This is a genomic window from Paenibacillus sp. OAS669, assembly GCF_014873645.1.
GTDB classification, from domain to species: domain Bacteria; phylum Bacillota; class Bacilli; order Paenibacillales; family NBRC-103111; genus Paenibacillus_S; species Paenibacillus_S vulneris.
On sequence record NZ_JADBDR010000010.1, the window covers coordinates 115,343 to 172,576 of the forward strand.

A 57,234-nucleotide genomic window follows, 5' to 3' on the forward strand; every position below is an offset into this window, starting at 1 on the left:
CCAAGAGCAAAGGGGTCAAGCTGCAATTTGTCCCTACCAATGCTCCTTGCTATGCCGAAATCGACCGCGATAAAATGATACAGGTCATTTCGAATATTGTATCCAATGCGATTAAGTATACGGATGAAGGTGGAAAGGTCACGCTTGGGGTCGATTGGACGATCGATTCTACTATTATCTATTGTGAGGATACGGGCATTGGAATCAGCGAGGCGGATTTGCCTTATGTATTTAACCGGCTGTACAGGGTCGATAAGTCCAGATCCCGCTTTAGCGGAGGGGTCGGTCTTGGCTTAAGTATCGTTAAAGCGTTAGTAGAGGCTCACGAGGGCAAGATTGAGGTGACAAGCACCTTGGGACAAGGCTCCAAATTTATGGTTACCATCCCGAATGTGTACAAGTCGCTGGAGCAGCAATTATCATAACAGCCTATGCTGGAAGGAGGCAGACGGATTGAGCTTTTACGGTCAAAATGTACTTCCCGCCGTTCGGAAAATGCGGGATCTTGAGCTGCTGTTGAAGAGCCGGTTCCAATACCTGGTTCTGCTCGACATTCATATTTCCCAGCTGTCCAGTATTGTGCAGCTTGCAAGATCGCATCAAAAGAAGATGCTGATCCATGCCGATTTGATTCAGGGGTTGAAGAATGATGAGTACGCGGTGGAATTTTTATGCCAGTCGGTCAAGCCGGCCGGCATAATATCCACAAAAAGTGCTGCCATAGCGACAGCCAAAAAAAATAAAGTGCTGGCGATTCAGCGGCATTTTTTGCTGGATACGACGGCACTGGAGATGACCTATAAAATAACGGAGAAGGTTCAGCCGGATTACATTGAAGTGCTTCCGGGCATTATGCCTCATATTATTTCGGAGATGAAGGAGCAGCTGGGGATTCCGATCCTGGCAGGCGGACTGATCCGCACGGTGGAGGATGTGGAGATGGCCTTGAAGGCGGGGGCGGTCGCCGTGACGACCTCCCGCAAGGAAATATGGAAACAATATGAAGCCCAGGGATAATTACTTGGGGTCTGCGGTAATAGGATTGACAGCATCTTCCCGTCGCTTCTCGAGGACTTGGCTGTGCTGCTCGATCTCTGCCTCGCTCCAGCCGAACAAGTCGGCCATATATGCGATAACCGGCTGCTTCCATTGATGAACGGAGGCAATGTCGAAGTACATGGCGCCGGTCCGGCGGATGAAGAAATCGGATGGGGTAGACACCATCTCCGCTTCAATTCCATAGATCAGCATGGCCAGCCACAGAGCAGGCATACCGTACTTGTCAGCTTCCTCCTGATGCTCCCGGTACAGCTCGAACAGGCGGTCTGCATTGGAACCGTAGCGTGTAACCAGAAGGGTCGCTTCACGTTCATTCAGCCCGAATTTCACAGCCTGCTGTACTTTGGTTTTGATAAAGGAGGCATAGCCTTGGGATCCGCCTACATCCCCTCCCGATAGCTTGACCTTGTCTGTGGTGCAGCCGGGGAAAGGGGAATGTCCTTGCTGCTCCAGCTGGTTGGCAACCAGATTGACGATCCGCTCGGCCATTTTGCGGTAACCGGTCAGCTTGCCGCCTGCGATAGTGATCAGCCCTGACGGAGCGATGAAGATCTCGTCCTTGCGCGAAAGCTCGGACGGTGATTTGCCGTCCTCATGTATCAGCGGACGCAAGCCTGACCAGCTGGATTCTACATCCTTGGGCTCCAGCTTGAGGGTAGGGAACATGAAGTTGGCGGCCTTCAAGATGTAATCTCTGTCCTCAACAGTCATGCGCGGACGGGCAATGTCGCCGGTATAGTTCGTATCGGTAGTCCCTATATAGGTTTTGCCGTCGCGCGGAATGGCGAACACCATACGTCCGTCCGGCGTATCGAAATAGATCGCTTGCTTCAGAGGGAACCTTTTGCCGTCAACAACGAGATGGACGCCTTTGGTTAGATGCAGCCGTTTGCCTTGCTTCGAGCCGTCGATTTCTCTGATCGTGTCTACCCACGGACCGGCTGCATTGACAATCTTTTTCGCTCGGATGTCGAAGGCTTGACCGGTCAATTGATCGACGACGCGGACTCCGACTATTTGACCCTGATCGTAGATCAAATCCTCCGCTTTTGCGTAATTCAGCGCGTGAACCCCGCGGCGAACCGCTTCCTTCATCGTCTCGATGGTCAATCTGGCATCATCGGTCCGGTATTCTACGTAATAGCCCCCGCCTTTTAATTTATCCTTTCGCAGCAGCGGCTCCATATTCAAGGTTTTGTCCTTATTCAGCATGATACGGCGCTCCTGCTTGCGTACGCCCGCCAAATAATCGTATACAAGCAAACCGACAGAGGTTGCCAGCTTCCCATAGGTGCCGCCTTCAATAATCGGCAGCAGCATCCATTCCGGTGTCGTCACATGCGGCGCATTCTCGTATACAATCGCGCGTTCTTTTCCTACCTCGGCCACCAGCTTGAATTCGAGCTGCTTCAAGTAACGAAGCCCGCCGTGGATCAGCTTCGTGGAGCGGCTTGAGGTCCCGGCACCGAAATCCTGCATTTCGATAAGACCTGTCGACATGCCTCTGGTTTGGGCGTCCAGCGCGATTCCCGCCCCCGTAATGCCTCCGCCAATAACTAGCAAATCCAATGTCTGATTAGAGAGCCGTTCTATATGATCAGCACGGTGCGCTCCGGAAAAATTCGTCGTCATCTGTATCATCCTTTTCGTCATGTTGGGTTGTGTAAACAACAAAAAAGACCGCTAACACGTCCCTGCAGAAGCCCAATTAGCTTCGGCAAGGTATGTTGCGGTCTACTCTTATTCTCTGACCAAATGTATTAACTTGTTCAATTGCTGCTTAATTAACCGTATCATAACATGAGAATGACGATGAAGCAATAGTTATTGACAGAGAAAATGGGTTTGTGTTAGATTTCAACATGAAAACGGTTTACATGTTTGTTCATGTACGACAAGGAGGAAGGCCGATGAAGAAGTCCCGTTATGTCGTTGCTATAGATCAAGGAACTACGAGCTGCAGAGCCATCGTTTTTGACCGTCAAGGGACGATTGTGCATACGGCGCAAAAGGAATTCACGCAATATTTTCCCCAATCCGGATGGGTTGAGCATGATGCGAACGAAATTTGGAATACCCAGCTGGAGGTGCTGCGCCAGGCAGTGCAATCGATTGCCGTTGATCAAATCGCTGCCATAGGGATTACGAATCAAAGGGAAACTACCGTGGTATGGGATAAATTAACGGGAGAACCGCTCCACCGGGCCATTGTTTGGCAGTGCCGCCGCACCAGCGGCTTGTGCGATGAGCTGAAGCAGCAGGGCTGGGAGGACAAGATCAGGCAGAAGACGGGCCTTGTGCTGGATGCCTATTTCTCGGGCACGAAGCTGAAATGGGTTCTTGATAACCATCCGCATATTAGAGAGAAAGCTGAACGGGGAGAAGCCTTGTTCGGCACTATCGACTCCTGGCTCATCTGGAAGCTGACGGAGGGAGCCGTGCATGTGACCGATGTCTCGAATGCATCGAGAACGATGCTGCTGAATATTCATACCGTGCAATGGGATGAGGAAATTTTAAAGGAATTCAACATTCCGGCTGCGATGCTTCCGGAGGTTCGGGCATCGAGCGAAGTGTACGGGTACACGACGCTGCTTGCCGAGGACATCCGCGTTCCTATCGCAGGGGCAGCCGGGGACCAGCAGGCCGCTTTATTCGGGCAGGGCTGCTTTAAAGAGGGAATGGCCAAAAATACTTATGGCACAGGGTGCTTTGTTCTGAAGCAGACAGGGGCCAGACCGGTTATGTCCCGAAAGGGACTCATCACGACAATTGCCTGGAAGATGAATGGCGAGGTCTGCTACGCTCTGGAAGGCAGCGTATTTAATGCGGGAACGGTCATTCAATGGCTGCGCGACGGCTTGGGACTCATTCAGGATGCCGCGGAAACCGAAGCGTTGGCCTTGTCCGTCGAAAATACGGAGGGAGTCTACTTCGTGCCTGCTTTCACAGGGCTCGGGACACCGTATTGGGAGCCGGATGCCCGGGGGATGATCACTGGCTTGACCCGTGGTGCCGGCAAAGCCCATCTGGTAAGAGCGGCCCTCGAATCCATAGCCTATCAGAGCGCAGAGGTGCTGCAGGTCATGGAGGAGGAGTCGGGCATTCATTTGACCGAGCTGCGCGTTGACGGCGGCGCAGTCAAAAACAACTTCCTGATGCAGTTTCAGGCCGATATGCTGGGCGTTCCCGTCGCCCGCCCCAAGGTGATCGAAACGACGGCCCTGGGAGCAGCATGTCTGGCCGGGTTAGCCGTCGGCTTCTGGCAGGATACGGCGGAGCTCGTGCAGATGAACGGCTTTGATCGTACGTTTACCCCGCAACCTGCGGGTGAGGCACTACGAGAGAACAGGCTGGAAGGCTGGAAGCAGGCGGTTTCGTATCAAATCAAGGCAAACTAGCATTTGGGTTACAGGTCTAATTGATACTTTATCCATCTAAATCGAATTCAAAGGAAACCGATTGAAGGTCCGATTCATCGAGGTTGATCACTTTAGTAATCCGGTAATGGCCTTTCTTCAGTTGATTTAGCGGAACATCTTGATCATGGACCCCGCCGGGCTCCATCATGATTCCAAGATCTACGAAGGCAGTAGTCATAGGATAGGGTGTCCATTCGCCATGCTTATGGATGTCTATTTTATAACCGACACCAAAAGAAATGCGGGAGGAGCTTTCATTTTTTAAGTGAAGGCTCATCGTCTCGCTGCTTCGAAATTGCGTCTTATCCGCGTACAGCTTGGCAGCAGGCGGACCGCTGGGAGTTGTCATTTTCGCAGTATTCGCAATATCCGGAAGTTCATAATGGTTCTTGCTTGCATTGGAGCTCATGCCATTTTGAACGGTATGGACTATGCCCCAAAGGATTACGCATTCAGCTATGACGAACAGTGCAGCCATAGGGATAGCAACGGATTTTTTCATAAGGACCCTCCTTTTTCCTTATATGACGATAAATGGATTACAATTGTTTCAGCGATTTGCTTAAGCGGCACAAAAAAGCCCGTTCTCCGACGAAGGAGACGGGTCTTTTGCTTAGGAGGGCCAATATGTACTTCAAATTTATAGAGGGACGATCTGGCGCTCTTTTTGCTTGTAGTATACCCATTCGGTAAAGCCGATTTCTTTGAGCCGCTTGCTCACCAATTCCCAATCGTCGCCGACACGTTCCGGCTTGTGTGCGTCGGAACCGAAGGTAACTCTTACGCCATAATGGCAGGCGCGCTCAAGAACAGCATCGATAGGGTACCAGCCGCCGCAGTCCTTCGTTTTGCCGGAGGTGTTGATTTCGATAGCAATGTCCTGTTCTGCGATAATTTGCAATGTTTTATCCACGGCATCCGTAGGAATATCGGAGAAGGCAGGGTAGAAGCCGCGCATGGCATCGATATGGCCGAGAATCTGGAACATGCCGCTGCGCGCGGATTGCTGAATCAGGTCATAATAAAGCTCTTTTTGCTCGACTTTTTGACGGTCGGTCAAACCGTTCCAACGCTTTTTATTGAAGATGCTGACGCCGCCCGACAGATGGACGGAACCGATAATATAGTCGAAAGGATATTGCTCATACACTTTGCGGTACACGTCCGCATGCTCAGGGAAAAAGTCGGATTCGACGCCCAGCAGAACGTCGATTTTTCCGGCGTACTCCTGCTTCAGCTTCAGCACCTCGTCTACATAACGGCTGAACTCGCTTTTTGCCATCGCAATGCCGGGCTGCTCCTGCTCCACGTCGCTTGCAAAGTAGGGTGAATGGTCCGATATGCCGATAACGGACAGTCCGTGCCGTATGCCCGCCTCGATATAGTCGCGGATTGTGCCGAGGGCATGGCCGCATCGTTCATGATGCGTATGCAAATCAAATTTCATATCAAGTCACTCCGATCCTATAAATTGAATTTCCTGCATGCCTTTCAAATCCTCTAAAAATTGATGGAGCGCCGAGCTTAAGTAACGTCCGGATTTATAGACGACCCCGACGGGGTGGCTGCTTTCAAGCTCATTGACCTTTATCATCTTCAGCGTGCCGAGACGCAGCTCGGTGGCAATGGACAGCTTGGAAATAATCGCGGCGCCCAGATTCAGCTCCACCATTCGCTTGACTTCCTCACTGCTGGACAGTTCCATCACGATTTGAGGGGTAATGTTCAGATGCTTGAAAATTTGATCGACGAATCGCCGCCCGGCCGTTTCCGGAGACAGCATTATGAGTGGAATATCCCTCAGCTTTTCCATCGGAATATGCTGGAAGCGGCTTAACGGATGCGCCGGTGAAACCACCAGCTCGAACGTATCGTAATACAGCACGGAGCTTTCCAACGCCGGATGCTTCTCGAACAAATAGGTGATACCGATATCGATGGATCCATTTTCTACGCTGTGCATAATTTGCGAGGAGGTCATCGAGTGAATCGTCGTTTTGATCAGCGGAAACTGATTCTGAAAGTAAGACAGCACCCGCGGCAATATTTGTATCGCTATTGAGGTTGTCGTTCCCAAGTGAATATGACCTTGAGGCGTTGAATTCAGATCAGCTAAACGCTGCTTCAAATCTTCGACGGTCTGCAGAATGATTTCCGCATGCTCCAAAAATACCCGTCCGCTATCGGTGAGCGTCACGGGCTGATTACGGTCGATCAGTACGGTCTTAAATTCGTCTTCCAGACTTTTGATCTGTGCGGAGACAGCCGGCTGCGTCAAGTTCAATACTTCTCCTGCTTTGCGAAAGCTCATCGTTTTGGAAATGGTAAGCAGTGTTTCTAGTTGGTTTAAGTTCAAATGCCGGAACCTCCTCTCCAAAAGGGGCTTATTGCTTCCCAGTTAGCTTCGTCAAAATAGATAAATTTTATCATCTTTACAAAAAATATAAAATCCGTTTCTTGAGAGCTATTTTCATTATATGACACTTGCTCCGGCTGAGCAAACAAAAAGTACTTCGAATCTCGAATGTTTTACCACATAAACGATAAAGAATACTAGGGACGGCGGCTTGGGAAAAGCGATTGTTTCCGGACTAAAAAAAGAGCTGAGGCTGTGACCCGCACCCAAAGTTAGACTTACCTAACCAATGGAGGTGACGTTCACTGCTAAGCTCTTTTTCTATGGCTTCCGCTAGGCTTGGCCTAATCTATCCATCAAATCTGTCAAGGTATCGCATACCCAATCCGGTTGAACTCCTGTTTTCGCCAGCTGCTCTTCCAGCGTATTCCGGTTAATAAGGCCGGTAAGCACCAGCGCCGTTCTGCATTGAGCCGCGATGCCTCCTTGAATGTCGGTCAACAGATTATCCCCGACAACCCAAATCTGCTCCGGCGGCAAATTCAGCTTGCGTATGGCATAGTTCATAATGATAGGGGAAGGCTTGCCGATGACGACAGGCTTCGTCTGGCTGGCTCTTTCGATAGAGGCGCCGATGGAGCCTGCGCCGGGGCGGAGCTCATTGTTCCAGGGAAGCAGATGGTCCGGGTTGGTCATAATGAAGCCTGCGCCCGACCGTATCAGGCTGACGGCTCTCGCCATCTTCTCGTAATTGAAGCTGCGGTCGATGCCCTGAACCACATAGTCCGCAGGACCATCAGTTACCGGCTCGAAGCCGGCGTCCTGCATCGCTTGCTCCAATCCCGTTTCACCGATCAGATACACGCGGCTGCCTTGGTTTTGCTCCTGCATGTACATCGCGGCAGCCTGGGAGGAAGTAAGCACCTCCTCGAGTTTCGCGTCTATGCCGACTCGTCCTAGATGGGCAGCGACCTGCTCGGGGGGTCTTGAGGAATTATTCGTCACGTATACATAGGGATGTCCCTCTTGCTTCAGCCATCGGATGAAATCGGCAGCCTCAGGGATCGGTGTATCTCCGTGGTACAGTGTACCATCCAAATCCAATAAAAATCCGGGCACTTGCTGGTCCTCCTCTTCCGTATCACAGTTGTCAGATGATCGAGTTCATTGTAGCAAAAGCGGTCCTATCCCGCCACTTTTTCCGTTCGGATGGATGCCATTGCTTGTGATATACTGTGATTAATGATTGGCAAGCTGATTGCCTTAGTTATTCTTAAGCCCTTCCGGAGGTCCAGATGAATTCTTATGTGAAATCGTGGATTGAATTAGTAAGCAGCTGCCGTAATGAAGCGGAAGCGGCGCCCATGAAGCAGTATATGCGCAATCAGTTCGATTTTTTGGGTATACGGGGCCCGAAGCGGGTAGAGCTGTTTAAGGAATGGGTACATCGTAACAGGCTCCCCCCGTTAAAGGAGCTCCCGGAAGTCGTTACAACATTGTGGAACATGCCGGAACGGGAGTACCAGTATACGGCGATCGATCTTTTGGCCAAAATGCAGAGGAAGCTGGAGAAAGAGCATATCGACTTATTGGAATGGCTGATCGTCCACAAATCATGGTGGGATACGGTAGATGGGATCGCTCCTAATGGAGCAGGATATTTATTTCAAAAGCATCCGGAGCTGATCACGAGCTATGCTGACCGCTGGATTGAATCCGATCCTATTTGGCTGCAAAGATCGGCCATTCTTTTTCAATTAAAATATAAGAGCCGAACGCAGGAGTCCTTACTGTTCCGGTACATAAGGCTCCGGTCCGATTCGGATGAATTTTTCATTCAGAAGGCTATCGGCTGGGCATTACGCGAATATTCCAAGACGAATCCCGAAGCGGTCAGAGATTTTATCCAAAGCCATGAGTTGAAGCCGCTCATTCGGCGTGAAGGGATGAAGCATCTGGACAAGCTGGGAAATATACAATCTTAAAGAAAGGGAGGAGTTAAGCATGCTGGCCGAGCTGCGTAAGGCGGATCACGGATTTATCGCTCAATTCGAACGGCATTACAAGCATTCGATTGAGGAGGTATGGGCTTATTTGACGGAGAATGAAAAGCTGAACCAATGGTTCCCTGAGCTTGAGGTGGAAGAACTGCGTCAGGGCGGGCTTATCAAGTTCAACATGTCGGATGGGACCCAGCTGGATATGACGATCCTCGATATGAAGTTTTTGTCCGTGCTGGAATACACGTGGGGAGAGGACCGTGTGCGCTTTGAGCTGGCTGCCGAGCCGGGAGGCTGTCTTCTTTACCTGAAGGAGACGATTCAGGCTGTCACCCCGCATACGCCTAAGGATCTGGCAGGATGGCATGTCTGCCTCGACGTTATCGCAGCGTTATTGAACGGTACGGTCATGGATCGCAAGCGCGAGTGGGAACGAATGTATGAACAATACATACAGGCCGTGGAGAAGACGGCAGGCAGCTTATAGAATCAATCGCGGGCTATCGAACCTTCCTGGAGCGGTAGCTCCTTTTTTTGCAGGTATGCAAATATTTACTGCAGCAATCTACCGAAGTCTTTAATTTTCACATGTGCGTGTACGGTAATTTCTGCATTAGAGATGATCTCTCGACGAGGAAGTTTCAACCATTCGGTAAAAGAAATTAAGTTTCTCGCATACTGTCCGATACCTATGGAGTCAACCCGGTTCTTTTGCATGATGCTTAGTAGTTCCAAGCTCTTTTTTTCCACCAAACGAACCATCAAAGCTTCCAGCTTTTTCTGATCCTCCTCCTTTTTCATGTTTAATTCACCTGAATATTCTAACAAGGACCCTATAATGTTGAGGTCTATGGCAACCTTCAGCTTGTTGCTGTTCAATAATGTGTCCGGGGAGGATAAGATTCGTATTTTTCTATCGCTGGACACGTATAGTAATGCAGCATCTTCATGTTTATTGGGTTCAATCTCACTTAGATTCATATAAATATTTCCTGCACCAATATCCTCATGAAGCAAAGCGAAATACATTTTATCTTCCGGCTGTACTTTGGCTACATATTGATCGTCCCGGAACAGCGCGACCCCATTAATGATGATGCTTGTTTTGTTTTCTTTGATTAGGGAAGCTACGGGATCAGTGCCGTCATCTTGAATATCCCTAACAAAAGAATACAGGTTGGTGTAAGGAATGTCGTTAACCTTCGCTTCCGTTCGGATAAGATCATCAATATATTCCCCGACCGTCTGGCCTTGGGGGTATTTTTTCGTTAACAATTTATTAGCCTCTCCTTCTACTACGACGACATGAACGCGATTGCCGAAGGAAGGGTCTCGGACGAGTGCGTCAATATGCTTCCAAATGCCTTTCTTTGCGAACTTATCGCCAAATAATACCTGCCGCACTTGTCCGTTCACAATCTTTCGATTGTTTTGCCTATCAAAAATCATTCTTGCTTCCCTGCTGCTTCTTGCTTCCGTTGAGTAGATGAGGGTTTCTTTTTCATTTGCTCTCGGGAGGCTAATCGTCAATCTTATGGAATTGCCATTTTTGTTGTCGTTCGCGGCATCATAGGCAATAGACCGTACAAAGCCCGTCTTCTCGAGAATTTTTTCGTCTGAGCACCCAACCAGGATCAAGAAAACGATGACGATTCCCCATTTACACTTCATGATTGGCCTTCCGTTCCTTCCATTTATTGAATTGGAGTACAAGGATTAACAGAAGAGGCATCGAGAACGCAATGCACATTTCAATATAAAAAGCGGTATTGAGCAGCTCTTGAGACTTTCTAAGAATCTGTGGTACCCATCCTACGGCAAATAGAATCGCAGTAATCCCTATTTCGATCCATTTGGGTCGAGCGTGGGGGAATACTTGCTTCAAGGTCATATGTGCTGCAAAACAAAACATAACCGTTGAGATCAAGTTCACATAGAGAAAGAAAGGAAACACCAAACTTTCTATTCGATTCATAAAAGGCAGTTCAATGTAGCTAAGTAAATTCATTAGCGGATAAAGAAGGGTTTGTAATTGTTGAAAGCTATAGAAGCCTAGTGAAATCCAAATGACGAATAATTGAACACAGGTAGTAAGCAAATGTCCGGCCATGACACCTTTAAACAGCTTGCTTTCTTTATTCGTGAAAGGAATGAAGAACAAGCAAAGTTCGTAACCGACAAAAGCCTTGTAAATTTCAGCCCAACTCGCCAGAGAAGGCGGATGGGATGCTCCTTGAAAGAATGAGGTGGTGAATCGAACGAGCTGCCAATCCTTAATAAAGAAGAGACACAATCCAACTATCCAAATGGTTAAAAAGAATAGGATCGTATTGGCTTTGCAAATATTGTAAAGAGTTTTGCTAATCAAGCAATAAACCATCGCACAATACAAGAAAAAAATAAGCATAGGGTGCATGGATTGAAAAAAAAGCAGTTGAAATACAAAAATAAAGTTCTTGCCGATTAAGGAAGCGAGCCCGATCCAGATCAAAGCAATGACAACATAGAATGGGTACAGCAGCACCTTAGGAAGTGATGTTTCTAGGATTTGAAAAGCAGACCTGCCATTTCCCCACTTATAAACAACCCAGTAAAGGAAAATGTTGAATGATGCAACGCAGGATAAAATAATATATCCTACCCAACCATTGGTACCCAGGTTTTCGACAACAGTACGAGGAAGGTCAAATAAGCTGATATCCATTTCGATCATATAGATGAGCAAAGCAATATGAAAAGCATTTAGTTTTTCCTTCATCCATTCACCGTCATTTACGCATTTTATTTCGGATCTTATTTTTAGTTTTCACAATACTGGGACGTTTACGCAATAACCAGAACGGTCCTCGAACGAATGTATCCAAGGAATCGTTCACATTCATCGGTGCAACAGGCGTTAAATAAGAAGTACCCAAATTGGTGATTCCAGCAAGGTGGATAACCATAAACCCGATGCCGATGACAAGCCCCAGATTGCCCAGCATCCCTGCTAAAATGATGAAGCCGAAACGGATGAGCCGGATGGATGCACTCATAATATAGCTTGGAACCACGAATGACGAGATGGCGGATGTAGCAACGGTGATGATAAGGATATTACTCGTAAAACCGGCTTGAACAGCAGCCTGTCCGATAACGATACCGCCAACGATTCCAATGGTTTGACCAATTTTGGACGGGAGTCTTGCTCCGGCCTCTCTGAGCAATTCAATGGTCGTTTCCATAATCAAGGCTTCTAATAATGGGGGAAAGGGAACTTTACTCCTAGATTCGACTAAATTATAGAGCATGGTATGCGGAATCATTTCGTAATGAAACGTAGTCGCCGAAACGTAAAAGGATGTTAGACCGAGCGTGAGAATAAATCCGATTAAACGGAGCAATCTGATCGCAGTACCTGTGAGCCATCTGCTATAGTAATCATCGGGTGAAGAAAAGAAATCAAAAAAAGAGGTTGGACAGCAAAATGCGGAAGGGCTTCCGTCAATAAGTCCTACAATTCGGCCTCCGACAATTTTAGATACGATAGCGTCAGGGCGTTCCGTGGTCATGAATTGCGGAAAAACAGAGTTCGGATTTTCTTCGATGAGCTGAACCAGCATATTCCCTTCAGTAACCATGTCAATTTCAATGTTTTGAATTCGCTTGATGAGCGTTTGTACAAGCTCCTGATCGGCAATGCCCTCAAGATACATCAAGACGACATCCGATTTGGCCACTTCACCTACTTGGAGCTTGACTGTTTTTAACTTGGAGCTTTTGATCCTATTGCGAAGCAAACCAATATTTAGCGAAATATTTTCCACAAATCCATCATGCGGTCCGGTAATAACAGTTTCTGTTTCCGATTGCTCAATGGTTCGGCCAATAGCCTCGGAAACATCGACCAAATATGCAGTTTGCCTGAAAAAGACGGACGCTTTGCCGTCCAAAATGCCCTTGATACATGCCTTGCTATCCTGAACGGGCTGGTAAGTACCCCGAGCCAATATGCCTGCAACATCGTTCTCTCCCGCGTGAGTAAAAGGATGGATCACATCGCGAAAAAGTTCCGTATTGCCGACCAATGTAGGCAGATAGACCACATCAACTTGACATTGCTTGAAGGCATGATGGTTAAAATCCATACAATCCTTAAATGCTGTGATGGTTTGCTCAAGCGAAGGCGGGGTTACGCTGTCTGTCTCGGCTTGTGTCTCATTTATTATTGGTTGATTCGAGAAAAGATTGAGAAGCTTTTGAAGGAATGTCATATTTCCCCACCTCGAGAGGTATTTTCCCCAAAAGGCTGTTCAATAATTCAATTATTTGTGCTGCTGCCAATTGGGAAAAGCACGAACCGGGCAGAAGCGGAATACAAGTATAAAATCGGCACACATTATAAGATTTACTTATACAATATTAAAGAAAAGTTGATTAATGGAGGGTAACAGCATGAAACTACTTGAATCCATCGAGCAAGTGTTTCGGCATTTGACGGCTCCGTCCGGCCACGATTTGAGAAGAGCCGTCGAGCGATTGAATTTGAATCCGGAGGAGGCAGCAATGTATGTGACGGAGCCGTCGCATTTGCCCTATGGCCGGAGGGTCTTGTTCCAATCCGAGCATGTGGAGGTCATCCTGATTCATTTGCCTGCAGGGCATGAAACCTATATCCACGACCATGGAGAATCCATAGGATGTGCCTATGTGCTCGAAGGGGAGCTGACCAACAAGCAGTTTTGGCTGGATAAAGAGGGCTACGCCCATGAATGCGGCGAGTCCGTGCTTCGACCTAACCAATTTATGTTTGCCCCGAAGGGCCAAATTCATCAAATGTGCAATTACGGCAAGCAAAGAGTTGTTACTCTCCATGCTTATACTCCTGCGATGAAAAATACAAAGGTATATTACCAATACGAGCAGGTTCTTGATTATGTTATTTAAGAACGAAAAGTAAACACGGTCGAACGTCTTTGATAGGGCTCGATAGGGTTTTTCATACTATACAATTTTTCCGGCCCCGCTCTTTGCGGGGTCATTTTCATTAGTAGGATTGTCTTCCTGGACCGAAAGGGTTTCCCTCTCGCGAATAGAATTATGAATGTAACGATCGGGTTAGGAATAGAGGTTCCACGAAAGGGGGAGGGGCTTTTTGGATGACGCAAAGAAGCAGTTGCTGAATCACCAGCTGTCGCAATTGCGGGTTCAGCTGCTTTTTGCGAAGCTTTCCGTGTGCTCTCCGGATTGGATCAGGCATCGCTTCACTCCTTCTTATAACAAAGTTTACCTGATTAAGGGCGGAGAAGGATGGCTTCAGATCGGCAAGGAGCAGCTCTGTCCGGAGCCGGGGGATCTGGTGTTTATACCAGGTGGAGTAGAGCAATCTTATTCTGTCACGGGCGGAACACCCTATACCATGCATTGGTGTCATTTCAAAACGAATTTGAATTTCAACCGGCTCTTTCAGTTGTTCGGTTTGACCAACGTGGTGAAAGCGGATGAAAGCCGTGAGCTTCAGCACTGGTTTCGGGAGCTGGAGGAACATCGCAGAGATGAAGGCCCGGCTACCTCACTGAAAATCCAGTCTGCCCTTTTTGCGATAATTTCCTATTTTATCGATCATGCGGTTACGGATCATGGGCGGGAGGCCGTCAATGATTCCCTGCGAAAACTGACGGATACGATCCATTATATCGACGATCATTTATCCAGGGAGCTGACGATCGAGGAGCTCGCACAGAATGCCCATTTTCATCCGAATTACTTTATCCGTGTATTCAAAAGGCATCTCGGGATGCCGCCTATGCGGTACATTCATGAAAGGAGAATGGAGAAGGCGAAGCAGCTGCTCAGCTCTACGGATCTTACGGTTGGGGAAGTCGCTCGCCGAACCGGGTTCAAGGATGTGTCCTATTTTTCTGCGGCATTCAGGAAAGGGGCGGGCGCCTCTCCCTCGGAATATCGCAATTTGTTCCCTGGCCGCTAGCAGGGTTCATTAGGATGAACCGCGCTTGTCCACAAAAAGTTAATTTTACAACAAAACAGGTTAGGCTGATCGCTTACGGCAGATCTTGAAAGCGCTGTATTATGAGAATGTGAGCCTAATACAGGCACATACATTCTACAGCGAGGTGGGAGATAATGAGGATGAAGACCGGGTTCAGGACACTGATAGCTTTATGCGTTGCTTTGGGCAGCGGCATGCCTGTAGTGGAGAACGGGCAGATGGTGCACGCTCAGGATCAAGCGCCGACGCAGCTCTACGTTGCCAAAAACGGCAGCGACACCTTCGAGGGCACGATGAGCCGCCCTTTCGCTACGCTGGAAAAAGCCCGCGACATAATTCGCGAGATGAAAAGTGCCGGGGCCCTTCCTCCAGGAGGAGTCAAAGTGACCATCCGTGGCGGGGAGTATCGGTTCACCGATACGTTTCAATTGGATGAGAGGGACTCCGGAACGCTGGATTCCCCTATTACCTACGAAGCGTATCAGGGGGAGAAGGTCACCATTTCCGGCGGGGATACGATCGGTGCGTCCATGTTCCGCCCCGTCTCTGACCCGTCTATTCTGGGGAGGCTTCCCAAGGAAGCCGGCAGCAAAGTCATGCAGCTGGACCTTAAGGCGCTGGGCATTACCGACTACGGCGTGCTTGGCAGCACGAGCAACGTTCCGCCGGAGCTGTTTATCAATGGAAACGTGATGACGCTTGCACGATGGCCGAACAGCGGCTTTACGACGTTGGATCAGGTAGTGAAGACTCCCGACACCGCGGCAGGGACCGGATATACCTTTACCTACAAGGACAGCGGGCTGCATAAATGGCAGAGCATCGACTACACATGGATGCTGGGCTACTGGGGGAACGATTGGGCAACCAACGATCTTCAGATCAAGTCCATTGACCCGGAGCGTACAACTATCGAAACCTACAAGGGCACCAGCTATGCGATGAAAGCCGGGCAGCGCTTTTATTTCTACAATATTCTGGAGGAGCTGGACGCCCCGGGCGAATGGTATGTGGACCGTAATACAGGCATGCTGTATCTCTATCCGCCGGCTCCGCTTCAGGAAAGTAAAATTCAATTGTCTTTATTCAATAAAAATTTGATTACGATGAACAATACATCTAATGTCATATTCAGCCATCTCGCGATGGAGGTTCATAGGGGCAACGCCATCGATATTACGGGCGGAGAAAATAACCGGATCCAATATTGCGAAATCAGCAAGATGGGCGGCTATGCGGTCAAAATCAACGGGGGACGGAACAACGGAGTCTACGGCTCAAGCATTTACAGCATGGGAAACGGGGGCGTTCTGTTGAACGGCGGCGATTTTACGACGCTGACTCCTGCGGGGAACTACGCGGATAATAACGATATTTACAACTATGCCAGAATCAAACTGACTTACACCTCCGCCGTTGAGCTGAATGGAGTCGGTAACCGCGCCACGCATAACAAGATGCATAATGCGCCGCATCTAGCCATCCAGTTCAGAGGAAACGACCATGTGATGGAGTACAACGAAATCTACGATGTGGTCAAGGAAACGGCGGATGCTTCGGCGATTTATTCGGGCAGAAGCTTCGTATGGCGCGGCAATGTCATTAATAACAACTATTTTCACGACATTATTGCCAGCGATTTGCGTGTATCGACGGCGGCTATTTATTTGGACGATTACATGAGCGGCGTGGAAATGAGGGGCAACGTGTTCTACAAGATCGGCAAGCAGGCGTTCAAGCTGGCCAACGGCAGAGAAAATGTCGTTGAGAACAATTTGGTCATCGATACTGGCTCTTCGATCGCCTTCATGACCCGCGGCTATAAGCCCGGTGAAAAAAATTATGAATCGTTGATGAGCAAATTCGATCAGGTTCCTTATCAGAGCGATATTTGGGCACAGCGCTATCCGACGCTTCCCGATATTTTGAACGACGAACCCCTGCTGCCAAAACGGAATGTTGTCCGCAACAATGCATTTGTCAACAGCGGACCTATTACCGGGGACAGCCAGAATATGAAGCTGGGCACTTTCGAGAACAATCTGTCCTTTGCCAACAAGGATGATATAGGCTTTGAAGATGCGGCAAATGGAAACTTCCAGTTAAGGAATGATTCCGTGATCTTCTCCAGCATCCCGGAATTCAAATCCATTCCGTTCCATGAGATGGGGGTTAAGGCAGCAGGACTTCCGCCGTCCCAGTCGGGCTTATCCGTAAAATCGGTGGATTACCCGCAGAATGGAGACGATGTTAAGGTTCAGATGAGCTTGAACGGTAATTCGCTTGCAGCCGTAAAAGATGAATCCGGCCTCCGTCTAAGGGAAGGAACGGATTATGTGACGGAAGGGTCGTCCGTTCGGTTGAACAAGTCGTATCTGGCTTCGCTGGCGCAAGGCTATCATGCTCTGACCTTCTCCTTCAGTGCCGGAAACGATGCCTTCCTGAACGTCAATGTACTGCCTCCTGCAAGCGCGCAGCTTAGCTCATCCTCCTTAAAATATGCGCAAAATTCAGGCGACAGCACCATCGGAATGAGTCTGAACGGCAATACGCTTCTTTCCATTAACGATGGTAGCCAGGTGCTGAAGGAAGGAACGGATTACATTAATAACGGTACCTCTGTGACCTTCAAGAGCTCGTACCTCATGAAGCTGGCTCTGGGCCAATACAGCCTTCGGTTTACTTTTAGCTCGGGCACTGAGGCGGTTCTGGCATTAAACGTCGTTCAAGAGAGCTATACACTGAACAAAACGTATTCGGCTTCATCGCAGTGGAGCAATGATTACAGCGCGGCCAAAGCATTTGACGGCAATCCTACGTCCCGTTGGTCTGCGGAGAAAGGAAAAACCGCGAATCAGCACCTGACGGTTGATTTTGGTGACAGCATTACGTTCAATCAGGTGATTGTACGGGAGAGTTCTTACCAGAGGGTGAACCATTATGTCCTGCAATATTCGGAGGACGGCGAAAACTACATCGACATTCCAGGAACGGAAGGAAGCTCCATTGGAACCAGCAAGACGATCGATTTCGATCCGGTCACAGCGCAATATTTGCGGCTTCTGATGTACTCGACCAAGCTGGAATCCGGCGCCAGCAAGGAACCGACGATCAACGAGTTGGAAGTCTATTATGTGCCGCCGGTCAACCCAATTGAGCTTACCGTACCCAGTGATCTGACTGTGGAGGCCGTGGGAGAACGGACTAAGGTAGACATCGGCACAGCGACATCGACGGAAGGAGTCGTTGTCACCAATGATGCTCCGAGTGATTTTCCGCTCGGAACGACAGTGGTTACCTGGACCGCCAAGGATGCCGAGGGACGTACCTGGACTGCAACTCAAAAGGTGACGGTAGTAGATACGGTGCCCCCAGTGATTACCGGTGAAGCTGCGCCGCAGCCTAATCTTAACGGCTGGTACCGTACGCCGGTAACGGTGCATTTTAACGCTGTCGATAGCGGTTCAGGCGTTGCCAGCGTAACTCCAGATATCTTGCTTTCCAACGATGGGAGAGACCAGACGGCAACCGGGACAGCGGTGGATAAAGCGGGAAATACGGCGACGGCGGCCGTCTACGGCATCCATATCGATACGGTGAAGCCGATGATCGATATTAAGGCAGCTCCGTCCTACACGACGTCCCAGACGATGACGGTAGCTTATTCCGTCTATGACGATTTATCGGGCGTAGACAGCGTAAACGCTCTATTGAACGGCAGGCCGGTGGTGAACGGTCAAGCCGTGAGGCTGGCTGATTTAGCGGGAGCCAACACGCTAACCGTCACCGCATCCGACAAAGCAGGCAACATAACGGAACAGACGGTTAGCCTCCGGGTAGTTATTGATGCAGCCGTGACTATGACCCCGAAGACACTGAACCTCAAAAGCCAGGGCGGGGCGAACTCCATGACGGCCAGTATCGCTCTGCCCCAGGGATACGCAGCTTCCCAGCTGGATACAGGCTCGATCCGATTGACGGTGAACGGCAAGGTCATTCCCGCACAGGCCATGCCGCAGGGGGCAGGAGGAACGGGCTCAAGCCTGACAGTCAAGTTTGACAGGCAGCAGGTCATCGCGGCTTTGGGAACAGCCGAAGGGAATGCAACCCTAACGGTCAGTGGAAGCCTGCTCGACGGGAAAAGCTTTGCAGGGAGCGACACGATTCGGGTGATTCATTAGTGGGGACGCCTTAAGGCAACCGAGTCGGTTGAAAAACCTGAAGAGCTTGAACTACTGCCAGTATACTCCGGTGGGGTATGCCCCTCCAGCCACTGTTGAAACCCGTGAAAGGTAAATCTATTTAGCGGTATTTTCACGGGTTTCAAAGGTGGACGTAAACTCCTCCGAGGCATACCCCACCTCTATTTGTAGCATAGTTCCCGCAAAACAGGTTTTTCAACAACTTAGGGACGCCACGAGGCGTCCTTTTTCTTTACTATTAGGGTAATTATGGATAATATGGTAGTTAATTTATCATTATATTATTGCAAAGGAGGTACCCTATGACAACGCAGCTGAGAGTAGCCTTGCCCAAAGATAACCTGGAGACCGTCGTTCCACTGTTAGAAAAAGCAGGGATTCCGGTCCCACCTCATATTTTGAACACAAGAGCCTATTTGCTTTCTTCTCAAGCGATGGAATGGATTATTGTGAAGCAGATCGATATTCCTATGCTCGTTGAACGTGGAGCGGCCGATTTGGGGATCACCGGCAAGCATATTTTATGGGAGCAGCCCAAAGATCTCGTCGAATTGCTGGACCTTGGTACGGACCGTGTGGATTTGTTTCTGTTCGGCGAATCCGGGATGCTGAGCCGCCCGGATTTGACGATTGCAACGAAATACCCGAGGATCACTTTGAGGTATTTTCAGGACAAAGGAAAGCACGTCAGAACGATACCCGCTATCCTGGATTCGTTGGCTGCGTCTGATGCCGTAGTCGCGGAGGAGCAGGATTACGCCTCTTCCTCAGGAAGGACGATAGTCGATACAATAGCGGCTTCGACAGACCGTCTTATTGCCAACCGGGGGAGCTATTGTCTCAAGCAGCGTGCTATCGATGATTTTTGTTCCTGCTTACTGCGCGCCATTTAACTATACAATACAAAAAGGCGGCTGCGATAGCCGCCTTTTTGCATTCGTTTGTTGAGAAACTTATCACGCAGAAAAATGCGAAAGGTGAAAGGTGGGGTATCCCCTGGAGGAGCGATAGCGTCCGCCTTTGTTCGCGGGAAATATCCGCTAAAACGATATTATCAAGATTTCCCGAGAACAACAGAGGCCGGAAGGGGATACCCCACCGGGGCACCAAAGCCGATTTTTCTAACTCCCGAGTTCTCAACAAACGAAAAGGCAGCCTCATCGGCCGCCTTTTTGTTCTACGCCTCCAGAGGCTTTTTTCTCATCCTCGCCACATAAGCGACGTAAATGATCAAATATAGCACGAACATGAAACTGGACACGCGGTACATCATGGCATAATTCGTTGCCGCAGCGATAGGTCCCAGAAGGAGAGCGCCAAGACCGATGCCGAGGTCAAAGGCAGAGAAGAAGGTCGCGTTGGCTGCGCCGCGCCGTTCCGGAGCAGCACGCTGGACGATCCAGGCCTGAAGCGAAGGCTGGATAGCGCCGAAGCCGGTGCCGTAGAAGGCAGCTGCCGCTATCAGACTGCCGGTTCCTGTTGTAAAGGACAGCAGAATCAAGCCGATCAGGCTGAACAGCGCTCCAGGGAGCAGAACCCAGACATGCCCGCGGGTGTCGAAGATTTTGCCGGAAATAGGCCGCACGACAAACAGCATAATGGCATTGACCGAGAAGAACCATCCGACATTGGCGATACCTTGCTCTTTCCCGAACAAGGTGATGAAGCTGACGATCCCCCCGTACGTTAAGGCAAGGAGCAAAACAAGCAGGGAAGGGAACAAGGCTTGCTTATCGACAAGCCGGGACCATAATCTTCCTTGGGAAGCCTGGTTTCCTTTCTTAACGGGAGGTTCCGTGCCGGCTGCCGCGGAGTAAGATTTCCCGCCTACCAGCATGGAGACCAGAATGGATAGCAGGGTGAGGCCGAACGAAACGGTGAATAATACGCCAAAGCTGAAAGTATTGATGATGGCGATACCGCTCATGGGTCCCAGTGCCATCGCCAATGTAGAGGCCAAACCGAAATAGCCCATACCTTCGCCCCTGCGGGACGCCGGAATAATGTTCGAAGCCATCGTTCCATAGGTGGTAGTCGAGATGCCCCAACCGATCCCGTGCACGACCCTCAGCAAATAGATCACACCTACGCTGGCGGCGGCTATGTAGCTTCCAATGGCAATCAAAATGATGACAGAACCTATCACGAGAATGGATCTGCCCGAAAACATATCGAGGGCCGCTCCAGAGAAGGGCCTAATGATTAAGGCGGATACGGTTAGTATAAAAATAACCATCCCGACGGCCGAATTGTCTCCTCCAAGCTGGGTTACGTAAGCCGGAATGGTAGGCAGCAGCATTTGGAACCCGAAAAAAAGCAGCAGGTTGGCCAGGGCTAGTAAAATAAAGGTCCGGGTCCACAAAGGCTCTTTACCTTGCTTTTGCTGATCGAACGGCTGCTCTGCAGTCTCGACCCGATCCGCCACGGTCTGACTCATAAACCATTCCTCCTTTACAAAAAAATTATACATTTTAAATAAAAATGTTTACTAAATAAATTATACACGTCTCCGGACAAAAGTAAATACATCTTTTTCCCCGGATGCAAAGGACTGGGGCTTCTGCACTTGATCCCAATTTCACTCCTGTCTTTAACAAGAGCAGTACTACTATCCAGACAAAAGATCGGCTCCGATACTTACAATGCTTTACTATTTTCGCTATAATAAATAAGAAAGCAATTGCTTTGCTTAAAATAAAAGGATACACATTTCATAGGATGGTGGAAGCCATGCATTTCGTAAATCCGCAAATTACCGTGACGATAGGTGCAGCTATGGCAGCCTGTATGGCCATGCTGTTCAGGATGCGCGCATCCAATAAAGCAGTCAATCCTAAGAAACTGCTCATCCCGCCGCTCGCTATGAGTACGGGGTTTCTTATGTTTGCAGCGCCAATGACCCGAATTCCGTTGTCCTGGGCTATGGGTGCTTTCTTGGTCGGAGCTCTTATATTCTCTTATCCGCTGATCCGGTCCTCCCAAATGGAGGTGCGAGACGGTGAGGTTTATTTGAAACGCTCCAAGGTATTTATTTTTATTCTCGCAGGGCTGCTCGTTATTCGTATTATGCTGCGGCAGATTATTGAGCAGTATGTGACGCTGCCCCAAACGGGAGCCATTTTCTTTTTGCTGGCTTTTGGTATGCTGCTGCCTTGGAGATTGGCAATGTACTTCCAATTCCGCAAGCTTCAGCTTGCCAAGCAGCAATGGGATGGCTAAAAATGCAAACCAAAGCTTCTTATGCCCGATCGCGGCAGGGAAGCTTTTGTTATTATTAGCCAATTTTGCGCCTCCCGGCAAAGTACCCGATTCAGCTTTGAAGTTTAGCCCCACGTTACGGGGTTATTTTGCATTTTGCGGAAACAAGGAATGAGGACGTCAGCACCCTTCATACTTATAAGTAACAAGTATGTGACCGAGGAGGCTTGTCCGATGTCTTTTTTTGATAAGATGAAGCAGGGAGCATCCGATGCCGCTAAAAAAGCTCAGCAAACTATGGAAACGACACGGCTTAAGACACAAATGGCATCCAAGGAGAGGGAAATTGAAAAAGCGTATCTTTTGATCGGGGAATGCGTATATCAGGCGCATGCGTCCGGCAATTGGAAAGCATCCGAGCGGGACGTTCTGGCCTACTGCGATCATATCGGCCTGCTTCGCCAAGGGATTCAGGCATTAGAGCAGAGGATTAAGGCGGCCAAAAATGAGAAAGAATGCCGATGCGGCAAAATCGTCGCCATGGACGTCAGATTTTGTCCGGTCTGCGGCTTTCAGTTCGAGGACTTTCCAAGAGCGGAGGAAACGGATGAGGCTATTCAAGTGATGTGCCGCTCCTGCCGCAACTACAATGAAGTCGGTGCTAAATTCTGCGCTCACTGCGGAATCGTCCTGTGAACAGAAAAAGAAGAGAAGACGGCGCTTCTCTTCTTTTTGTGTTCTTATTTTTTGGCAGCAAGCCAGTCGGCAAGCCCTTGAATCTCTTCGTTTTTCAGTTGGGTTTTGAAAGCAGGCATTCCGCCGCCGCCGGCACCGATCTTGGCCGCAATTTGATCCTTGGACAGCTTGCCGCCCACTTTGGTCAGGTTAGGTCCGGTTTTACCTTCCAGATTGCCTCCATGGCAGGCTACGCAGCTTTGCTTGTAGATCGCTTCGGCATTCACCTGTGTCGTAGCGCCGGTTCCGCCTGTAGTCCCGCCAGTGGGAGCTCCGCCGGTGGTACCGCCTGTTGTACCTCCCGTAGTCCCTCCGGTCGTACCGCCTGTTGTTCCACCTGTGGCAGGAGAAGGAGCAGGGGAAGGACTTGCCTGGTTCTTGGTTCCGCAAGCGGACAAGCTTAAGGTAAGAGCGGCCGCCAGCACGATAATGGTCCATTTGTTTTTCATCTTAGTTCCTCCATGATTTGCTTGGTGTCGTCTTTTTTTTCGACGGTCACGTCTTCAACCATCCCTCTGGTGGAATTACGGAATTCCCTCAAGGTATCGCCGAACGCTCTCCCCAATTGGGGGAGCTTGGCGGGACCGAATACGATCAGGGCGATGATCAATATGATGATCAACCCTGAGACCCCGATGTTGTTGAACATTTGGTTCCCTCCTTAGAGTTTTGCCGAAGGCAAAACTGACTTCGAAAGCGTTACTGAGTTTTGCCGAAGGCAAAACTGACTTCGAAAGCGTTACTGAGTTTTGCCGAAGGCAAAACTAACTTCGAAAGCGTTGCTGAGTTTTGCCGAAGGCAAAACTGACTTCGAAAGCGTTACTGAGTTTTACCGAAGGCAAAACTGACTTCGAAAGATGCTGCTCATTCCGCTTCGCCTCAACTGTTGCTCGGCATCGTCGAAATTTTGCGGTAGTAGGTTCCGGATAAGATTACGCTCAGCTCAAACAGTAGAAGAAGCGGAATCGTAACGGACAAATGGGAGACGAAATCCGGCGGAGATATGCAGGATCCGGTAATGGCAAGACCGAGATACGCGTATTTCCGCGTTTTTTTGAGCCTGTCCGGCGTCAGAACTCCGATGCGGGTCAGGAACAGCACGATGACAGGCATTTCGAACGCGATCGAGAGCGGGAAGATCACATTGAACATAAAGGAGAAATACCGGTCTATCCCGTATGTTTCCACCGCTCCGATGCTTTGATTCATGCTTTTCATAAAACGCACCATCATCGGAAAAACAACGGAATAGCTGAATGCGACTCCGCACATGAACAGGAAGAACGCGGCAGGGATGTAAGCAAACGTCTCCTTGGCCTCCCTATCGGTCAAACCAGGTCTCACAAACGCCCATATGTGGTAAAGCAGAACCGGCAGAGTCAGAAATATCGCAAAGACAAACGCGCATTTCATATAAATGAACAGCCCGTCCGTAAAGGAGAAGACGTTCCATTCAATATGAGCTGCTGCCGGCTGGGACCGGATATATTGCAATATGCCCGGTGACAAATAGAATCCTCCGCCTAGAGCAAGCACGAACCATGCTATGACGATAATCAACCGTTTTCGGATTTCGGCCAGGTGCGCGATAAGCTCTTCATTGGCTTCCAAATGCTTCACCCCGCTATGCTAAAGGGCCAGGTGTCTTCAAGTATTTCAGAATTCCCTCAGAAGCCCGGTATGCAAGGGCTCCAACAACGGCAGTCGGATTATAGCCGCTGTTATGCGGGAACGCAGAGGCACCGACGACGAACAGGTTCTGTACATCCCACATTTGCAGATAGTTGTTCACGGCCGAGGTTGTAGGATCAGCTCCCATGATGACACCGCCGGTGTTATGGGTCGATTGGTAAGGAACGATATTGTAGTTTTTTAGCTCTGAATTGGTTTGGACCGTAGTCGCCTTCATTTCCTTCATAATCGCGTCCGTCTTGCTGGCAATGAACTTGACCATCTCGCGGTCCTGATCCTCAAAATCGTATGTAACCCGGATTAACGGCTGCCCGTACACATCCTTGTAAGTTGGATCCAGATCCAGATAATGATGTCTCCATGGCATATTGGAGCCCTGGCCAGCCACGGTGAGGACCCGGTTCGCATATTTGATGGAGGCTTGTTTGAACTCCTTGCCCCATGCAGGGGTTCCCTTCGGCGTTGAGTTATTGGCGATCGGACGAAGACCCGCTTGCGCTATCCGGATCCCTGCTCCATGGATGAAATTCAAGTTGGAGTGGTCGAAGTTATCTCCGTTGAAATCGTCTACCTCTGAACCCAAGGCTCCTGCTCCTGCATAAAGATTAAACTCCTGGTCATCATAAAAGCCGACCGAGTTGGCGCCGTTAACCTGATACGCATAGTTTTTGCCGATAACGCCTGTGCCGGTTTTTGGATCGTATGGCTTGCCCAGCTTGGAATTAAGCAGCAAACGAACGTTGTTGAAAACAAAGCTGGTCAAAATAACAACATCGGCCGGCTGTTCAAATTCTTCACCGGTTATCGTATTCACGTAGACGACACCGGTCGCTCTCTTCCCGTCATTCAGGATCCGAGTAACATTAGACTCGGTTCTTAGCTCGAAGTTCCCCGTCTTTTGCGCTACAGGGATCACTGTGACGACTGGATCCGCTTTGGCCCCGTATTCGCAGCCAAACCGTTCGCAGAAACCGCAATATTGGCAAGCGGCGCGCGCAATTCCGTCGGGATTGGTGTATTGGGTGGACAGGTTGCCGGAAGGGTAGATGTAAGGATGCATACCCAGCTTTTTGGAGGCATCCTCGAACATTTGCATAATCGCAGTCTTCTTCATCGGAGGGGTAGGAAACGGATTCGAGCGTTTGCCGACCATCGGGTTTTGCTCGGCCTCTCCGGAGATGCCTGCCATTTTTTCAAATTTGTCGAAATAGGGCTCCAGCTCATCGTAGGTGATACCCCAGTCCTGAATCGTCATTCCGTCGGGGATTTTTTTGGCCCCATAGCGTTCAATCGTTTTGGACTTAATCTCGAAATCATAGGGCAGGAAGCGAAAATATTGGCCGTTCCAGTGTACACCGGCTCCGCCGAGCCCTTCACCAAGAATGAAGGAACCATAGGAGCGCATCGGAAGCGCAGTTCCTTTCTCCGTGTTGCGGAAGGTGACGGTTTCTCTGGACAGGTCCTGAGCCAAGCCATACTGCTGGGCATAACGAAGCTCGTCATGAACCATGTAGTAGTCCTCGGTCTTTCTTGCTCTGCCGCGCTCGAGCCCGACCACCTTCACTCCCGCTTTTGCCAGTTCACAGGAAATCACGCCGCCCGTCCAACCCATACCAACGACAACAGCCGATACCTTGGGTAATGTTGTAGCCATGCAGTTCTAACTCCCTTCTAGTGGCTCAAATGGTCACGCAAGCTTTGCGGGTCCATTTTGACAAATTCTTTTTTATCGACAACATCCACATAGCTCATTTGGTTGCCGGGGAAATTTTTCATCTTCCAGCCCAGCATATTTTTGTTGCCTCCGTACAGCGGATCGGAATAAACGCCTTCCATAGTGAAATTGACCAGCAGCTTGAAGAAGACAGGGCCTGTCGAGCCGTAGAGCTTGATATCATTGCCGGCCTCCAGAGCCTTCAGCACCTCGTCCTGCTCTGCTTCTCCCAAGTCCAAAAACGACTTCTGGTATTTGGTTTGACTCAAATTCTGGATAGCCTGCAGCCCCATCGTGAACAACTCGTGCCGCCTTACGTTCGGGAAGTTGCCTTGGGTCGCTTCTCCTGCCAGAAAGGGTCCCATCATATATTCTCTGGCGTTAATCCCCCATTGTCCGGCTAATTGATGGTCGATAAAATAGGCGACACCCAATTCCTTTGCTCCCGGACCAAGCTCGTCCTTCGGATAAATCCGCTCCGTTGCCGCTTCCGTCAGACGAAACTGCTCCTGATTGAAAAACATCAGCGCTTGATTGTAATCTGCGGCTGCTCCTGTACCGGGTTGAGCTGTATCGGGCTGCTTGCCCGGCTCTGTTGCTTTCGGAGCAAGATTCCGGCCAATGACTCCCCCAACGACGCCGCCTACGACAACCCCGCCGATGGCAGCACCCGAATATTTCAGAAACTTACGCCTTGAGTCACTTTGCGGTTGATTCGGTCTTTGATCCGGCAAAGTAAGCCCTCCTTCAGTCAGAAATGTTTGGATATGGGTAAATTACCTGTAATGCCGTTAGTTTTCCTGTAATTTTCCTTTTTATGCGAAGGGGAAAAAGTTTTTTATGCATCGATAGAAAAGGATTGTCAGCCTGCAAAAGCATATGGTAATATATAACGATTAAGTGGAAGGGCTTCTAGGGATCCGACGGCTATCGGCCGGTTCGAACCAAGCGAAGCCGAGTGCAGCTGCTGCACTACACCGTAGGGATAAAAGACCTCGAGCAAGTTCCGCCTGTCAAGGCAGAACGGCACGGGGTCTTTTCTGCTTTAGCGGAGGAAAGGAGATGGAAGCATGAAAGTCATTCAAGCGGACGGATTATCGAAGGCATTCGCCATCAAGCAAAAGGAAGCGGGGGTTGCCGGCAGCCTGCGCTCGCTGTTCAAGCCCAGGTATACGGAGAAAGCCGCCGTGCTTGGCATCGATTTGACAGTGGAAGCGGGGGAGACGCTCGCGTTCCTTGGACCGAACGGGGCAGGCAAATCGACCACGATCAAGATGCTGACCGGCATCCTGCATCCATCGGGAGGGTCGGCCAAGGTGCTTGGTATGTGCCCATGGAAGGAAAGAAGCCGGCTGGCCTACCATATCGGCTCCGTCTTTGGGCAAAAATCACAGCTGTGGTACCATCTGCCGCCTATCGATACCTTCGAGCTGATGAGCCGGATCTATGAACTGAAGCGTGATGATTATAGGCGCCGCAGGGATGATCTGGTACGCCGGTTCGAGCTTGAGCCGTATTTGCATACACCGGTTCGAAAGCTGTCGCTCGGTGAACGCATGCGCTGTGAAATCGCGGCGGCGCTGCTGCATCGGCCGGGAATTGTCTTCCTGGATGAGCCGACGATCGGGCTGGACGTTATCGTAAAGCAAAAAATCAGAGAGCTTATAGTGGAGCTGAACCGTGAGGAAGGCACGACGATTTTTCTGACCTCCCATGATGCAGGAGATATCGAGCAGCTGTGCAAAAGAGCCATCGTGATTAATCACGGCCAGGTCATTCTCGATGATCATGTGGAGCGTATGAAGAAAGAGCTGTTAACGGAGAAGACGATCCAGCTGAAGCTTCAGGAGCCCGGTGAGCCTTTTCAATTTCCCGGCGTCAAGCTGATAAGTCAGGGCGCATCGGAAATGAGGCTCTCTGTAGACACGACGACAGCGAATTTGGAGAAGGTGCTTTCCCATATCGTCACCCACTACCGTGTAGTCGATGTAACGATTGAGGATCCGCCTATGGAACAAATCATTTCCCATATTTATGCGCGTGAAGCGAAATATGGATCGCGAGACGACGGAGGTGAGCCGCATGAAGCAAGAGGGGGTGAACCTGAGTACAGCGGTCAGCGGCAAGGCTAAGCAGCCGCGATTCTCCGCGCTTGGCAAGCTGATCAAATACGGTGCGATAGGCAGGGTCACGCTGCGGAATCATTTTGCCTATGTGTATGACTTTCTTATTCGTTCCGTCTTTCTCATCATTATCATGTATATATTCGTTCAGCTGTGGAGGGTGACGTATCAGGGGGAAGGCGGCGGTCTGATTGAGGGCTACAGCTACGAGCAAATCATTTGGTATATCTTGTTCGCCGAGGCCTTGACAACGGCGTTCCCCAGCTTGTCTACCCGCGTGGAGGAGGAGGTTAAGAACGGGGATGTCGGCTACAAGCTGATCCGTCCGCTAAGCTATATCGGGTATCATTACGTCGGGTATATAAGTGAAGTGGCGATCCGGCTATTGGTAAATCTGTGCGTCGGAGGGTTGCTCGGCATTGCCCTGTTCGGATGGCCTGACTTCGGCTGGGGATGGGCAGGGTTTATCCTGATGTCCGCAGGGGCGGTCACCGTAAATTTCCTGCTGAACATGGCGCTTGCCCTTTGCGCGTTCTGGGTTGAGGAGACAAGAGGACTGGAATTTGTCTACCACAAGCTGTTATTTACCATTGGCGGCATGCTGATGCCGCTGGAGCTGTTCCCGCGGGCGCTTCAAGAAGTATGCCGCTGGCTTCCGTTCCAGACGGTGCTGTATGTTCCGGCAAGAACCGCGGTGCGTTGGTCTGACTTTGCTATCATGCCGATGCTGCTGACACAGGGAATATGGATTATTGTGCTCGGAGCAGGTGTGGCTTTGATGTATCGCTTGGGTGTCCGCAAGGTCAATGTGAACGGAGGATAGAGAGGAGGAGTGAAGCATGTTTCGAAAAGCACAAGGGATCGGACTATTTGTGTGGAGCTGCTGGAAGCTGAACCTTGCCGGGGCGATGGAGTTCCGTCTCAGCTTTCTCATGACGGCCGGCATGATGATGGTGAATAATGCGGTATGGATATTGTTCTGGGGATTGTATTTTCAAAAATTTCAGGTCGTAAACGGTTGGACGCTTCAGGACGTGATGATGATGTGGGCGGTGAGCTCGGGGGGCTTCGGGCTCTCAGCCGTCTTCTTCGGCAATGCGTACCGGATTGCTTCCCTGGTTGCCGCAGGCCAGCTGGACATTTATTTATCTCAGCCCAAGCCGGTATTGCTGCATGTACTGGTCAGCCGGATGTCGATTTCGGCCATAGGTGATATTCTGTTTGCCCTGCTGATTTATTTCTTCTTCGGGGACTTGACCTGGGCAGGAATGGGCAAGTTCGCTTTGGCATTGCTTATAGCAATGGTCATCTTCATGTTTTTTGTAGTGATCTTTCAGTCTCTTGCTTTTTTTATCGGGAATGCCGAGGGGATTGGACAGCAGGTGTTTAACGGCATGCTGGCCTTTTCGACTTATCCTACGGGAATTTTCAAAGGAGCAGGCAAGCTGATTCTTTTTACCATAGTTCCGGCCGGGTTCATCAGCTATATGCCGATTGGGCTGCTTCGTTCGGTGGAGCCGTTATTCCTGTTTCAGGCGCTTGGGGTCGCGCTGCTGCTTGCCGCGGGGGGGACGGCTTTCTTTTATTACGGATTAAAGAGGTACAGCTCCGGTAATATGATGGGCTTAAGAATGTAGAATGGTGAAAGTAATTTTTGGGCCGAATGTCGTTTAGAAGGTCAGGAGGGGATTGAACTGTGACTATACCGGGAGCCATTCCCAAGCCCTTGGATCGGCCGCGTTGGCGAACCTGGCTAGGAATCCTGTATTATCGGATGCGGCGTCGCTTCAAGTGGATAACGAGCTCTGCCAAATGGGCTTCAGAAATAAGCAGCGACCAACTGCCTTATGTGATTTACATCCATCGGACGCCTTTGCTCCGCCAGCTGAAAGATGTCGACATGCAGCTTCAATATAACAAAGTAACGAATTTACGTATTGCAGCACAAAGACTGGACGGCATTCTATTGAACCCTGGCGAAACGCTGTCCTACTGGAAGGCTATCGGAAAGCCTACGAGACGCAAGGGGTATAAAGACGGCATGATTCTTCATAAAGGAACGGTTCGCACGGGGGTAGGGGGAGGGCTGTGCCAGCTGTCCAATCTGATTTACTGGCTCGCGCTTCATACTCCGCTCCAGGTCGTAGAGCGCTACAGGCACGGCTACGACGTCTTTCCCGATGCGGGAAGAACGCAGCCCTTCGGGACAGGTGCCACCTGCTTCTATAATTATTTGGACCTGCAGCTGTATAATCCGACGGAGGCGATTTATCAGCTTCATATCCGGTTGACGGAGCACGACCTTATCGGGGAGTGGAGATCGAATCTGCCCGCCCGTTACCGTTATGAAATCGTGGAAACCAAGCATTGGTTCACGCAGGAGCTGTGGGGCGGATACGTAAGGCATAATCTTATTGCCCGGAATCAGTATACAATAGAAGGGGAATGGTTAGGCGAGGAACTAGTAGCCGAGAACCATGCCATCATGATGTATGAGCCATGTTTGCCGTCAGGAGAATAAGTCTTCTTTCCTATTTTTGTTCTTCCAAGCAAAAAACATATACTTATTTGGTGAAATTAGGTATAATGGTAGGGAGTATAGTCCTATGAAATTTACGTGATTTTGCTGAAAAGGGGACCTTTTATATCATGAAGGCAGAATATATTAATCCTTTCTTGGAATCAGCAAGGATTGTCATTGAGCAAGTCGCCAATATCCGCCCTTCTACAGGGAATCTTGGGATAAAAGACGTAAAGTTCGTAGAGAAGTACATATGGATTCAAATCGGGATGACCGGCCAGATGCAGGGGGATATCGTATTTGGGCTTCATGAAGAGGTCGCTTTGAAGATGGTCTCAGCGATGATGGGCGGTTTTCAAGTTTCGGAGATGGATGAAATGAGCAGGAGCGCCATCTCGGAGCTCGGCAATATGATCAGCGGCAATGCAAGCACCATGCTGTTCAATCAAGGGGTTAAGGTTGATATTACGCCGCCGAAGCTGCTGCATTCCGCGAATTCCGCAGGCTTTTTGCCGAAAAAGGCGTTAACGATCCCTCTCATTATGGATGGAATCGGCGAGCTGGATATTCAGGTTTTGATCGTCTAATCAAAATGCTTTACAATACGAAGTGGGGAGCTCCGGCTTGGATGCGATCCACTTTTTTTAGTTCCTGTCATTATAGGGCTGTGTAAGGCAAATCGGATAGCTCGCCGTGTCTGTGGTACCGACGTGTTTGGGAGGAAAATCATATGTTTTTTGGAAAAGTTGCTGTTATTACAGGAGCTTCAAGCGGTATTGGAGCCATCATGGCGCAAAAGCTTGCAGAGAAAGGGGCTACGCCTGTACTCTTGGCCCGTTCCGTGGATAAGCTGGAGCAGGTGGCGGATTCCTTGAGAGTGCCGAGCGGTATCTATCAGCTCGATGTCACTTCAACGGAGCAGGTGAACGAAACGATTCAAAAGGTCATCAGCCACTATGGCAGAATCGATATATTGATTAATAACGCAGGGTACGGCGTATTTGAGAAGTTCGTGGATGCACCGATAGAGGAATTTGAAGGCATGATGGACGTGAACTATATGGGAACCGTCCGCTGCACGAAAGCCGTACTGCCGCATATGCTCAAAGCAGGCAGCGGGCATATTGTGAACATCGCTTCCATGGCAGGCAAGATCGGCTCGGCCAAGTCCTCGGGGTATTCGGCAACCAAGCATGCGGTGCTCGGCTTTACCAACTGTCTTCGTCAGGAGCTTGTCGACACCGGGGTTCACATTACCGCCATGAATCCGGGACCGATCGATACGCCGTTCTTCGATAGAGCGGATCCTACGGGCAACTACGTGAATAATGTCAAATGGTTCATGCTGAAGCCGGAGCAAGTGGCCGATAAGGTAGTCCGGGCGATCGAACGGCAAATTCCGGAGATTGACATGCCGTTTATGGCCGGAGTCGGCGTGAAGCTGTTCCAGCTGTTCCCGCGTGCATTCGATAAGATCGCATACAAGGTGCTCAACAAGAAATAGGGCCGTCAAGGCTGTTATACGGGCAGCAAACAGCAAAGGAGCCTGCGACAATGGTCACAGGCTCCTTATACATCTTACGACGGGGATGAGGTTCCGTTAAGCTTATGATACGCTTCAAGCAGCTTCAGAACCGGGATGCCGTTAATCGTCATCCCCTCCATTGAGCAGTCGCTGATGCTGACTCCGTCCAAGGTACAGTCCGAAATGCTGCTTCCGTTCAGGTCGCAGTTTTCAAAGCGCAGCGGGCGCTGCTTCGCCCCCTCAACGTAGGCTGGATGGCCGGCAGGAGGCAGGCCGATGTTATGAATGTAAGCTCCGCCCAGCTGGGCGCCGTCAATCTCCAGATCGCTTAGGTTGGCATCGCTAATGCGTGTTCCACTTAAGTTGATGTCTGTAAAACGAAGGTTTCTTAAATCACTGCAGCGGAATGAGGTCTCCGGCATGGAGACATTACGGAAGCTTACCTTCTCACCGCGGGCGTTGACGAACTCAGACCCGGAAAAGGTGGATTGGCTTAGAAGGATCTGCTGGTTCCTTGCGCCTTTGTCCTTGATCTCGAATTGCTCGCTTTCCGTGCCATTTTCATTAAATAATGACATTAGGGTCACCGCTTTCCTTAGAATAGGGAGTGGAGGTTGATGTCCACCTGTACATATCGACGCCCAAATAGGCCGTTTTCTGACAGCTATTGACTTCAATCAGTATAAAAAGAAAAAAGACAGGAACATTGGTAAGCTTCCGGTCTTGTCATGGTGTAAGAACTGTCTGGGTAGGTTACAGGATGAGCATTATTCCTGTTCCGTCGTTTTATTCCGTTCCTTCAATTGCTGGTTTAAGTCGCGGATTTCTTCAAAAAGCGCTCTTACGGCCGCTTTGCCCTCTGGGTGGGATTGATTCCAGTGGCTTGTCAGAGCCGGCATGGATCTGTGGATATGGTTATAAATGGACCATGCTTTAATTTTTTCCACCATCTCAGGAGAGGAATCGCCTGTCACAAGCTCGGCAAATTTATCGATCAATGCATCGAGTTCGGTTTGAAATTGGGGATTCATAGAAGCTCCACCTTTCAGAACATAATAAAATGTACTTATTGTAACCATAGTTAGTCTAGCGCACGAATGGATTTCTGTCAAAATAAGGGTCGGCTTCGATAGATGCTGACTTGAGGAGAAAGGAGAACAGCATCTATGACGGAACGGCTGCCGGATGAAGAGCCGGGGGAACGAAAAAGCCAGGACGCTTCTTTCCATACACATACAAGCATACTATGGACTAAGGAAGCGGGACAGGAGGCAGGTGCAGCGGAAGAAGCACATCCGGATCTGCCGATAGAATGGGCGGCGGACGGGAGGGAGGTATTCCCGAACGGCACTTTACTGGAGAGGGAGCCTCTGCGCTGTCGTTACAACGGGCTTCTTCTTTACCGGCTTACCTATATCAGCGAAGGGCTTAGAGTAAAAGGATACCTGGCTGTCCCTGAGGCAGCCTCCGCATCGGACTGCTTTCCTGGGCTTATCTACTGCCGCGGCGGTATCCGCAAGGTAGGGATGGTTCGTAAACGGCGGATACTGTCCATGGCGAAGCGGGGATATGCCGTATTTGCCCCTTTCTACAGAGGAAATGAGGGAGGCGAAGGTCGTGAGGACTTCGGAGGTGAAGACCGTTATGATGTGCTTCACGCGATTACGCTTGTGCAGTCGCTGCCGGAAGTGAAGCCGGGCAAGGTTCCATTGATCGGGTTTTCCCGCGGTGCCTTGATGGCCATGCTGGCGGCGAGGCAGTGCGATCAGGCAGGCCCCGTCGTCGTCTGGGGAGGTGTCAGCGATCTGTTGGATACCTACGAGGAAAGGGTTGATTTGCGCCGAATGCTGAAGCGGGTTGTAGGGCATCCCCGCAAGCAGATCGACGCCTACAAAGCCCGTTCGCCCGTGTATTGGCTTCAGGAGCTTAACGTGCCGATCCTTATCGTGCACGGTACGGCGGATACCCAGGTCAGCGTATCGCATGCCCGCAAGCTGGCGGAAGGATTGGAGCAGGCGGGAAAAGATTACGCCATGGAGCTTTATGATGGACTGGAGCATCGATTCCCGCGGGACGCGGACGAGAAGGCTTTGGATGCGGTGTTCGAATGGATTACCGTAAAGCTGGAGAAGACAAGGGAAGCTTGATGTTCCTCTTCTCCGTTGGTATGATGCATTTATGAAGGGGGAATTCGATGAATAACGGTTTTGCTTCTTTACATATTGAGGATGTTTACGTAAGGCGGCTGCAGGCAATGGATATTGTCACTCCATCGCCGATTCAAGCGGAAGCTATTCCCGTCATTTTGGAGGGAAAGGATGTTGTAGCCCAATCCCAGACAGGATCCGGGAAAACATTGGCTTATACGCTGCCGCTGCTGCATAAAATAGACAAGACCTCCAAGAACGTACAGGCTGTGGTGCTTGTACCGACCCGTGAGCTGGGCATACAAATCGTACATACGCTGGAGCAGCTGACGGAAGGAAGCGGCATTCGGGTCCAGTCGCTCATCGGCGGCGCAGCCATCAGCAGGCAAATAGACCGCCTCAAGCTGCGTCCTCAAGTAGTGGTGGGTACCCCTGGCCGGGTTCTGGAGCTTTTGAAGCTTCGTAAGCTAAGCATGCACCATGTCCGCTACATGGTCGTTGACGAAGTGGATCAAGTGTTTGAGCTTGGTTCCATGCATGAAGTGGAGGCCATCTTCAAGGGGATGCAGAAAGAACGCCAGGTGCTGTTCTTCTCGGCGACGCTGCCGGAACCGATTCAAGCGGTTATCGACAAATGGATGCATGAGCCTGTATTCGTGCAGGTTAATCCCGAGCAGAGAACGTCGCAGACCCTGGAGCATCTGTTCTTCGTATGCGAGGAGCGGGATAAAATCGATACGTTAAGACGGCTTGTCCGGCTGTACAATCCTCCTGCGGCTATTGTTTTCATCAATGAAACGGAGGATGTGGCCGAGGTTGTCGCCAAGCTGCAATATGCAGACTTGTCCATTGAGGCGTTGTACGGGGATGCCGGCAAACAGGAGCGGGCCAAGGTTATGCAGGCGTTTCGCAGCGGCAAATTCCAGCTGCTTCTGGCAACGGATATTGCCGCCAGAGGACTGGATATCCCCCATGTGACGCATGTCATCAATCTGGATCCCCCGATAGATGCCGATCATTATGTTCACAGGGTCGGCCGGACAGGCCGAATGGGCAAGAAGGGAACAGCAATTTCGATCATTACGCCCAAGGAACGGTTTATTATCAACAAGTTCTCCAAATCGCTCGGAATTACAATCGAGGAAAAGGAAATGGCCTACGGGAAGGTGTTCGAGCCCGGGGAGCGAAGAAGCGGGCCTAAGGCGGCGAACCGTACCAGAGTAGAGCCTGCAAGACGCAGGAGCGGGGAAACAGACGGCGAGACCCTTGGCGGTTCACCGAAAGAGACGGCAGCGAGACCTGATGCTCTTAAGGCAAGAACCGCGTCCCTGGCGCCTAAGCCCAAGCAGGCTGCCGTGAAGCCGGCATCCGTTCCCGATAAGCGCAAGACGGAGCGCGAGCGCGAAAAGGATCGCAAAAATAAAGGAGCTCCGCGCTGGCTTAAGGAGAAGCAAAATAAGCCGAAGCTGTAAATAGCTCCATGTAATGTAGTCTGGTTGAAATGGAAGATGAGGTTGGGGGAGGAGCTCGCAAGAAAATATGGGGAAGCTGCTAAGGGGGATTTTGTCTATTGCCATAGTGTGCGCGTTGCTGCTGGGCGCAGTCTACTGGTATGTTCAACCGGTGCGGACGCTGGATTTGAATTATTCCGAGCTTGAGGTTCGCAATAAGGTAGCGAACATGCTGACGAGCCGTAAGCTTGAGGTCGATCTGACAGAGCCGGAAGTGAACAGCCTGCTGAAAAAAGCGCTGGCCGCCCATCCTCAAGTGGGCTCCGATCTCGAAATGACAGGGGCTGAATTTTCCCTGGAAGGCAATCGGTGGGTGGCGGATGTCAATTTGCTATATAAGGGGCAGTGGACATTCGGCGCCAAGCTGTACTTTACGATGTCCTGGAAAGAGCCCTATATGATAGCGACCCATACGGCTACACAGATCAAGGAAGTATCGATTCCCGGCACATGGTTTCAGCTGGACCCGCTGCAAATTCAGTTAAATGACTATGTTCCTAAACCGGCCGCTGTGAGAGACATTGCCTTCGAGGAGCACGGGGTGCGGGTTGGACTGAAGCTTAGATAAGCTGGAATGAATGATAATAACGAAAAAATATGCCGGATACGTCAGACAGGAGAATCCTGTTGGGCTGTATCCGGTTTTTTTGTCTGCAAGTATAGGTGGACTTTATGAATGTTATGATCCATATAAAGAAGGAATTGGAAATCAAAAGGAGAATATATATTCGCATATCGGTTCTGTTTTGTGCTGATAGCATTGATTTGACAAAGGAGGAAGGGGTGAGCGGAATGTTATTACAGCTGGAGCATATGCAGATTCCAGTATCTGACCTGGAGCAGGCTATAGCCTGGTATACCATGCATCTGGGTTTCAAGCTGGAAGGAAAGCATGAGCATGTACATGCTTTTTTAACTTTGCCGGAAGGGCCTATGTTGATGCTATGGGAGACGAAGGACAACACGGCGGCCCATTTTACAGTGAACGGTAAGGACATGCCGGTGCTGCTGTATCGTACCGAACAAATTCATGAGCTGCACAACCTGCTTGCCGGGCTGGGCAGTACCATCACTTATTATCGGGATGACGGCTTTGGCTGGGTGCTCAAATTTTATGATCCTTTCGGCAACCTATGGGGAGCCATTCAATTAAACGAAAGCAGGTAGAGATGAAATGGGGAAACAAATCAGCAGCTCGCTTACGGTTTTGATGGTATCGGACGCAGAACGGTCGCAAGCTTTTTATAGCGATGTATTAGGCTTTGACGTAACCCCGTGGTGGGCAGTGAAGGATGGTCTACACGGTCTTGCATTGAAGTTGCTGCAAGCAGGGGATGCATCGGCAGTTAGACCGAATCCTCCTGCTAAGGGATCTTCCATAGGTGTCGACGTTTACGCTTATGTTGAGCATTGGGACGCATTGGATCAAATGTACAATGATTTCCGCACCAAGGGAGCGAAGATTGCCAAGGAGCTGGTCATCTATCCGGACCAAGGACCGTGGAAGGAATTTATCGTCGAAGACCCGGATGGATACCATCTTGCGTTCGGCGGAATTAATGGCACACGGGCCCATTACAGTATCGAAGCTCATGTAGATAACGTTGTCGTATGGGTTAGAGATATCGATCGCGCCGTGGAGAGATACAGCCGTCTGATGGGGCTGGAGGTTCGCAAGGAGGATCGCCATACGAACCAGCTTCACCAGTTCCATCTGGCTAATGGTACACATCTGTTGCTTGATTCGAATGGGATGGAGCATATTTCGGTTCCGGAGAAAGGTCCGGTCTTGTTTCATTTGAGCACGTCCAACATCGATAAGGCCATCCAGCATACCCGGGAATGCGGCTTCGAGGTGGTCTACGGGATCCATCGTTTTGATCAGGTGGCCTTCTTTAATATCCGTGACGAGGACGGCAATATCATCTCGGTATGCCAGAAGCATGCTGCGAAATGATGCGGAATCTCACGAGCACTTGAAGAGGAACTACAGCAGCAGGTGAAGGTGAATAATCCCCTTAGATCTTCTGAAACAAACGGGCCAAGGTCATTCCCGCTGACCTCGGCCTCGCATTTCTTTATGAATCTTTTTCCAACGGTCCTTCTCGACCCGAGCGGCTGCGGCGTCCGCCTTTCGTTCCATGTAAGCGAGCTCCTTCTGGAGCTTGAGAAAGCTCGCGAATCGCTCGGGTTCGAGCTGCCTATCTGCCAAGGCGGCTTGAATAGCACAACCGGGCTCGCGCTGGTGCTTGCAATCCGCAAAGCGGCAGTTTGCCGCAAGTGTATCGATATCCTTGAACGCGATATCCATCGATCCGCTTCCTTCCCAAAGCTGCAGCTCCCTCATTCCCGGCGTATCTATGATGAGCGCGCCGCACGGGAGGATAACAAGCTCGCGATGGGTTGTCGTATGCTTTCCCCGGTCGTCGGCTTCCCGCACATCGCCTGTTTTTTGCCGCTGCCCGCCATAAAGGCTGTTCAGCAGAGTCGACTTGCCGGCGCCCGAAGATCCAAGCAAGGCTATCGTTTCACCCCGCTTAAGGGTACCAAGAATCTTCTCAGTTCCTTTATCGGCAAGGCTGTTGACCATATAAACAGGAACCCCGAAGGCAATGGCCTCAACTTCAGCAAGCTTGGCCTCGGCTTCGCCGTCCTCGCACAAATCTTTTTTGGTCAGAACAATCTCCGGTGCCGCACCGCTTTCATAGGCCGTTAGAAGATAGCGCTCCAGCCTCCTCACGTTAAAGTCGCGGTTCAAAGCCATGACCAGGAACACGCGGTCGACATTGGCAGCCACGATCTGTTCTTCTGTCGTCTGGCCCGCAACCTTCCTTGAAAATTTGCTTTTACGCTCATAGACTCCGTGAATGATCGCTTTGCGTTCTCCGGGGAGCTTCCTCATCCATACCCAATCCCCAACCGCCGGATAGTCATCGCGTACGGAGGCTTCATAACGGTATTTGCCGGACAATTCCCCCAGCCATTCGCCATCCTCGGAGTATATCCGATACAGATGCGTATGCTCCAGCGCAACGCGTCCGATATCGTAGTCTTCCTTGTGCTGATTAGCGACAAACGGCTGATAGCCGAACGCTTCTAAGGCTGTAAGTTCGTGCTTCTTATTGATAATCCCACCAAGCTTTCTTTTGAAGGTTTGTTATGCGCTCATTGCACGGTTGATACTTAATCCAATGTTCACTCATCCAACATCACTCCGATCTCATTACTATAGCCATAGTATAGGGATGAAGCCGCAGGACTAACAGGGGGAAAATAAATATAAAAAGTTTTTACATCGGTCCAGCTGCGCCGGGTTGAACCCTTTTCGTTTACATTCCGTTTAAATAGATATCGTAATCTTTTATTGCGAGAGAATTACCGGTAAGAAACGGACATACAGAAAAGAGGTCGGATAGGAGATGGAAAAGATGAATGGGAAGAACCCATCAGGACAGTGGCGCTTATTTATCAAGGTCATTCGGCAGACGAAGCCCTCCAAATGGATGCTTGGCATCGCAGTCGGACTAAGCGTCATCTCGACGATTGTAGGATTGATTGTACCTTTGTTCACCAAAAACCTTGTGGACAGCTTTTCCCTAACGTCGATTGAGCCCAAGCAGATCGTGCTGCTCGTTATGACATTCACTGCCCAGGCATTGGCGGGAGGAGTATCCATATATTTACTGAATCGCGTTGGGCAGCAAATTGTCGCGAACCTGCGGGATCGGCTGTGGAAGAAGCTGCTCGCCTTGACCGTTCCTTATTACGATAATCATCGTACAGGGGAGACGATCAGCAGGATGACGAACGATACCGGAATTGTGAAGGGGCTTATTTCGGAGCACCTCACAAGCTTTTTTAACGGAGTGATCTCGATCATCGGTTCTATAGCTATCCTGCTCTACCTGGATTGGAAGATGACCTTGATCATGCTGCTGGCCGTACCGCTCTCGGTGGCTATTCTGCTGCCGATTGGACGTCAGATGTTTTTGATTTCCAAAGGGCTGCAGGACGAAACAGCCCGGTTTACGGGCGTCTTGACCCAGGTGCTGTCAGAAATTCGACTTGTGAAGTCGTCCAATGCAGAGCCGCTGGAATATGAGGCTGGCAAAGCCGGTATTATGAAGCTGTTTCAATATGGCGTGAGAGAGGGGAAGGTTCAGGCGCTGATCTCTCCCTTAATTTCTTTCGTCCTGATGGCCCTGCTGGTCGTCATTATAGGCTATGGCGGAATGCGGGTATCGTCCGGCATTCTGACAGCAGGTGAGCTGGTCGCGTTTATTTTGTACCTGATCCAAATCGTCATGCCGATGACCCAGATTACCCAATTCTTCACCCAGCTGCAAAAAGCGATGGGAGCAACGGAGCGCATCATCGACACATTGGATGCGGAGGAGGAAGACACCCTGCAGGGACGGAAGCTGGAGAATGCACGTCAAACGATCACCGTCGACCATGTTTCATTCGGCTACGACGGCGGCGATCCGGTATTAAAGGACGTTCATTTCACCTTGGAGCCGGGACAAGTAACGGCAATTGTCGGCCCTAGCGGCAGCGGCAAGACGACGATGTTCTCCTTGCTGGAACGATATTACCGCCCGCAGAGCGGAACGATCCGGCTCGGCAAGGAGAGCGTTGAAGAGTATTCGCTGCAATCCTGGAGAAGCCAAATCGGCTATGTGTCGCAGGAAAGCCCTATTATTGCAGGGACGATAAGGGAAAACATCACTTACGGCATGGAGCGGGACGTCACGGACGAGGAGCTTCAGCGGGCTGCCGCGATGGCGTATGCGGACCTGTTTATTAGCGAGCTGCCCAATGGATACGATACGGAGGTCGGGGAGAGGGGAATTAAGCTGTCCGGCGGACAGCGCCAGAGAATCGCCATAGCCCGCGCGCTGCTAAGAGATCCCCAAATCCTGATGCTGGACGAAGCAACCTCCAGCCTGGACAGCAAATCCGAAATTGTCGTGCAGGAAGCATTGAACAATTTGATGAAGGGGCGGACGACGCTAGTCATAGCCCATCGGCTGTCCACGGTGGTAGACGCCAGCCAAATCCTGTTTATGGAGAAAGGCCGGATTACAGGCAAAGGGACTCACACGGAGCTGTTGGAGACGCATGCCTTATATCGGGAATTTGCCGCGCAGCAGCTGCGGCTTCAAGAGCCTGCAAAACAGCATAGCGTATAAGAAAAAGCAGAGGAAACGGTAGAACGTTTTCTCTGCTTTAGTCTGTTGAAAAACCTGAATATCTGAAAATTGCTTTGGTACCCCGGTGGGGTACCCTCTTCCGGTCGCTGTTGTTCTCGGGAAATTTTGGATTATATACGCTGATTAGCGGGGATTTCCCGAGAACAAAGGCCTGCAGCACTTATTTCTTGCGTTTATTCACATAGGAAGCATAAACGATCTCGCCTGTATCGAGCTTTGCGATTTCATCATTGGTCCATCCGGCAATTTTGTTATTGCCTTTGACGCCGGTCAGCTTAATTTTGTATTTGGTTTCCAGGTAGCTGTCCAATGCCGGCATATCCGCTTCGGTAAGCTCTCTCAGCTTCTTCTTGCCGTTTAGCTGTCCCATCAAAATGCCGATCGTTTCGGCGGCGGTGCTTGTATTCGGTTGAATTCGCGCACTGCCGTAAGCGATAGCGGAGGCACCGACGTTCTTGCCGGCAAGAATGACATTGTCGTAGTTTTTCAAAAGGAAGCTGCGCAGCGGCATCCCGTATTTGTCGGGACGTCCCATCTCAATGCCCCACTTGTTGGCGCTCGTTCCTTGCAGATCGAGAGGATAACCGGCGATGCTGACGTTATCCCAGAACATCTTAGCCCCAAGCATGTCCGACGGCTTTAACACATAATCGGATTCGTAATGGTTATATTCACGTATGTACAAGTAATTCGGGAAGCCGTTCAGCTCCGCGTTTTCCCACCCGACAATATTTTTGCGGAAATGATTCAGAATCAGCGGGATTTCCTTCTTCCCGAGCTCTATGGCTTCGGCTACCGATTTGTCATCACTCGGATCTACGGTATAGATCAGGAACGCATTGATGATGACTTCACCATCGCGCTGGTTCACCGCGTTCAGTCCCCGCAGGAACACTCTATCATTGGTCGGCTTATAGGCGCTTGTCATGCCGCTGAGTCCAATGGCAAAGCTGTCATCGACCGAACCTCCGCCGTACTTGGCCCTCCGCTGCTCAGGAGTCATATTGTTGAAGCTTGTTTTGAATTTGTTCCAGTCGACATTTTTGAACTTCATCATCATGCCTGAGCTCATATACTCGATGTTATTTTGACCGTAGAAGGCTTCCAGGCCCGGCATCCGTTTGGCGTCAAGCTTGCTGATCAATGCTGCAAAATCGGTATTGTCGACGAAATAATCCGCCTTTATATTTTTCTTGGCTCCGTCTTTTCCGGAATAGGTGATGGATTCCACCGCGTGCGCTCCGAATTTGCCCGGGGTTTGCTTCACTTCTTGAATTTTGATGCCGGACTCGACAGGGATATCCTTCTTCAGCTTATCGAAATACTGGGTAAATTCCGGCAGCTTGCGTATTTTGCCGTTGCGGAAGCCGTCGAACAGCTCCTTGGCGCGGCCTTGAACCAGCGAGTGGTATTGATCATCTCTCGTTTCGTCCAGGAACAGCATCTCACCCTGGAGAACCTGTCCACCGAACGCTTCGCGAGGGTCCAGCACCTTCACCTTCAGCCCCTCATCGGCGGCCGCCCTTGCCAGATACAATCCCTCAAGCTCGCTTCCCAACACAACCACATCGACCTTTTCCGATGGGATCGGCGGCTCCGGCGTTGGTGTCGGCGTCACGGTCTGCGGCTTGGTCCCGCTAGACGATGCTTCTGTCGTGCCTGGGTTATTCTGTGCTCCGCCGCCTCCTAAGTGCATCACCGAGTAGACGGCTCCAGCTGCTACCAGAGCCAAAACGGACAGGCTGACGGATAACTTTTTTCCATTCCATTTCATTACGTGGTATTCTCCCCCAATCCTTTCCTTACCTGTTCGATTTAGGAATTTCCCTTACCGAAAAAAACAGTATAAAAATAGTCTACCATTTTTCTCATGCCTGTTCAAAAGACCCCCACAAACATTTTCGGGCAGGCGAAACATTGTAGTAGTAAATACAGGAATTCTTCGCGAAGGTTCTGATTCACAAATCATGACTATACATCCACCGGTGCCTAGGGTTGTCTGCAGCAATTTTGGCGCCGCATACCCCCACTATTTATGAACAAGGAGCTATGATGATGAACAATACTTTCAAGAAGGTTATGGTTACCGGTTTGACAATGGCCATGGTGCTGGGCGGTTCCACCGCGGCATTTGCCGACAACGGCAACGGCAAGGGAAAAGGCAATGATAAAGACCGCGGCCGCGATGCGGTTCAAACCAAAGTCAATAACAAAAATAATAACAGCGATGTTTATATCAATAACCTGAACGTGAAAAATATGACGATCAAGCTGTCCTTCGACGATGTGAAGGGCGCAGATGTAGAGTGGGCCGCCCGCTATATTGCCAGCCTGGCTTCCAAGAGAGTATTCGAGGGTTATGAGGACGGGACGTTCCAGCCGCGCAAAACGATCACCCGCATCGAGGCTATCACCGCTGCCGTTCGTTTGATGGGGCTGCGTGACCAAGCCGAATCGACAGAAGCGATGAATTCGAACCTTAACTTTAAAGATGCAGATAAAATCAAGCAAAAATATCCTTGGGCTGTCGGTTATGTTGCGGTAGCGCTTCAAAATGACTTGTTCCAGGAATCCGATGATTCCGTTCAACCGGAAAAAGAAGCAGACCGTCTCTGGGCGACGACGCTTCTAATTAAAGCATTGAAGCTTCAGGAAGAAGCTAAAGCGAAAATGAATACGAAGCTGACCTTCAAGGACGCCAATAAAATTCCTGCCGGCTCCGTCGGTTATGTAGAAGAAGCTATTGAGAAGAGCCTGGTTGATGGCTATGAGGACAATACGTTCCGTCCGGACCGTCCGGTAACACGTGCGGAGCTTGCTGCATTGCTCGATCGCACAGGCAACCAGCTTCCGGATAACACGTCGATTAAAGGTACACTGAGCGCAGCAGTGAGCAACAATACGCTGACTCTGACCAATAACGGTCAGCCTTATACCGTGGAGCTTGACTCGAATGCTTTCATCTTTAGAAACGGCGTTAAAGTAGCGGCTTCCGAGCTGAGATCGGGAGATCAAGTCATCGTTCGTACCTATGGCGGTAAAGCGATCTTCGTAGAAGTAACCAAAGCCGCAGGCGGCAACTCGACTACACCGGACAACGCAACCTTCTCCGCATCCTTGAACGCTGCAGTAAGCAATAACAAGCTTTACTACACTAAGGATAATCAATCTTACAGCACAGAGATCGCATCGAATGCGACTATCCTTCGCAACGGCCGTACGGTATCGGCTTCTGACCTGAGATCGGGAGATCAAGTCAATATCCGTACGTATAACGGCAAAATCATTTTCGTCGAAGTAACCAAGCTTGCCGAAAGCCAGCTGCCTGACAACACGACATTCGCAGCTACGGTTAATACAGCTGTTAGCAACAACACGCTGACATTGACCAAAGATAACCAAACCTACAACGTATCCTTCGCTTCCAACGCGACGATCATTCGTAACGGCCGCACCGTATCGGCTTCCGAGCTGAGAGTGGGAGATCAAGTCAACGTTCGCACGTATAACGGTCAAGTTATTTTCGTTGAAGTGACCAAATTGGCTGACGAGCAAATCGATTTCACGGTTGTCGGCAACCTGAACTCCTACACGCTAAATTCTGCCGGATCGATTGCTACTATCTCTATCAACCAAACCTTGAGCAATGGTACGGTACAAACAGCGGTGTACAACACGTCCTCCAATTTGACTATTCAAGGGGACCTGTCCCAGCTGACCACGAACCGTTTGGTTGAGCTGAGAGGTAAAGACCAGCTCGTTCATACGATTGTCATCCGCTAATCCCTTATATCGATATAGATAGTGGAAAGGTTAGATTACAAAAGGAGCAGTCTTCCCGTGAACCGGAGAGTTCGCAGGAGGGCTGTTCTTTTTTTGGCAAATCTATGGACACGTGACGCCATAGGTGTATAATAGAAAAATTAATGAAGTCAACCGGAGGAGCTTATGGATAATCAAACTGTCAAGCTAGAAGATATCATCGTGGCCAGTCACGTGCTGAAGGACGTCGTCCATCATACCCCGCTGCAAAAAAACTTTATTTTATCGGAAAAATATAATTGCAACGTGTTTCTGAAGCGGGAGGATCTGCAGGTGGTCCGCTCGTTCAAAATCCGCGGCGCTTATAACTTAATACGCAGCCTGCCGGAGGACAAGCTGGCCAAGGGCGTCGTATGCGCTAGCGCGGGCAACCATGCCCAAGGTGTCGCCTTCTCGTGCAAAGCGATGCAAATTCAAGGCAAGATTTTCATGCCTACAACGACACCCCGGCAAAAAATTTCTCAAGTGAAGCTGTTTGGCGGCCCTTTCATTGAGGTGATTCTGATCGGCGATACGTTCGACGATTCCTTGAATGAAGCGGTGAATTATTGCGAAAGGGAAGGCATGCAGTTCATTCATCCGTTTGATCACCAAAAAATCATTGCCGGGCAAGGCACCGTAGGTCTTGAGCTGATGAACGATATGCGGGAGCCCGTCGATTTCGTCTTTGCGGGAATTGGCGGTGGCGGCTTGGCGGCCGGTGTAGGAACGTATATTAAAAGCATCAGTCCTTCGACCCGATTTATCGGTGTCGAGGCGACGGGAGCGCCATCCATGCGTCAATCGATCGATCAAGGCGAGATTGTGACGCTGACGGACATCGACAAATTCGTGGACGGGACAGCCGTGCGCCGTGTCGGAGAATTGACGTATGATATTTGCCAAAAGGTTTGTGATGACATTATCGTCGTGCCGGAAGGCAAGGTATGCACAACCATATTGGAGCTGTACAACGAGAATGCCATCGTAGCCGAACCGGCTGGAGCGCTTACCATTACGGCGCTGGATTTTTACCGGGAGCAGATCGCCGGTAAAAATGTCGTTTGTATCATCAGCGGAGGCAACAACGATATAGACCGGATGCAGGAAATCAAAGAACGGTCGATGATCTATGAAGGGCTTAAGCATTATTTTACCGTGGAGTTCCCTCAACGTGCCGGTGCTTTGCGTGAGTTCCTGGATGAAGTGCTCGGGCCGAACGACGATATTACGCGATTCGAGTATACGAAGAAGACGAGCAAGGAGAACGGGCCTGCGCTGGTCGGTCTCGAGCTTAAGCATAAGGAGGACTATGAGCCTCTGGTCGAACGGATGCGGCTTAAAGGCTTCAAGTTCGTCGAGCTTAACAAAAATCCCCATTTGTTTAATCTGTTGATTTGATATGGAGAAGGTTATTCAACAACCTGGACGCAGCTCAAGAGCTGCGTTTTTCTTTTTTATCTAAGGTTATGTTAAAATTTGGTATTGCTAGTTGATAATCAGGTAATCAATTTGTACACATAAGGAGATAAAGCTATGGAAAAAAACAAATTACTAAGAATGGACAATGTTGGCATCGTTGTAGAATCCCTTGATGACGCCATTTCTTTCTTCGAGGAGATTGGCTTGAAGCTCGAAGGGCGAGCTACTGTCGAAGGTGAATGGGCTGGCCGCGTAACCGGGCTGGGTTCACAGTGTGTAGAGATTGCTATGATGGTTACCCCAGATGGCCACAGCCGGATTGAACTTTCGCGGTTTCTCACGCCACCTGTTATATCAGATCACCGAACTGCTCCTGTAAATGCCCTCGGTTATCTGCGCGTCATGTTCACCGTTGAAGACATTGACGAAATGGTATCCAGACTCACTAAGCATGGGGCTCAGCTCGTTGGCGAAGTGGTTCAGTACGAGGACTCGTATAAGCTCTGCTACATTCGTGGAAGTGAAGGAATTCTAATTGGTTTAGCGGAACAACTCGGTAATAAATAAGTGACGGTTGAAGCCTGTGAACCCGTTTCACATTGCAGCCGATGCGATCGATTTTTTTGATTTTGACATCTATGCTCCTATTAAGCTGTAGCTGCTTTTATATCAAATAAAACCCTAGCCGTCCGACGGACAGCCAGGGTTTTGCATATCAATCTATTATTTTGCCCCCACTTGCTGCAAGTCCTGAACACCTTGGTAGATAGTCTCGAACAATTCTCCAAGATTCTCTTCCTCAATGCAGGAAAAGGCAACACGCAGATCCGTTTCGCCCAGGGCAATTGTGCCGACACCATACTTATCGAGCAGGTGGGTGCGGAGCGTTTCGGCATCAACGGTTTTCAGCTTCAAGCACATGAAGTAACCGGAGTTGAATGGGTAGTATTCCCAGACTCCATCGAATTTGCCGCTGTCCAGAATGCTTTTTACTTTGTTGGCGCGGCCCTTCATGATGAGGGATTTCTCATGCTTTTGCGCTTTGAAATCCGGGGAGTTCAGCGCGCGCAGGACAAAGGTTTGCGACGGATGAGGTCCGCTGGAAATGGTCGCGCGGATAATTCCCATCGTTTTTTGCTCCAAGGCAGCGAGCATAGCGTCGCTTTGACCGGCGTAAGTGATGAAGCCGACACGGAAGCCCCATACATACTCTTCCTTGGTCGCTCCGTCAATTTTGATAGACAGCACGCGAGGATGCAGATCGGTCAACTGGCCTGCCAGAGACTCAACCATCGAATCCTCGAAGAACAAGCCGAAGTAAGCGTCATCGGTTACCGCTACGACATTGATTCCTGCTTCCGCAGCATCCTTGATCGCCGCAACGATCTGCTTGCCTTCTTCAAGGCCAGGCGTATAGCCTGTAGGATTGTTAGGGAAGTTCAGGACGACAATCGCTTTACCCTTGCTTTTTTGAGCGAGCAGAGCTTCGCGAAGTCCTTCGGCATTAAATTTGCGCTCGCTGTTATAGAGCGGGTAATATACCATTTCCGTACCGCGGCGAATACCGAAGGTCAGCTCGTAGTTTTCCCAGTTTTTATCAGGAATGATGACGACATCGCCAGGACCTGCATACAGGTCGGCCACGATACTAAGACCGTGAGTCAACGCGTTCGTCGCAATCGGGTTCCCCAGGTTTTTGCCCTCCAGCGAAGGGTTTTCCTCGATCATTTTGGCACGCCAAGCGGCACGCAGCTCAGGCTTACCGGCAGGAGGAGCGTATTCGTAAATATCTTTGGGATCGTAGGCGGATAATGTATCTTGAATCACCTTCAGATGCATAGGCTTGCCATTCTCTAATGCAGTACCGATGGTGGCATTGAATTTCTTTGCTTTTTGCTTTGCTTCTGCGGATTGGCTTAGGATGCCAACCTTAGGAAAATAGATTTGCTTGCCCAGATCGGACAGCATTTCATACACATAAGGGTTTTCTTTGGCAATCGTATCGTTGAGCTGTTGCGCAAGAGGGTTCATCTCGCTCCATCCTTCCATTCATCTAACTTACATAAATTAATAGGCATAACATTAGGCAATATTATACCATTTTCGACCGAGGGAGTCACGGCTTCTTTCGGAAAATACCGAACCTTTTTCTGCCGCCCTTCGAACGATGTACGTGATTTGTTCCAAAAACGATAAAAAATGGGAGGACAATTGTTGACAATGTTTGAAGTTCCTCCGTATTGGTAGCGATGTACCCGGATTTATGTTACCATATACAGGGGCGCGGATGAACGTGATTCGTCTTTTTTTGCGAATTGAAACGTTTTATGGTTAATTGGACCATCAACATCGCTGCCAATTATTACTGAGGAGGCAATTATTGTTATGGAAATCCGCTACGCGACAAATCCGACGGAAACGAAATCGTACGATACGGACAAGCTAAGAAACGAATATTTGATCGAAGGGCTGTTTGTTCCAGGCAAATTGACTATGGTATACAGCCACGTTGACCGTTTTATTACAGGCGGCGTTATCCCAACTTCCGAGCCGATCAAACTCGAAGCGGACAAGCATGAGATGGGTGCTGACTTCTTTCTGGAGCGTCGTGAAATCGGGATCATCAACGTTGGACCTAAAGGCTCCGTTATCGTTGAAGGTACAGAATATGAATTGAATACTAGAGACTGCCTGTATGTAGGTCTTGGCAATAAAGAAGTAACGTTCAAGAGCGCTGACGCTTCGAACCCTGCACGCTTCTACTTCAACTCCACGCCAGCTCACAAGCAGTATCCGACTGTAAAAGTAGGTCTGGAAGAGGCTGAAACCGAGCACCTGGGTTCCATCAACTCGTCTAACGAGCGCGTTATTCATAGATACATCCACTTGAACGGCGTTCAAAGCTGCCAATTGGTTATGGGTATGACTTTGCTGAAGCCGGGCAACATGTGGAATACAATGCCTTGCCATACGCACAACCGTCGTTCTGAAGTATACTTCTACTTTGATATGCCGGAAGACGGCCTGGTGTTCCATTTCATGGGCGAGCCTAGCGAAACCCGTCACCTGGTTGTTCGCAACGAGCAAGCGGTTATCTCCCCAAGCTGGTCCATTCATTCCGGTGTTGGTACCAACAACTACACCTTCATCTGGGCTATGGCCGGTGAGAACCAAGTGTTCCACGACATGGACAAAGTAGATCCTAAGGATCTTCGTTAATCTGACAAGCGCATCAAGGTGCGTTGAAAAGACTGTTCCGCTCGACATTCATTTGTCCTGCGGGCAGTCTTTTTTTATTTGTTACAGGGCGGCCGGATTTTTCTCATTGTCAACGGATCGGGGCTGATGAGATAATGGGCTTGTGAGCAAGGGATAGAAAATGGGAGGAAACGGTCCGTAGACATCAGAAGAATCGTGAATCTGCAGCAAGAGAAGTCGTATATCATAGGCTCACGGTGAGTGCATAAGCCGATTTCCCTTACAAAGAATGAGGGGTTGATGAGCATGGCAAGTATCGTCAAAATCAGGGCCAGCGTGTTTATCGGGGGAATGAGCTGGCTGCCGGCAATTCTCGATCCGGAGACAGGAAACAAGCTGGAGTATGGAGCGGACATCCGTGGCTTCACTCCCCATGCGGTAAACACAGGACGTTCTCGCGTTGAGCAGGAGGTAAGCGTCGATTTTGCAAAGCAAAGGCTCGTCGTTCACGCCAACACCGGCTTAACGATCTTGCGGGTAACCGACACGGACGGTAAGGTGCAGTTTAAGGAAGGCAGGGCGGCTGTGGACGGGATCACCGTATCGAATGAAGTCTGGGGAGAGCATGAGGTTTCCTTCGTGATGAGAGCCAGCGTCAGCAATCCGTTAAGGCTTGACGCCCCGACTGTAGATTATCGTTTAGAGGTCACCGTGCATAAAGACGGCATTGCACATATCCGTGGTTCTCATGACGGCTTTCCATGCTATGAATTTTATAAACAGGTTGACTTTGGCGAGCATCAGCTTATTCACTCGCATCATTTTCTGGACACCGGAGATACGCCTCAGGCAATGGCCGGGGATATGGAATATCATTTCGAGAAGACCGTATAAATGAAACCGCCCCTCTGAACCCGTGCCAATGGGAGCAGAGGGGCTTTGAATGCGCCTGCTTAAAACGATTTCGCCTTGAAATGAACGACTGCGCTGTACAGCATTTTCCCGAGATTAGGGTCAAATACCACATGATGATCGATAGCGTAAACATCCAGCAGCAGCGCCTTGTTATTCTCGATTTGCTCCGAAATTTTTCGCTCCAGCGACTTCATATCGTAAGCTTCGAAAAACTCCACTTTGTTTTCAATCCGATCCAGACGGAACTCCATGACTTTCCTCTCCTACTACGGTTTTTACCATCTATTGTACCAGATATAAGATTAGGGACAAGACTTGTGCGGTAATGCTTTCTCTGAGCAGTACTCGAATGAGGGAACGATGACTCGCCCGGAAGATAGGTCTTCCTCCGGAGGAAGGACGCCTGTGCTTTGCCTCACGAAAAACACGTTGTCAATCCATGGAACGGGTGAGATAATAGGTCTCGTACGCCTTATTCTATATGAAAAGAGAGAACCCTCTCATGATCTACTTTCTGTTATTTTACACGATTGTCTATATGGGAAATGCAGTATACGGGACCTATATCCCGGTCTACTTCCAATCGGTAGGAGCCACTCCTGCACAAATAGGCACTTTGCTGAGCTTGGGGCCGCTAGTGGCCGTGCTTGCCCAGCCTTTATGGGGGATGGTAGGGGACCGGGCAAAAACCAAGAACTCTGTGCTGGCTTGTCTTCTTATCGGCAGCGGAGTTATGGTCCTGCTGTTTCCGCTATCTTCGGCGTTCTACTATTTGTTGATTATGGTATGTCTGTTTACTTTTTTCCAAACCTCTATCTTCGCGATCAGCGATGCCATTACCTTGGAGGAGCTGGACAAACAAAAGCGCTGGTCCTTCGGAGGCATCCGGTTGGGTGGAACGTTTGGCTTTGCCATGATGTCCATCGTGTTCGGCTATTTGGCCAAAATTCATATCGATTACCTGTTTCCCGTCTTTGCTGGGGTGATGCTGGCCTCTCTCTTGCTGTTAACGCGCTTTCCCAAAATATCGGGGTATCAGTCGGCGGGCAACAAAATGCAGATCTGGGTTCTGTTCAAAAACCGCAAATTAATGACGTACCTGGCCATTAATCTTGTACTGCAAATAACATTGGGGTATTATTATTCGTTCTTTCCCATCTATTTCCGTGAGCTTGGGGCCGATAATGCGATGATCGGCTGGTCTATGGTTATTTCCTCGCTCAGCGAAATCCCGTTTCTCCTGTTCGCCAACCGCTTGATGCAGCGCGTCCGGCTTATTCATATTTTATTGATTTCGAGCCTGGCTACTGCGCTGCGCTGGCTCAGCTTCTCGTTTACGGAAAATCCGTATTGGGTTCTTCCGGCTCAGGCGCTTCATGGACTGATTTTTATCGTCCTGACGGTTACGATGGCGATGTATATTAACCGGGAAGTACCGAAGGAGCTGAAAGCGAGCGGACAGACGCTAAACGGCTTGCTCAGTCTCGGAGTGGCAAGAATTATCGGCAGCTTTTTCGGCGGTTTCGCAAGCGAGGCTTATGGAATGCGCCATGTGTTTATGTTTAATGCCTGGATAGCGCTGGCCTGCAGCGCTTTTATCCTATGGATTAGCGTCAAAGAGAAGAGAGCGGAGGCAGCCGCATCGGGAGACAAAGGAGTGCTGAATCAGTGAATCGGATATTGGTAACAGGATATAAGGCGGCTGAGCTGGGCATTTACTCACTGAAGCATCCGGGAATTCCCATTATTAAGAAAGCGATCAAAAAGCAGCTTACCGCCCTGATGGATGAAGGGCTGGAATGGGTTATTGTCAGCGGTCAATGGGGTGTGGAGCTGTGGGCCGCCGAGGCGGTGTTAGAGCTTCAGGAAACCCATGAACAGCTGCAGTTGGCTGTCATCACACCGTTTCTCGAGCAGGAGGAGAATTGGAGCGACGAGAAGAAGAGCTTGTACGCAAGCGTGCTCCAGAGAGCCAATTACGTGAACAGCGTGACGAAGATGAAGTATGAGGGTCCATGGCAGTTTAAAGAGAAAAACAAATTTTTGCTGCGTAATTCAGACGGTATCCTTCTCGTTTACGATGAGGAGAAGGAAGGGTCCCCAAAGTTCATGAAAGAACAAGCCGCTGCACTGGCGAATAGACAGGCTTACCGCATCATCAGCATCACCGCCAATGACCTGCAAAATATTATTGAGGAGGAACAGATGGAGCAATACTAAAACCTTCTTCCCCCTCATAAGATAGTATCACACTTAGGGAAACTAAGTGCACATTGGAGGGATTCATATGGGAGAAGAATTTCAAAGGGATGAATTGCTGGTTGAAGAGGCTGCAGCGGAAGTGGAAGTGGTTGTAAGCGCTTCAGAAGAAGCCGAGGAAGAGGCAGTAGAGGAAGAGGTTGAGGAGGAAGCAGCTGAAGAGGCAGAAGCCGGCGAAGAAGCAGAAGATTCATCCGACGGGTCAGAAGAGTCAGGTTCAGAGGTTTCCGAATAGCGTATTGCTCCAAATCCCTTCTCCAAGAACACACATTCGACCTGTTCAGCGATGAACAGGTTTTTAATTTTGCTTCTTTTCTATGTATAATAGGGTTTGAAGGCAGTAAGGAAAGGATGAACCCTATAACTATGAACATCACCGATTACAGCGTGGAATTTGTAAAGGACCCGTTCGGCATTTTACCAGGCAAACGATATGAATTTGTCCTGGATATCGAGGTCGATGAGGAGGACGAGCTGTACTCCGACCAAGGCTTGTATGTCAGAGCTATCTACAGCGTGGAGGAAGCCGGATCGCGAATCGTGAAATATGAGATTTTCGAGAGAGGGACGGAGCGGTACCTCGAATTTGATATGGAAGATGAAGAAATCGCTTTGGTAGAGGCATTTTGCCAAGAGCATTACCATGAGGCTGAAGAAGCCTAACTGCATACGCCAAAATGAAAAGAGCAAGCCGGAAATTGAACCGGCAGCTCTTTTTTTCGATATAGGATAGTCGGTTCCGCCTAAACATCAGATCCTACAATTTCAGCAGGTGTCATGAGATTAGCCGAATCCGCCAGGGCTTATTCCTGCTTATTTTTGTGATGCGGACAATAGGCGTTCATCAAGGCTAAGGTTTCGGCGTCCCATGTGCCCCCGCGCTGCTGCAGCCCGTCAGTCACTTTAGTAAAACGGGGCTCCGTCAAATTTTGCCCTAATTTATATTTCGAGCTCATCTCGCTCACCTGGATGCGCACGACGCCTGTTGCTTTCAGCTGAGAAGCATAGTCGGAATCTGACGGATCGATAGGCTCATACCCTCCCTCCGGCTGAAGCTTGCGCATGAAAGCTTGAAGCGCTCCGGCCTTTTCCTCGGCATCCTCGACCATTTCGGCCGTACCCTTGATCAGAACCGATTTAAAATAAGCGGTAGCGGGACAAGCCAGCCTCGGATCTAGAAAGTAGGAAGGGATAATGGCATACTCCTTGGCAACGGCGAAGGTTACCCGGGCTTCGCGCTTTAGATTTTTCATTTTTTGCCCGATTTTGCTGCCGTGAAAATAAATGCGATCCTCGTAATACACGAAATTAAGAGGCGTCAGCTCAGGCCATCCGTCCTCTCCGATGGTGCCCAGAACCCCGAAGCTCATCTCCTGTAAAAATAACTCCGTCTCCTTCTTATCCATCATTTCAAATTCTTTTCTTCTCATGGTTCAACCTCCATTGCTCTATTGACATCTAGATTACGATTTTGGATTGACAATCGGAAAGCACCAATTTACATTATTTTTAATGTACCAATGCGAGTGGAGAGGATCGATAGCCATGCATTTTCAAATTCCTTATCACGGTTATGCGCTGAAATATTCGACCAAAATGCAGGCGTTGTATCATGCGTTGCGGGATACGATTGTAGAAGGGATACTGCCTTATGGGACCAGACTGCCCTCCAGCAGGGAGATGGCCGGCTTGTACGGGATGTCCCGCGGAACGGTTAATCAAGTGTACGATATGCTTGCTTCCGTCGGTTATGTAGTAAGCGAAGTCGGACGAGGTACCTTTATCTCCTATCGGGGGGAGGGCCCCAAGGAACCGGATACGGCAAAAAAAGAATACAGGCTCTCCGAATGGGGTCGTCGGCTGCTGGAGCAGTCCGGACCTGCAGCTCTGTACACACCGGCGCCGTCGGCAGCCGTAATGAAGGCAGATTTTGATACGCTCCACCCGGAATATGATGCGTTTCCGAAGGAAGAATGGAGCCGTTGTTTGTATGCCGCTTCCAGAGAATTGACCAAGGGAGACGGTCCAATGGAGCTTGCTCCGGCGCAGGGGGACGATGCATTAAGAGAGTGTATCGCCCAATACTTGCGCAGAGCCCGAGGCATTGCAGCTGTTAAGGAGCAGATTGTCATTGTGAACGGCTCCATGCAAGCTATTGCGCTTGCGGTCCAGATGCTCGTACAGTCGGGAGATAAGGTCGTCATGGAAAGCCCTGGATTCAGGGGAATTCCAAGAGCTGTTCACGCGGTGAACGGTATAGGCGTTGCTGTAGAAGTGGACAGGCACGGGATTGTCCCGGACGACTGGAATGCCAGGCTGCTGTTCGTGACGCCAAGCAGGCAGTATCCTACCGGCGCCGTACTAAGCATGGAAAGAAGGCAGCAGCTTCTTCAGTGGGCACAGGAGAAGGACGCCATTATTGTAGAAGATGACTATGACAGCGAGTTCCGTCATCGGGGGAAGGCGTTAGAGCCGTTAAAGGTATTGGACCGTCAAGAACGGGTTATCTATATAGGCAGCTTTACCAAAACGATGCTGCCAACCATTCGAATCGGCTATGCCGTCCTCCCGTTGCCGCTGGTCCTCCCCTTCGTGAAGGCCAAATCGCTGTATGAGCCGCTGCCTGCCGGCTTGCTGGAGCAAAAGGCGCTCGCAGGCTTCATGCAGAGCGGTCAGTATGAGAAGCATCTGCGCAGGATGAAGCGGGTGTACAGCCGCAAGTTTGAGTTTCTGCTCAAGCAGCTTCAAACGCATTTGTCCGAACCGTTCGATTGGGTGGAGAGCGATGCCGGGCTGCATATTTTTGGCTGGTGGCGAGGATCTGTGGGCCAATATGAGTCATTTCGTGACCGCTGCGCTTCAGCGGGCGTCCGCTGGTCGGAGATTGTTACCGGTAAAGCGGCGAAGCTTAAATATGGCGCTTGTTTTCACTTTCCTCATTTGCCGCAGGAAGCAATGGAATATGGGGTCCGGACCATGAAGGAGCTGGCCGCGGAGATATAAAGACAGGAAGGGGATTGATGATTTTTCCATGGAAGGAAATATATGAGGCCCTGTCGAAGTAACGTCTAAGATAAACCGTTTTCAAAAGGTCGGGGAGATGAGGCGCTTGAAACGATGGGCAATTGGCTTCTTGTTAGCGTTGACAGCGGCAGGGCCGGTCCTGTCTGCTGCTGCGTATGCGGAGGAAACCGGGATTCATGTCACAATCAATGGAGCACCCGCGTTGTTCGAAAGTACGCCGATCCTTGTTGACGGCCATGCCATGATTCCAGGGAAGGAGCTGCTTCCGTCATTTGGTGCCAGCTTCTCGTGGGCGGCCGGCAAACAAACCGTTATCGGCATGAAGAACGGGACCAGGATAGAGCTCGACATCGGCTCCCGGCAAGCAAGGGTATCCGGGCGGGCTTCGGAGATGAATGTTCCGGTGCAGCTGCAAGACGGAGAGCCATTGGTTCCCCTCCGCTTCGTCTGTAACGCGCTAGGGATGTATGTGCATTGGAACGAGGAGACCAGGACGATTTCTGTTGAAAACGACGATCCGCTGAACGGAAGAACGAAGCGGCAGATCGATGCGCGGATCCGGGCGTCTGCGCCGGTCTTTTCCGGAGCTGTTTTCGAGGAGAAGCCTCATATCACGGCTCCCCATAAACCAGGCAAGCTGAACACGGATTATGTGGAAGACGGGGTGAAAGCCGTCAATCTGATGCGTTATTTGGCAGGCCTGCCCGATGATCTGGTGCAGGATTCGTCCCTCAACGAGCAGGCTCAGTACGGAGCGGTGCTTCTGGCCGACTACGGCAAGCTGTCCCATACCCCCGGCAAGACGGCGGGCATGGATGAAAACTTTTATAAAAAAGGGTACTTATCCACGAGCACGAGCAATATTTACAGTATTTATGCCGCCAGCAGCGCCATTAAGCCGAGCAGCCTGTTAACCCGGACGGTTGCATCCTACATGAGCGACCATGACGATTCAAATCGGGCGACGGTCGGACATCGCCGGTGGATTCTGTACCCGCCGCTGCAAAAAATCGGCTTCGGGCTGGCGGAAGGGAGACGTTTCCACGATTATCGAACGTATTATTCCCCTATGCAGGTGTTTGATAAAAGCCGACCGGTCCCATTCGAATACGATATCATCACCTGGCCGGGAAAGGGTTACTTCCCGTTACCTTATTTCCAGGGAAGTGATCCTTGGTCGGTTTCCTTGAACCCGGAATTGTTCAAGA

The 57,234-nt window shown here is 50.0% G+C and carries 55 protein-coding genes (2 of these 55 only partly in view); 34 read left to right on the plus strand and 21 right to left on the minus strand.

What is annotated here, in order from left to right; all coding sequences use genetic code 11:
* Positions 1-425 carry the end of a sensor histidine kinase gene (locus GGC63_RS21595; RefSeq protein WP_079909831.1) on the plus strand. The gene continues 946 nt to the left of window position 1, outside the view, so 425 of the gene's 1,371 nt are visible here — the last part of the coding sequence; its start codon lies beyond the left edge, outside the window; its stop codon occupies positions 423-425.
* A gap of 28 nt (positions 426-453) precedes the next feature.
* The gene (locus GGC63_RS21600; RefSeq protein ID WP_225948398.1) at positions 454-1,017 is read left to right on the plus strand and encodes a glycerol-3-phosphate responsive antiterminator; all 564 of its coding nucleotides are present in this window, start codon (positions 454-456) and stop codon (positions 1,015-1,017) included.
* Here GGC63_RS21600 and GGC63_RS21605 read toward each other — a convergent pair whose 3' ends face one another.
* The gene (locus GGC63_RS21605; RefSeq protein ID WP_192704070.1) at positions 1,018-2,691 is read right to left on the minus strand and encodes a glycerol-3-phosphate dehydrogenase/oxidase; all 1,674 of its coding nucleotides are present in this window, start codon (positions 2,689-2,691) and stop codon (positions 1,018-1,020) included.
* 278 nt (positions 2,692-2,969) lie between these two features.
* On the opposite strand from GGC63_RS21605, the gene glpK reads away from it, so the two are divergent.
* Positions 2,970-4,460, plus strand: coding sequence for a glycerol kinase GlpK (glpK, locus tag GGC63_RS21610; protein ID WP_192704071.1), 1,491 nt, complete (start codon positions 2,970-2,972; stop codon positions 4,458-4,460).
* A gap of 28 nt (positions 4,461-4,488) precedes the next feature.
* Here glpK and GGC63_RS21615 read toward each other — a convergent pair whose 3' ends face one another.
* The 4 genes from GGC63_RS21615 to GGC63_RS21630 form a co-directional block, all read right to left on the minus strand.
* The gene (locus tag GGC63_RS21615; protein ID WP_192704072.1) at positions 4,489-4,983 is read right to left on the minus strand and encodes an immunoglobulin-like domain-containing protein; all 495 of its coding nucleotides are present in this window, start codon (positions 4,981-4,983) and stop codon (positions 4,489-4,491) included.
* Between the two features lie 138 nt (positions 4,984-5,121).
* Positions 5,122-5,928, minus strand: a complete 807-nt coding sequence (locus GGC63_RS21620) for a histidinol-phosphatase (RefSeq protein ID WP_192704073.1) — start codon at positions 5,926-5,928, stop codon at positions 5,122-5,124.
* Positions 5,929-5,934: 6 nt separating this feature from the next.
* Positions 5,935-6,837, minus strand: a complete 903-nt coding sequence (locus tag GGC63_RS21625; protein ID WP_079909837.1) for a LysR family transcriptional regulator — start codon at positions 6,835-6,837, stop codon at positions 5,935-5,937.
* Between the two features lie 333 nt (positions 6,838-7,170).
* Positions 7,171-7,956 (minus strand): TIGR01457 family HAD-type hydrolase, encoded by a 786-nt coding sequence (locus GGC63_RS21630; RefSeq protein ID WP_192704074.1) that lies wholly within the window; start codon positions 7,954-7,956, stop codon positions 7,171-7,173.
* Between the two features lie 176 nt (positions 7,957-8,132).
* Here GGC63_RS21630 and GGC63_RS21635 point away from each other — a divergent pair, with 176 nt between their 5' ends.
* Both GGC63_RS21635 and GGC63_RS21640 read left to right on the plus strand, forming a co-directional pair.
* On the plus strand, positions 8,133-8,822 hold the full coding sequence (locus GGC63_RS21635) for a DNA alkylation repair protein (protein WP_192704075.1): 690 nt from the start codon (positions 8,133-8,135) through the stop codon (positions 8,820-8,822).
* A gap of 19 nt (positions 8,823-8,841) precedes the next feature.
* Positions 8,842-9,324 (plus strand): SRPBCC family protein, encoded by a 483-nt coding sequence (locus GGC63_RS21640; RefSeq protein WP_192704076.1) that lies wholly within the window; start codon positions 8,842-8,844, stop codon positions 9,322-9,324.
* A 65-nt stretch (positions 9,325-9,389) separates the two neighbouring features.
* Here GGC63_RS21640 and GGC63_RS21645 read toward each other — a convergent pair whose 3' ends face one another.
* From GGC63_RS21645 to GGC63_RS21655, 3 genes are read right to left on the minus strand one after another with little or no spacing between them, the layout of a single operon-like run.
* Entirely contained in the window at positions 9,390-10,508 is a 1,119-nt protein-coding gene (locus tag GGC63_RS21645; protein ID WP_192704077.1) for a Ger(x)C family spore germination protein, read from the minus strand.
* Positions 10,498-11,595: a GerAB/ArcD/ProY family transporter gene (locus GGC63_RS21650; RefSeq protein ID WP_192704078.1), complete on the minus strand. Its 1,098-nt coding sequence runs from the start codon at positions 11,593-11,595 to the stop codon at positions 10,498-10,500. Before GGC63_RS21650 ends, GGC63_RS21645 begins: the two co-directional genes overlap by 11 nt.
* Positions 11,596-11,605: 10 nt before the next feature.
* Entirely contained in the window at positions 11,606-13,090 is a 1,485-nt protein-coding gene (locus GGC63_RS21655) for a spore germination protein (RefSeq protein ID WP_192704079.1), read from the minus strand.
* Between the two features lie 181 nt (positions 13,091-13,271).
* On the opposite strand from GGC63_RS21655, the gene GGC63_RS21660 reads away from it, so the two are divergent.
* The 4 genes from GGC63_RS21660 (at position 13,272) to hisG (ending at position 19,921) form a co-directional block, all read left to right on the plus strand.
* Positions 13,272-13,763, plus strand: coding sequence for a cysteine dioxygenase (locus GGC63_RS21660; RefSeq protein ID WP_192704080.1), 492 nt, complete (start codon positions 13,272-13,274; stop codon positions 13,761-13,763).
* 208 nt (positions 13,764-13,971) lie between these two features.
* The gene (locus GGC63_RS21665; RefSeq protein ID WP_192704081.1) at positions 13,972-14,805 is read left to right on the plus strand and encodes an AraC family transcriptional regulator; all 834 of its coding nucleotides are present in this window, start codon (positions 13,972-13,974) and stop codon (positions 14,803-14,805) included.
* A gap of 161 nt (positions 14,806-14,966) precedes the next feature.
* Positions 14,967-19,007 (plus strand): X2-like carbohydrate binding domain-containing protein, encoded by a 4,041-nt coding sequence (locus tag GGC63_RS21670; protein ID WP_192704082.1) that lies wholly within the window; start codon positions 14,967-14,969, stop codon positions 19,005-19,007.
* Positions 19,008-19,330: 323 nt separating this feature from the next.
* The gene (hisG, locus tag GGC63_RS21675) at positions 19,331-19,921 is read left to right on the plus strand and encodes an ATP phosphoribosyltransferase (protein ID WP_192704083.1); all 591 of its coding nucleotides are present in this window, start codon (positions 19,331-19,333) and stop codon (positions 19,919-19,921) included.
* A gap of 284 nt (positions 19,922-20,205) precedes the next feature.
* Here the strand turns inward: hisG and GGC63_RS21680 are convergent, their stop codons facing one another.
* Positions 20,206-21,465, minus strand: coding sequence for an MFS transporter (locus tag GGC63_RS21680; RefSeq protein ID WP_225948399.1), 1,260 nt, complete (start codon positions 21,463-21,465; stop codon positions 20,206-20,208).
* Positions 21,466-21,758: 293 nt separating this feature from the next.
* Between GGC63_RS21680 and GGC63_RS21685 the strand changes: the two genes are divergently transcribed.
* Entirely contained in the window at positions 21,759-22,247 is a 489-nt protein-coding gene (locus GGC63_RS21685; RefSeq protein WP_225948400.1) for a CcdC family protein, read from the plus strand.
* A gap of 213 nt (positions 22,248-22,460) precedes the next feature.
* Entirely contained in the window at positions 22,461-22,922 is a 462-nt protein-coding gene (locus GGC63_RS21690) for a zinc ribbon domain-containing protein (protein WP_192704086.1), read from the plus strand.
* A gap of 44 nt (positions 22,923-22,966) precedes the next feature.
* On the opposite strand, the gene GGC63_RS35190 is transcribed toward GGC63_RS21690, so the two are convergent.
* The 5 genes from GGC63_RS35190 to GGC63_RS21715 form a co-directional block, all read right to left on the minus strand.
* The gene (locus GGC63_RS35190) at positions 22,967-23,410 is read right to left on the minus strand and encodes a c-type cytochrome (RefSeq protein WP_079909849.1); all 444 of its coding nucleotides are present in this window, start codon (positions 23,408-23,410) and stop codon (positions 22,967-22,969) included.
* A complete protein-coding gene (locus GGC63_RS21700) occupies positions 23,407-23,610 on the minus strand; it encodes a twin-arginine translocase TatA/TatE family subunit (RefSeq protein WP_079909850.1) in 204 nt (67 codons plus the stop codon). The genes GGC63_RS35190 and GGC63_RS21700 overlap by 4 nt, the downstream gene beginning before the upstream one ends.
* A 230-nt stretch (positions 23,611-23,840) precedes the next feature.
* The gene (gene tatC / locus GGC63_RS21705; protein ID WP_192704087.1) at positions 23,841-24,572 is read right to left on the minus strand and encodes a twin-arginine translocase subunit TatC; all 732 of its coding nucleotides are present in this window, start codon (positions 24,570-24,572) and stop codon (positions 23,841-23,843) included.
* 13 nt (positions 24,573-24,585) lie between these two features.
* Positions 24,586-26,307 (minus strand): GMC family oxidoreductase, encoded by a 1,722-nt coding sequence (locus tag GGC63_RS21710; protein WP_192704088.1) that lies wholly within the window; start codon positions 26,305-26,307, stop codon positions 24,586-24,588.
* Between the two features lie 17 nt (positions 26,308-26,324).
* Positions 26,325-27,101: a gluconate 2-dehydrogenase subunit 3 family protein gene (locus GGC63_RS21715; protein ID WP_192704089.1), complete on the minus strand. Its 777-nt coding sequence runs from the start codon at positions 27,099-27,101 to the stop codon at positions 26,325-26,327.
* A 336-nt stretch (positions 27,102-27,437) separates the two neighbouring features.
* On the opposite strand from GGC63_RS21715, the gene GGC63_RS21720 reads away from it, so the two are divergent.
* From GGC63_RS21720 to GGC63_RS21745, 6 genes are all read left to right on the plus strand, one after another.
* Positions 27,438-28,499, plus strand: a complete 1,062-nt coding sequence (locus GGC63_RS21720) for an ATP-binding cassette domain-containing protein (RefSeq protein ID WP_192704090.1) — start codon at positions 27,438-27,440, stop codon at positions 28,497-28,499.
* Positions 28,450-29,313, plus strand: a complete 864-nt coding sequence (locus tag GGC63_RS21725; RefSeq protein ID WP_192704091.1) for an ABC transporter permease — start codon at positions 28,450-28,452, stop codon at positions 29,311-29,313. The genes GGC63_RS21720 and GGC63_RS21725 overlap by 50 nt, the downstream gene beginning before the upstream one ends.
* 16 nt (positions 29,314-29,329) lie before the next feature.
* Positions 29,330-30,127, plus strand: a complete 798-nt coding sequence (locus tag GGC63_RS21730; RefSeq protein ID WP_192704092.1) for an ABC transporter permease — start codon at positions 29,330-29,332, stop codon at positions 30,125-30,127.
* Positions 30,128-30,186: 59 nt separating this feature from the next.
* A complete protein-coding gene (locus GGC63_RS21735) occupies positions 30,187-31,011 on the plus strand; it encodes a VanW family protein (RefSeq protein ID WP_412973882.1) in 825 nt (274 codons plus the stop codon).
* A 128-nt stretch (positions 31,012-31,139) separates the two neighbouring features.
* Entirely contained in the window at positions 31,140-31,598 is a 459-nt protein-coding gene (locus tag GGC63_RS21740) for a chemotaxis protein CheX (protein ID WP_192704093.1), read from the plus strand.
* 143 nt (positions 31,599-31,741) lie between these two features.
* Positions 31,742-32,515: an SDR family NAD(P)-dependent oxidoreductase gene (locus tag GGC63_RS21745; protein ID WP_192704094.1), complete on the plus strand. Its 774-nt coding sequence runs from the start codon at positions 31,742-31,744 to the stop codon at positions 32,513-32,515.
* A gap of 74 nt (positions 32,516-32,589) precedes the next feature.
* Here GGC63_RS21745 and GGC63_RS21750 read toward each other — a convergent pair whose 3' ends face one another.
* Positions 32,590-33,114 (minus strand): pentapeptide repeat-containing protein, encoded by a 525-nt coding sequence (locus GGC63_RS21750; protein WP_192704095.1) that lies wholly within the window; start codon positions 33,112-33,114, stop codon positions 32,590-32,592.
* A 189-nt stretch (positions 33,115-33,303) separates the two neighbouring features.
* Entirely contained in the window at positions 33,304-33,567 is a 264-nt protein-coding gene (locus GGC63_RS21755; protein WP_079909860.1) for a DUF2573 family protein, read from the minus strand.
* A gap of 135 nt (positions 33,568-33,702) precedes the next feature.
* Here GGC63_RS21755 and GGC63_RS21760 point away from each other — a divergent pair, with 135 nt between their 5' ends.
* The 5 genes from GGC63_RS21760 to GGC63_RS21780 all read left to right on the plus strand — a co-directional run bounded on the left by GGC63_RS21760 (position 33,703) and on the right by GGC63_RS21780 (position 38,151).
* The gene (locus GGC63_RS21760) at positions 33,703-34,683 is read left to right on the plus strand and encodes an alpha/beta hydrolase family protein (RefSeq protein ID WP_192704096.1); all 981 of its coding nucleotides are present in this window, start codon (positions 33,703-33,705) and stop codon (positions 34,681-34,683) included.
* 47 nt (positions 34,684-34,730) lie between these two features.
* Positions 34,731-36,155 (plus strand): DEAD/DEAH box helicase, encoded by a 1,425-nt coding sequence (locus GGC63_RS21765; RefSeq protein WP_192704097.1) that lies wholly within the window; start codon positions 34,731-34,733, stop codon positions 36,153-36,155.
* 67 nt (positions 36,156-36,222) lie between these two features.
* Positions 36,223-36,762, plus strand: a complete 540-nt coding sequence (locus GGC63_RS21770) for a hypothetical protein (RefSeq protein WP_192704098.1) — start codon at positions 36,223-36,225, stop codon at positions 36,760-36,762.
* Positions 36,763-36,986: 224 nt separating this feature from the next.
* Positions 36,987-37,361: a VOC family protein gene (locus GGC63_RS21775; RefSeq protein ID WP_192704167.1), complete on the plus strand. Its 375-nt coding sequence runs from the start codon at positions 36,987-36,989 to the stop codon at positions 37,359-37,361.
* A 7-nt stretch (positions 37,362-37,368) separates the two neighbouring features.
* Positions 37,369-38,151, plus strand: a complete 783-nt coding sequence (locus GGC63_RS21780) for a VOC family protein (RefSeq protein ID WP_192704099.1) — start codon at positions 37,369-37,371, stop codon at positions 38,149-38,151.
* A gap of 90 nt (positions 38,152-38,241) precedes the next feature.
* Here GGC63_RS21780 and rsgA read toward each other — a convergent pair whose 3' ends face one another.
* The gene (gene rsgA, locus GGC63_RS21785) at positions 38,242-39,321 is read right to left on the minus strand and encodes a ribosome small subunit-dependent GTPase A (protein ID WP_192704168.1); all 1,080 of its coding nucleotides are present in this window, start codon (positions 39,319-39,321) and stop codon (positions 38,242-38,244) included.
* A gap of 292 nt (positions 39,322-39,613) precedes the next feature.
* Here rsgA and GGC63_RS21790 point away from each other — a divergent pair, with 292 nt between their 5' ends.
* Positions 39,614-41,386 carry an ABC transporter ATP-binding protein gene (locus GGC63_RS21790; protein ID WP_192704100.1) on the plus strand — a complete coding sequence of 591 codons (1,773 nt, stop codon included), beginning with the start codon at positions 39,614-39,616 and terminating at the stop codon, positions 41,384-41,386.
* A 181-nt stretch (positions 41,387-41,567) separates the two neighbouring features.
* On the opposite strand, the gene GGC63_RS21795 is transcribed toward GGC63_RS21790, so the two are convergent.
* A complete protein-coding gene (locus GGC63_RS21795) occupies positions 41,568-43,181 on the minus strand; it encodes an FAD-dependent oxidoreductase (protein ID WP_192704101.1) in 1,614 nt (537 codons plus the stop codon).
* A 281-nt stretch (positions 43,182-43,462) separates the two neighbouring features.
* Between GGC63_RS21795 and GGC63_RS21800 the strand changes: the two genes are divergently transcribed.
* The 3 genes from GGC63_RS21800 (at position 43,463) to GGC63_RS21810 (ending at position 47,197) form a co-directional block, all read left to right on the plus strand.
* On the plus strand, positions 43,463-45,190 hold the full coding sequence (locus tag GGC63_RS21800; protein ID WP_192704102.1) for an S-layer homology domain-containing protein: 1,728 nt from the start codon (positions 43,463-43,465) through the stop codon (positions 45,188-45,190).
* Positions 45,191-45,355: 165 nt separating this feature from the next.
* A complete protein-coding gene (ilvA, locus tag GGC63_RS21805; RefSeq protein WP_079909868.1) occupies positions 45,356-46,609 on the plus strand; it encodes a threonine ammonia-lyase IlvA in 1,254 nt (417 codons plus the stop codon).
* 135 nt (positions 46,610-46,744) lie between these two features.
* Entirely contained in the window at positions 46,745-47,197 is a 453-nt protein-coding gene (locus GGC63_RS21810; RefSeq protein WP_192704103.1) for a VOC family protein, read from the plus strand.
* Between the two features lie 156 nt (positions 47,198-47,353).
* Here GGC63_RS21810 and GGC63_RS21815 read toward each other — a convergent pair whose 3' ends face one another.
* Positions 47,354-48,661 carry an aminotransferase class I/II-fold pyridoxal phosphate-dependent enzyme gene (locus GGC63_RS21815; protein ID WP_192704104.1) on the minus strand — a complete coding sequence of 436 codons (1,308 nt, stop codon included), beginning with the start codon at positions 48,659-48,661 and terminating at the stop codon, positions 47,354-47,356.
* Between the two features lie 354 nt (positions 48,662-49,015).
* Between GGC63_RS21815 and kduI the strand changes: the two genes are divergently transcribed.
* Positions 49,016-49,849, plus strand: coding sequence for a 5-dehydro-4-deoxy-D-glucuronate isomerase (gene kduI / locus GGC63_RS21820; RefSeq protein ID WP_179135954.1), 834 nt, complete (start codon positions 49,016-49,018; stop codon positions 49,847-49,849).
* A gap of 285 nt (positions 49,850-50,134) precedes the next feature.
* Positions 50,135-50,722: a DUF3238 domain-containing protein gene (locus tag GGC63_RS21825; protein WP_192704105.1), complete on the plus strand. Its 588-nt coding sequence runs from the start codon at positions 50,135-50,137 to the stop codon at positions 50,720-50,722.
* Positions 50,723-50,781: 59 nt separating this feature from the next.
* Here GGC63_RS21825 and GGC63_RS21830 read toward each other — a convergent pair whose 3' ends face one another.
* On the minus strand, positions 50,782-50,994 hold the full coding sequence (locus tag GGC63_RS21830; RefSeq protein ID WP_192704106.1) for a YrzA family protein: 213 nt from the start codon (positions 50,992-50,994) through the stop codon (positions 50,782-50,784).
* Between the two features lie 230 nt (positions 50,995-51,224).
* Here GGC63_RS21830 and GGC63_RS21835 point away from each other — a divergent pair, with 230 nt between their 5' ends.
* The 4 genes from GGC63_RS21835 to GGC63_RS21850 all read left to right on the plus strand — a co-directional run bounded on the left by GGC63_RS21835 (position 51,225) and on the right by GGC63_RS21850 (position 53,665).
* Positions 51,225-52,415, plus strand: coding sequence for an MFS transporter (locus GGC63_RS21835; protein ID WP_264082114.1), 1,191 nt, complete (start codon positions 51,225-51,227; stop codon positions 52,413-52,415).
* Positions 52,412-52,963: an SLOG family protein gene (locus tag GGC63_RS21840; RefSeq protein WP_079909875.1), complete on the plus strand. Its 552-nt coding sequence runs from the start codon at positions 52,412-52,414 to the stop codon at positions 52,961-52,963. Before GGC63_RS21835 ends, GGC63_RS21840 begins: the two co-directional genes overlap by 4 nt.
* Positions 52,964-53,030: 67 nt before the next feature.
* Positions 53,031-53,237, plus strand: coding sequence for a hypothetical protein (locus GGC63_RS21845; protein ID WP_192704108.1), 207 nt, complete (start codon positions 53,031-53,033; stop codon positions 53,235-53,237).
* A 131-nt stretch (positions 53,238-53,368) separates the two neighbouring features.
* Positions 53,369-53,665, plus strand: coding sequence for a DUF6509 family protein (locus tag GGC63_RS21850; protein ID WP_079909877.1), 297 nt, complete (start codon positions 53,369-53,371; stop codon positions 53,663-53,665).
* Between the two features lie 140 nt (positions 53,666-53,805).
* Here the strand turns inward: GGC63_RS21850 and GGC63_RS21855 are convergent, their stop codons facing one another.
* The gene (locus GGC63_RS21855) at positions 53,806-54,432 is read right to left on the minus strand and encodes a pyridoxamine 5'-phosphate oxidase family protein (protein WP_192704109.1); all 627 of its coding nucleotides are present in this window, start codon (positions 54,430-54,432) and stop codon (positions 53,806-53,808) included.
* Positions 54,433-54,547: 115 nt separating this feature from the next.
* Here GGC63_RS21855 and GGC63_RS21860 point away from each other — a divergent pair, with 115 nt between their 5' ends.
* Together GGC63_RS21860 and GGC63_RS21865 are read left to right on the plus strand one after the other, a co-directional pair.
* Positions 54,548-56,005, plus strand: coding sequence for a PLP-dependent aminotransferase family protein (locus GGC63_RS21860; RefSeq protein WP_192704110.1), 1,458 nt, complete (start codon positions 54,548-54,550; stop codon positions 56,003-56,005).
* Positions 56,006-56,111: 106 nt separating this feature from the next.
* Positions 56,112-57,234 carry the 5' portion of a stalk domain-containing protein gene (locus tag GGC63_RS21865; protein ID WP_192704111.1) on the plus strand. It continues 275 nt past the right edge of the window, so only the first 1,123 of its 1,398 coding nucleotides appear in the window; its start codon is at positions 56,112-56,114; the stop codon falls past the right edge of the window.

Bases quoted from the DNA above. Each gene is read 5' to 3' on its own strand.
- GGC63_RS21605 (WP_192704070.1), bottom strand. From the start codon at position 2,691: ATGACGACGAATTTTTCCGGAGCGCACCGTGCTGATCATATAGAACGG.
- glpK (WP_192704071.1), top strand. From the start codon at position 2,970: ATGAAGAAGTCCCGTTATGTCGTTGCTATAGATCAAGGAACTACGAGC.
- GGC63_RS21615 (WP_192704072.1), bottom strand. From the start codon at position 4,983: ATGAAAAAATCCGTTGCTATCCCTATGGCTGCACTGTTCGTCATAGCT.
- GGC63_RS21620 (WP_192704073.1), bottom strand. From the start codon at position 5,928: ATGAAATTTGATTTGCATACGCATCATGAACGATGCGGCCATGCCCTC.
- GGC63_RS21635 (WP_192704075.1), top strand. From the start codon at position 8,133: ATGAATTCTTATGTGAAATCGTGGATTGAATTAGTAAGCAGCTGCCGT.
- GGC63_RS21640 (WP_192704076.1), top strand. From the start codon at position 8,842: ATGCTGGCCGAGCTGCGTAAGGCGGATCACGGATTTATCGCTCAATTC.
- GGC63_RS21645 (WP_192704077.1), bottom strand. From the start codon at position 10,508: ATGAAGTGTAAATGGGGAATCGTCATCGTTTTCTTGATCCTGGTTGGG.
- GGC63_RS21650 (WP_192704078.1), bottom strand. From the start codon at position 11,595: ATGAAGGAAAAACTAAATGCTTTTCATATTGCTTTGCTCATCTATATG.
- GGC63_RS21655 (WP_192704079.1), bottom strand. From the start codon at position 13,090: ATGACATTCCTTCAAAAGCTTCTCAATCTTTTCTCGAATCAACCAATA.
- GGC63_RS21660 (WP_192704080.1), top strand. From the start codon at position 13,272: ATGAAACTACTTGAATCCATCGAGCAAGTGTTTCGGCATTTGACGGCT.
- GGC63_RS21670 (WP_192704082.1), top strand. From the start codon at position 14,967: ATGAAGACCGGGTTCAGGACACTGATAGCTTTATGCGTTGCTTTGGGC.
- hisG (WP_192704083.1), top strand. From the start codon at position 19,331: ATGACAACGCAGCTGAGAGTAGCCTTGCCCAAAGATAACCTGGAGACC.
- GGC63_RS21680 (WP_225948399.1), bottom strand. From the start codon at position 21,465: ATGAGTCAGACCGTGGCGGATCGGGTCGAGACTGCAGAGCAGCCGTTC.
- GGC63_RS21685 (WP_225948400.1), top strand. From the start codon at position 21,759: ATGCATTTCGTAAATCCGCAAATTACCGTGACGATAGGTGCAGCTATG.
- GGC63_RS21690 (WP_192704086.1), top strand. From the start codon at position 22,461: ATGTCTTTTTTTGATAAGATGAAGCAGGGAGCATCCGATGCCGCTAAA.
- GGC63_RS35190 (WP_079909849.1), bottom strand. From the start codon at position 23,410: ATGAAAAACAAATGGACCATTATCGTGCTGGCGGCCGCTCTTACCTTA.
- GGC63_RS21700 (WP_079909850.1), bottom strand. From the start codon at position 23,610: ATGTTCAACAACATCGGGGTCTCAGGGTTGATCATCATATTGATCATC.
- GGC63_RS21710 (WP_192704088.1), bottom strand. From the start codon at position 26,307: ATGGCTACAACATTACCCAAGGTATCGGCTGTTGTCGTTGGTATGGGT.
- GGC63_RS21720 (WP_192704090.1), top strand. From the start codon at position 27,438: ATGAAAGTCATTCAAGCGGACGGATTATCGAAGGCATTCGCCATCAAG.
- GGC63_RS21725 (WP_192704091.1), top strand. From the start codon at position 28,450: ATGAAGCAAGAGGGGGTGAACCTGAGTACAGCGGTCAGCGGCAAGGCT.
- GGC63_RS21730 (WP_192704092.1), top strand. From the start codon at position 29,330: ATGTTTCGAAAAGCACAAGGGATCGGACTATTTGTGTGGAGCTGCTGG.
- GGC63_RS21740 (WP_192704093.1), top strand. From the start codon at position 31,140: ATGAAGGCAGAATATATTAATCCTTTCTTGGAATCAGCAAGGATTGTC.
- GGC63_RS21745 (WP_192704094.1), top strand. From the start codon at position 31,742: ATGTTTTTTGGAAAAGTTGCTGTTATTACAGGAGCTTCAAGCGGTATT.
- GGC63_RS21750 (WP_192704095.1), bottom strand. From the start codon at position 33,114: ATGTCATTATTTAATGAAAATGGCACGGAAAGCGAGCAATTCGAGATC.
- GGC63_RS21755 (WP_079909860.1), bottom strand. From the start codon at position 33,567: ATGAATCCCCAATTTCAAACCGAACTCGATGCATTGATCGATAAATTT.
- GGC63_RS21760 (WP_192704096.1), top strand. From the start codon at position 33,703: ATGACGGAACGGCTGCCGGATGAAGAGCCGGGGGAACGAAAAAGCCAG.
- GGC63_RS21765 (WP_192704097.1), top strand. From the start codon at position 34,731: ATGAATAACGGTTTTGCTTCTTTACATATTGAGGATGTTTACGTAAGG.
- GGC63_RS21770 (WP_192704098.1), top strand. From the start codon at position 36,223: ATGGGGAAGCTGCTAAGGGGGATTTTGTCTATTGCCATAGTGTGCGCG.
- GGC63_RS21775 (WP_192704167.1), top strand. From the start codon at position 36,987: ATGTTATTACAGCTGGAGCATATGCAGATTCCAGTATCTGACCTGGAG.
- GGC63_RS21780 (WP_192704099.1), top strand. From the start codon at position 37,369: ATGGGGAAACAAATCAGCAGCTCGCTTACGGTTTTGATGGTATCGGAC.
- GGC63_RS21790 (WP_192704100.1), top strand. From the start codon at position 39,614: ATGGAAAAGATGAATGGGAAGAACCCATCAGGACAGTGGCGCTTATTT.
- GGC63_RS21795 (WP_192704101.1), bottom strand. From the start codon at position 43,181: ATGAAATGGAATGGAAAAAAGTTATCCGTCAGCCTGTCCGTTTTGGCT.
- GGC63_RS21800 (WP_192704102.1), top strand. From the start codon at position 43,463: ATGAACAATACTTTCAAGAAGGTTATGGTTACCGGTTTGACAATGGCC.
- ilvA (WP_079909868.1), top strand. From the start codon at position 45,356: ATGGATAATCAAACTGTCAAGCTAGAAGATATCATCGTGGCCAGTCAC.
- GGC63_RS21810 (WP_192704103.1), top strand. From the start codon at position 46,745: ATGGAAAAAAACAAATTACTAAGAATGGACAATGTTGGCATCGTTGTA.
- GGC63_RS21815 (WP_192704104.1), bottom strand. From the start codon at position 48,661: ATGAACCCTCTTGCGCAACAGCTCAACGATACGATTGCCAAAGAAAAC.
- kduI (WP_179135954.1), top strand. From the start codon at position 49,016: ATGGAAATCCGCTACGCGACAAATCCGACGGAAACGAAATCGTACGAT.
- GGC63_RS21825 (WP_192704105.1), top strand. From the start codon at position 50,135: ATGGCAAGTATCGTCAAAATCAGGGCCAGCGTGTTTATCGGGGGAATG.
- GGC63_RS21830 (WP_192704106.1), bottom strand. From the start codon at position 50,994: ATGGAGTTCCGTCTGGATCGGATTGAAAACAAAGTGGAGTTTTTCGAA.
- GGC63_RS21835 (WP_264082114.1), top strand. From the start codon at position 51,225: ATGAAAAGAGAGAACCCTCTCATGATCTACTTTCTGTTATTTTACACG.
- GGC63_RS21845 (WP_192704108.1), top strand. From the start codon at position 53,031: ATGGGAGAAGAATTTCAAAGGGATGAATTGCTGGTTGAAGAGGCTGCA.
- GGC63_RS21850 (WP_079909877.1), top strand. From the start codon at position 53,369: ATGAACATCACCGATTACAGCGTGGAATTTGTAAAGGACCCGTTCGGC.
- GGC63_RS21855 (WP_192704109.1), bottom strand. From the start codon at position 54,432: ATGAGAAGAAAAGAATTTGAAATGATGGATAAGAAGGAGACGGAGTTA.
- GGC63_RS21860 (WP_192704110.1), top strand. From the start codon at position 54,548: ATGCATTTTCAAATTCCTTATCACGGTTATGCGCTGAAATATTCGACC.